General features: G+C 59.4%; 57 protein-coding genes and 1 pseudogene (1 of these 58 cut by a window edge). 6 read left to right on the forward strand and 52 right to left on the reverse strand.

From position 1 onward, the window contains the following. The 6 genes from HMPREF2975_RS12805 to HMPREF2975_RS07830 form a co-directional block, all read right to left on the reverse strand. On the reverse strand, window positions 1–182 hold a 182-nt coding region (locus tag HMPREF2975_RS12805), incomplete at its 3' end, for a hypothetical protein (RefSeq protein ID WP_227469330.1). Beyond that, window positions 179–703, reverse strand: coding sequence for a DUF6318 family protein (locus HMPREF2975_RS07810; protein WP_070726935.1), 525 nt, complete (start codon window positions 701–703; stop codon window positions 179–181). The genes HMPREF2975_RS12805 and HMPREF2975_RS07810, both read right to left, overlap by 4 nt. A gap of 899 nt (window positions 704–1602) precedes the next feature. Further along, window positions 1603–1983, reverse strand: coding sequence for a cupin domain-containing protein (locus HMPREF2975_RS12995; RefSeq protein ID WP_058237118.1), 381 nt, complete (start codon window positions 1981–1983; stop codon window positions 1603–1605). A gap of 277 nt (window positions 1984–2260) precedes the next feature. Then, window positions 2261–3781 carry an IMP dehydrogenase gene (gene guaB / locus HMPREF2975_RS07820; protein WP_058237847.1) on the reverse strand — a complete coding sequence of 507 codons (1521 nt, stop codon included), beginning with the start codon at window positions 3779–3781 and terminating at the stop codon, window positions 2261–2263. Between the two features lie 234 nt (window positions 3782–4015). After that, window positions 4016–5377, reverse strand: coding sequence for an AGE family epimerase/isomerase (locus HMPREF2975_RS07825; protein ID WP_070726937.1), 1362 nt, complete (start codon window positions 5375–5377; stop codon window positions 4016–4018). A gap of 109 nt (window positions 5378–5486) precedes the next feature. Continuing rightward, a complete protein-coding gene (locus HMPREF2975_RS07830; RefSeq protein ID WP_070726939.1) occupies window positions 5487–6584 on the reverse strand; it encodes a MerR family transcriptional regulator in 1098 nt (365 codons plus the stop codon). Between the two features lie 397 nt (window positions 6585–6981). Here HMPREF2975_RS07830 and HMPREF2975_RS07835 point away from each other — a divergent pair, with 397 nt between their 5' ends. Continuing rightward, window positions 6982–7272 (forward strand): WhiB family transcriptional regulator, encoded by a 291-nt coding sequence (locus tag HMPREF2975_RS07835; RefSeq protein ID WP_058237120.1) that lies wholly within the window; start codon window positions 6982–6984, stop codon window positions 7270–7272. A 183-nt stretch (window positions 7273–7455) separates the two neighbouring features. Here HMPREF2975_RS07835 and groES read toward each other — a convergent pair whose 3' ends face one another. Next, window positions 7456–7752, reverse strand: coding sequence for a co-chaperone GroES (gene groES, locus HMPREF2975_RS07840; RefSeq protein WP_070726986.1), 297 nt, complete (start codon window positions 7750–7752; stop codon window positions 7456–7458). A gap of 685 nt (window positions 7753–8437) precedes the next feature. On the opposite strand from groES, the gene HMPREF2975_RS07845 reads away from it, so the two are divergent. Continuing rightward, a complete protein-coding gene (locus tag HMPREF2975_RS07845) occupies window positions 8438–9751 on the forward strand; it encodes a class I SAM-dependent methyltransferase (protein WP_083314483.1) in 1314 nt (437 codons plus the stop codon). A 44-nt stretch (window positions 9752–9795) separates the two neighbouring features. Here HMPREF2975_RS07845 and HMPREF2975_RS07850 read toward each other — a convergent pair whose 3' ends face one another. Continuing rightward, window positions 9796–11052 (reverse strand): hypothetical protein, encoded by a 1257-nt coding sequence (locus HMPREF2975_RS07850; RefSeq protein WP_070726941.1) that lies wholly within the window; start codon window positions 11050–11052, stop codon window positions 9796–9798. 667 nt (window positions 11053–11719) lie between these two features. On the opposite strand from HMPREF2975_RS07850, the gene HMPREF2975_RS07855 reads away from it, so the two are divergent. Next, the gene (locus HMPREF2975_RS07855; RefSeq protein ID WP_070726989.1) at window positions 11720–12928 is read left to right on the forward strand and encodes a glutamate--cysteine ligase; all 1209 of its coding nucleotides are present in this window, start codon (window positions 11720–11722) and stop codon (window positions 12926–12928) included. Between the two features lie 60 nt (window positions 12929–12988). Here the strand turns inward: HMPREF2975_RS07855 and tsaD are convergent, their stop codons facing one another. The 11 genes from tsaD to glmS form a co-directional block, all read right to left on the reverse strand. Further along, entirely contained in the window at window positions 12989–14101 is a 1113-nt protein-coding gene (gene tsaD / locus HMPREF2975_RS07860) for a tRNA (adenosine(37)-N6)-threonylcarbamoyltransferase complex transferase subunit TsaD (RefSeq protein WP_227469331.1), read from the reverse strand. A gap of 77 nt (window positions 14102–14178) precedes the next feature. After that, a complete protein-coding gene (locus HMPREF2975_RS07865) occupies window positions 14179–15597 on the reverse strand; it encodes a D-alanyl-D-alanine carboxypeptidase family protein (RefSeq protein WP_193600019.1) in 1419 nt (472 codons plus the stop codon). 663 nt (window positions 15598–16260) lie between these two features. Further along, the gene (locus tag HMPREF2975_RS07875; RefSeq protein ID WP_058237125.1) at window positions 16261–17004 is read right to left on the reverse strand and encodes a succinate dehydrogenase/fumarate reductase iron-sulfur subunit; all 744 of its coding nucleotides are present in this window, start codon (window positions 17002–17004) and stop codon (window positions 16261–16263) included. Beyond that, window positions 17001–18980, reverse strand: coding sequence for a fumarate reductase/succinate dehydrogenase flavoprotein subunit (locus tag HMPREF2975_RS07880; RefSeq protein ID WP_070726947.1), 1980 nt, complete (start codon window positions 18978–18980; stop codon window positions 17001–17003). Before HMPREF2975_RS07880 ends, HMPREF2975_RS07875 begins: the two co-directional genes overlap by 4 nt. Window positions 18981–19001: 21 nt before the next feature. Continuing rightward, window positions 19002–19703, reverse strand: a complete 702-nt coding sequence (locus HMPREF2975_RS07885) for a succinate dehydrogenase cytochrome b subunit (RefSeq protein ID WP_070726949.1) — start codon at window positions 19701–19703, stop codon at window positions 19002–19004. A gap of 199 nt (window positions 19704–19902) precedes the next feature. After that, window positions 19903–20436 (reverse strand): ribosomal protein S18-alanine N-acetyltransferase, encoded by a 534-nt coding sequence (gene rimI, locus HMPREF2975_RS07890; protein WP_227469332.1) that lies wholly within the window; start codon window positions 20434–20436, stop codon window positions 19903–19905. Continuing rightward, entirely contained in the window at window positions 20437–21132 is a 696-nt protein-coding gene (gene tsaB, locus HMPREF2975_RS07895) for a tRNA (adenosine(37)-N6)-threonylcarbamoyltransferase complex dimerization subunit type 1 TsaB (protein WP_070726951.1), read from the reverse strand. Further along, window positions 21125–21856, reverse strand: coding sequence for a tRNA (adenosine(37)-N6)-threonylcarbamoyltransferase complex ATPase subunit type 1 TsaE (gene tsaE, locus HMPREF2975_RS07900; RefSeq protein ID WP_070726953.1), 732 nt, complete (start codon window positions 21854–21856; stop codon window positions 21125–21127). Before tsaE ends, tsaB begins: the two co-directional genes overlap by 8 nt. 15 nt (window positions 21857–21871) lie before the next feature. After that, window positions 21872–23167, reverse strand: a complete 1296-nt coding sequence (gene alr, locus HMPREF2975_RS07905; protein WP_227469333.1) for an alanine racemase — start codon at window positions 23165–23167, stop codon at window positions 21872–21874. Between the two features lie 75 nt (window positions 23168–23242). Beyond that, window positions 23243–25042 carry an NAD(P)H-hydrate epimerase gene (locus tag HMPREF2975_RS07910; protein WP_083314484.1) on the reverse strand — a complete coding sequence of 600 codons (1800 nt, stop codon included), beginning with the start codon at window positions 25040–25042 and terminating at the stop codon, window positions 23243–23245. After that, window positions 25039–27012 carry a glutamine--fructose-6-phosphate transaminase (isomerizing) gene (glmS, locus tag HMPREF2975_RS07915; RefSeq protein WP_070726957.1) on the reverse strand — a complete coding sequence of 658 codons (1974 nt, stop codon included), beginning with the start codon at window positions 27010–27012 and terminating at the stop codon, window positions 25039–25041. The genes HMPREF2975_RS07910 and glmS overlap by 4 nt, the downstream gene beginning before the upstream one ends. 307 nt (window positions 27013–27319) lie before the next feature. On the opposite strand from glmS, the gene coaA reads away from it, so the two are divergent. Continuing rightward, a complete protein-coding gene (gene coaA, locus HMPREF2975_RS07920; RefSeq protein ID WP_070726995.1) occupies window positions 27320–28273 on the forward strand; it encodes a type I pantothenate kinase in 954 nt (317 codons plus the stop codon). A gap of 614 nt (window positions 28274–28887) precedes the next feature. On the opposite strand, the gene glmM is transcribed toward coaA, so the two are convergent. From glmM to rplM, 3 genes are all read right to left on the reverse strand, one after another. Continuing rightward, window positions 28888–30237 (reverse strand): phosphoglucosamine mutase, encoded by a 1350-nt coding sequence (gene glmM / locus HMPREF2975_RS07925; RefSeq protein WP_070726958.1) that lies wholly within the window; start codon window positions 30235–30237, stop codon window positions 28888–28890. A gap of 413 nt (window positions 30238–30650) precedes the next feature. Then, complete coding sequence (gene rpsI / locus HMPREF2975_RS07930) at window positions 30651–31142, reverse strand: 30S ribosomal protein S9 (RefSeq protein WP_058237132.1); 492 nt, start codon at window positions 31140–31142, stop codon at window positions 30651–30653. A gap of 43 nt (window positions 31143–31185) precedes the next feature. Further along, window positions 31186–31629, reverse strand: a complete 444-nt coding sequence (rplM, locus tag HMPREF2975_RS07935; RefSeq protein WP_058237133.1) for a 50S ribosomal protein L13 — start codon at window positions 31627–31629, stop codon at window positions 31186–31188. A 486-nt stretch (window positions 31630–32115) separates the two neighbouring features. Here rplM and HMPREF2975_RS07940 point away from each other — a divergent pair, with 486 nt between their 5' ends. Beyond that, window positions 32116–35358, forward strand: coding sequence for a cadherin-like beta sandwich domain-containing protein (locus HMPREF2975_RS07940; protein ID WP_070726960.1), 3243 nt, complete (start codon window positions 32116–32118; stop codon window positions 35356–35358). Between the two features lie 728 nt (window positions 35359–36086). Here HMPREF2975_RS07940 and HMPREF2975_RS07945 read toward each other — a convergent pair. From HMPREF2975_RS07945 to HMPREF2975_RS07955, 3 genes are all read right to left on the reverse strand, one after another. Continuing rightward, window positions 36087–37028 (reverse strand): carbohydrate ABC transporter permease, encoded by a 942-nt coding sequence (locus HMPREF2975_RS07945; RefSeq protein WP_070726962.1) that lies wholly within the window; start codon window positions 37026–37028, stop codon window positions 36087–36089. Next, window positions 37028–37942: a carbohydrate ABC transporter permease gene (locus HMPREF2975_RS07950; protein ID WP_070726964.1), complete on the reverse strand. Its 915-nt coding sequence runs from the start codon at window positions 37940–37942 to the stop codon at window positions 37028–37030. The genes HMPREF2975_RS07945 and HMPREF2975_RS07950 overlap by 1 nt, the downstream gene beginning before the upstream one ends. A 131-nt stretch (window positions 37943–38073) precedes the next feature. Next, window positions 38074–39471: an extracellular solute-binding protein gene (locus HMPREF2975_RS07955; protein ID WP_058237138.1), complete on the reverse strand. Its 1398-nt coding sequence runs from the start codon at window positions 39469–39471 to the stop codon at window positions 38074–38076. Between the two features lie 537 nt (window positions 39472–40008). On the opposite strand from HMPREF2975_RS07955, the gene HMPREF2975_RS07960 reads away from it, so the two are divergent. Continuing rightward, a complete protein-coding gene (locus HMPREF2975_RS07960) occupies window positions 40009–41046 on the forward strand; it encodes a LacI family DNA-binding transcriptional regulator (protein ID WP_070726966.1) in 1038 nt (345 codons plus the stop codon). 112 nt (window positions 41047–41158) lie between these two features. Here HMPREF2975_RS07960 and truA read toward each other — a convergent pair whose 3' ends face one another. From truA to rpsS, 27 genes and pseudogenes are all read right to left on the reverse strand, one after another. Further along, entirely contained in the window at window positions 41159–42064 is a 906-nt protein-coding gene (gene truA / locus HMPREF2975_RS07965; RefSeq protein WP_070726967.1) for a tRNA pseudouridine(38-40) synthase TruA, read from the reverse strand. Next, window positions 42052–42801, reverse strand: coding sequence for an ROK family protein (locus HMPREF2975_RS07970; protein WP_058237141.1), 750 nt, complete (start codon window positions 42799–42801; stop codon window positions 42052–42054). Before HMPREF2975_RS07970 ends, truA begins: the two co-directional genes overlap by 13 nt. A gap of 434 nt (window positions 42802–43235) precedes the next feature. After that, on the reverse strand, window positions 43236–43811 hold the full coding sequence (rplQ, locus tag HMPREF2975_RS07975) for a 50S ribosomal protein L17 (protein WP_070726969.1): 576 nt from the start codon (window positions 43809–43811) through the stop codon (window positions 43236–43238). Between the two features lie 84 nt (window positions 43812–43895). Next, entirely contained in the window at window positions 43896–44897 is a 1002-nt protein-coding gene (locus HMPREF2975_RS07980) for a DNA-directed RNA polymerase subunit alpha (RefSeq protein WP_058237143.1), read from the reverse strand. Between the two features lie 161 nt (window positions 44898–45058). Beyond that, entirely contained in the window at window positions 45059–45466 is a 408-nt protein-coding gene (gene rpsK, locus HMPREF2975_RS07985; RefSeq protein ID WP_058237144.1) for a 30S ribosomal protein S11, read from the reverse strand. Between the two features lie 53 nt (window positions 45467–45519). Beyond that, the gene (gene rpsM, locus HMPREF2975_RS07990) at window positions 45520–45897 is read right to left on the reverse strand and encodes a 30S ribosomal protein S13 (protein WP_058237145.1); all 378 of its coding nucleotides are present in this window, start codon (window positions 45895–45897) and stop codon (window positions 45520–45522) included. A gap of 155 nt (window positions 45898–46052) precedes the next feature. After that, window positions 46053–46166, reverse strand: coding sequence for a 50S ribosomal protein L36 (rpmJ, locus tag HMPREF2975_RS12075; RefSeq protein WP_003790577.1), 114 nt, complete (start codon window positions 46164–46166; stop codon window positions 46053–46055). 41 nt (window positions 46167–46207) lie between these two features. Next, a complete protein-coding gene (gene infA / locus HMPREF2975_RS07995) occupies window positions 46208–46429 on the reverse strand; it encodes a translation initiation factor IF-1 (protein WP_058237146.1) in 222 nt (73 codons plus the stop codon). Between the two features lie 242 nt (window positions 46430–46671). Beyond that, window positions 46672–47523 carry a type I methionyl aminopeptidase gene (gene map, locus HMPREF2975_RS08000; RefSeq protein WP_070726971.1) on the reverse strand — a complete coding sequence of 284 codons (852 nt, stop codon included), beginning with the start codon at window positions 47521–47523 and terminating at the stop codon, window positions 46672–46674. A gap of 269 nt (window positions 47524–47792) precedes the next feature. Further along, window positions 47793–48359 (reverse strand): annotated as a pseudogene (locus HMPREF2975_RS08005) (adenylate kinase); the annotation flags it as partial. Beyond that, window positions 48356–49648 (reverse strand): preprotein translocase subunit SecY, encoded by a 1293-nt coding sequence (gene secY / locus HMPREF2975_RS08010; RefSeq protein ID WP_070726973.1) that lies wholly within the window; start codon window positions 49646–49648, stop codon window positions 48356–48358. The gene secY and the pseudogene HMPREF2975_RS08005, both read right to left, overlap by 4 nt. Window positions 49649–49882: 234 nt before the next feature. Then, window positions 49883–50368 carry a 50S ribosomal protein L15 gene (rplO, locus tag HMPREF2975_RS08015; RefSeq protein ID WP_070726976.1) on the reverse strand — a complete coding sequence of 162 codons (486 nt, stop codon included), beginning with the start codon at window positions 50366–50368 and terminating at the stop codon, window positions 49883–49885. 2 nt (window positions 50369–50370) lie between these two features. Continuing rightward, window positions 50371–50553, reverse strand: a complete 183-nt coding sequence (gene rpmD, locus HMPREF2975_RS08020) for a 50S ribosomal protein L30 (RefSeq protein ID WP_058237150.1) — start codon at window positions 50551–50553, stop codon at window positions 50371–50373. Further along, entirely contained in the window at window positions 50553–51254 is a 702-nt protein-coding gene (gene rpsE, locus HMPREF2975_RS08025) for a 30S ribosomal protein S5 (RefSeq protein WP_058237151.1), read from the reverse strand. Before rpsE ends, rpmD begins: the two co-directional genes overlap by 1 nt. 29 nt (window positions 51255–51283) lie before the next feature. Continuing rightward, window positions 51284–51655 carry a 50S ribosomal protein L18 gene (rplR, locus tag HMPREF2975_RS08030; protein WP_058237152.1) on the reverse strand — a complete coding sequence of 124 codons (372 nt, stop codon included), beginning with the start codon at window positions 51653–51655 and terminating at the stop codon, window positions 51284–51286. After that, window positions 51655–52191 carry a 50S ribosomal protein L6 gene (gene rplF / locus HMPREF2975_RS08035; RefSeq protein WP_058237153.1) on the reverse strand — a complete coding sequence of 179 codons (537 nt, stop codon included), beginning with the start codon at window positions 52189–52191 and terminating at the stop codon, window positions 51655–51657. The genes rplR and rplF overlap by 1 nt, the downstream gene beginning before the upstream one ends. Before the next feature lie 15 nt (window positions 52192–52206). Beyond that, complete coding sequence (gene rpsH / locus HMPREF2975_RS08040) at window positions 52207–52605, reverse strand: 30S ribosomal protein S8 (protein WP_058237154.1); 399 nt, start codon at window positions 52603–52605, stop codon at window positions 52207–52209. A 64-nt stretch (window positions 52606–52669) separates the two neighbouring features. Then, entirely contained in the window at window positions 52670–52855 is a 186-nt protein-coding gene (locus HMPREF2975_RS12080) for a type Z 30S ribosomal protein S14 (protein WP_058237155.1), read from the reverse strand. Between the two features lie 2 nt (window positions 52856–52857). Continuing rightward, window positions 52858–53403 (reverse strand): 50S ribosomal protein L5, encoded by a 546-nt coding sequence (gene rplE, locus HMPREF2975_RS08045; RefSeq protein ID WP_070726977.1) that lies wholly within the window; start codon window positions 53401–53403, stop codon window positions 52858–52860. A gap of 2 nt (window positions 53404–53405) precedes the next feature. After that, on the reverse strand, window positions 53406–53840 hold the full coding sequence (gene rplX, locus HMPREF2975_RS08050) for a 50S ribosomal protein L24 (RefSeq protein ID WP_058237157.1): 435 nt from the start codon (window positions 53838–53840) through the stop codon (window positions 53406–53408). Further along, on the reverse strand, window positions 53840–54208 hold the full coding sequence (rplN, locus tag HMPREF2975_RS08055) for a 50S ribosomal protein L14 (RefSeq protein WP_058237158.1): 369 nt from the start codon (window positions 54206–54208) through the stop codon (window positions 53840–53842). The genes rplX and rplN overlap by 1 nt, the downstream gene beginning before the upstream one ends. A 92-nt stretch (window positions 54209–54300) precedes the next feature. Next, on the reverse strand, window positions 54301–54579 hold the full coding sequence (rpsQ, locus tag HMPREF2975_RS08060) for a 30S ribosomal protein S17 (RefSeq protein WP_058237159.1): 279 nt from the start codon (window positions 54577–54579) through the stop codon (window positions 54301–54303). A gap of 5 nt (window positions 54580–54584) precedes the next feature. Then, entirely contained in the window at window positions 54585–54818 is a 234-nt protein-coding gene (rpmC, locus tag HMPREF2975_RS08065; protein WP_058237160.1) for a 50S ribosomal protein L29, read from the reverse strand. Further along, window positions 54818–55237: a 50S ribosomal protein L16 gene (rplP, locus tag HMPREF2975_RS08070; protein WP_058237161.1), complete on the reverse strand. Its 420-nt coding sequence runs from the start codon at window positions 55235–55237 to the stop codon at window positions 54818–54820. The genes rpmC and rplP overlap by 1 nt, the downstream gene beginning before the upstream one ends. A 5-nt stretch (window positions 55238–55242) precedes the next feature. Beyond that, on the reverse strand, window positions 55243–56091 hold the full coding sequence (gene rpsC / locus HMPREF2975_RS08075) for a 30S ribosomal protein S3 (RefSeq protein ID WP_058237162.1): 849 nt from the start codon (window positions 56089–56091) through the stop codon (window positions 55243–55245). Beyond that, a complete protein-coding gene (gene rplV / locus HMPREF2975_RS08080) occupies window positions 56091–56462 on the reverse strand; it encodes a 50S ribosomal protein L22 (RefSeq protein ID WP_058237163.1) in 372 nt (123 codons plus the stop codon). Before rplV ends, rpsC begins: the two co-directional genes overlap by 1 nt. Before the next feature lie 31 nt (window positions 56463–56493). Next, on the reverse strand, window positions 56494–56770 hold the 3' portion of the coding sequence (rpsS, locus tag HMPREF2975_RS08085; protein ID WP_058237164.1) for a 30S ribosomal protein S19. It continues 5 nt past the right edge of the window; the window shows 277 of its 282 coding nt (coding positions 6–282); its start codon lies off the right edge, out of view; its stop codon occupies window positions 56494–56496.

Raw genomic sequence — 56770 nt, forward strand, 5'->3', positions numbered from 1 at the left:
CCAGCACCCTCCACACCAGGCACCGACACCACCTCAGTAAACGAAGATTCAACAGTCACACTGCCAGCCACGTCGCTCCTCACTATCTCGTCGACACGTGGGGAATCTTCCGTAGGGAGGGATGCCAGCAGATAGGACAGCGGAAGCGTAAGAGCCGGAAAAATAAGAATCAGATTTTTCACGATTGTGCTTCCCCGCTTTCATCACTTGCGGCACCATCTTTCGCGTAAAAGCTCTTAATCACAAATCTATTTTCCTGCTCTAGTACTTCTAGTTCGATGATCCTCTGATTTTCCTGCGCCGGGTACAGTTCTCTCTCACGATATTCGACGTAGGGAGCGTTCTTTGCGTAAATTTTAACGAAGTAGAGCCCTTTAGTCTGTGGGTGTGGAATCGGTTCGTCAATCCGCGTGATTGTATAGTTCTTGCCGTCAACCCATCCCCCGTCTTCGTAAATCGTTCCAATTAGGTCGATGTATGATTGGCAGACTTTGCATTCGGGGCTGCTGACTTTTTTGAGGGTGGTGGTGTTGCCGGTGTTGATGGAGTATGCGAGGAGGTTGAGGTAGTACTCGGCGAAGTAGCGTGCCCCGAACGCGTCCATGTTGGTGGCAGCGCTGGGTAGTTGTGGTTCGTGTGGTTCCACCCAGTCCACGGGCCTGCCCAGCTTCCCGTTGGGTAAAATCGGGTACTCACCGGACATGGGTATGCTTTGCGCCGCTTCGTGTGACCCGCTGTTGGATTGAGGGCTTTGAGCGCTGCCACTCTGGTTGCTACCTTCCCCGTGGCTGCATGCAGCCAGAGTGAGCAAGCCAGCCAATACTGGAACCAGGAGCGTGGAGCGTCGTGATCGTCGTGTCATGTGCACCACACTACGGAACAGTACTGCTGCCCGTACAGACCCAATTCATAATTGTGGATCAAACTCTTTTTGCACCCACCTGTCGATCTGGATGCCTCTAGCTCGGCCCATCACACCTCTATCTTCCGTGAGGTTACTCCTGACCAGTGCAAATGCCTCGCCCGTGGGTGCGATTGCCGGCGACCTGTCCTTCAGATCGACAGACGGGGAAAGGGAGCGGGAGCGGGAACGGGAAGAAGATTTCCCACAATGTGGGAAGACGCTGTATGCGCACGCGCACCCCCACACGAAACCCTTCAGCCCACAAGAAAGCGCAAGCTTGAGCCATCCCCGCAAAGCACGACCCCTGTCTACCCTCGACAATCACACGAGGTCCCGGGCATGTTCCCCCAGGTTCGAACTCGACACACACCCACAGCGCAAAGGGCTCAAGACGACCTCACTGAGCAACCATTCCTGCAGGTCACAGGCTCGCCCACCTAACGGCACGTAGCACCCACAGCCTCACAACGAACCCACCACCACGCCAAATCGAACCTCGGGGACGAAAAGAAAAAGGGGATGCGCATGAGATATCCGGCCGTGCAGCTATTGTTCGGCCCGCGCCTTTCCCGTGCAGGTATTGTCGCGCCTGTGTCCTTCCCATGTCCGCCTAGCCCGCCCTGTGTCTATCCCGTGCCGGCCTTTTCCGGCCTGCACCGCGCCGGTCTAACCCGGCCTTTGTATTTCCCCCGCGCGCCTTACTCGTGGTCGTCGGTGAAAAGGATCAGCGCAATGAACACAAGCGGCTCATCACCGGTGTTCTCGATGCCATGTCGATGATGGTCAGGCACAACAGTCAGATCGCCGGCCGCGACCTCAAACGTCTCATCATCAACTGCATACGTCCCACGCCCGGCCAGAATGTAGTAGAACTCGGACTCACCCTGATGATCATGCACTCCGATCGACTCACCCGGCTGCAGCGTGATCTCGGAGAACATCCGGCCACGCCCAAACATCTCCTCAGGCTTCAAAATGTGAGTCAGGTGCACCGTGCCTGCGCCGTCCCGCATGTGTTCGCGCGCCTCGCGCTGCATATCAGCATTACGTCGAAGAACGAAGGTGTCGTGCGTGGTCATCATGAGCTCCTTTGGCTGATCTCTACGCGGAAAAACGCCTCTCATAGGACGTTATACCGAGCTTACAGCCGCCCGCCCTTCTACGACCAGATATCAGCCAGCGCTGCCCATGAGCACGTACGATATAGACAAGCGAGAGCCACCCTCGTCGCTCATCTCATGACGAATGGACGAGGGTGGCCCAGGCACTGTCGCGTCGGTGCGCGGACAGGCACCCCTTCACGCGCGCAACGCAGCACGGTACGCAATAGCTGCGTCGGTGCGCGACCAGGTAAAACTACTTGCCGGCTCCGTGATAGTTCGGCGCCTCAGTGGTCATTTCCACGTCGTGCGGGTGAGATTCACGCAGGCCGGCGGAGGTGATACGCACGAAACGTCCGTTCTGCTTCAAGTCGTCCAACGTATGAGCACCCAGGTAGAACATGGTTTGGTGCAGGCCACCGATCAGCTGGTAGACGACCGCGGCGAGCGAACCGGTGTACGGCACCTGTCCCTCAATGCCTTCGGGCACAATCTGATCATCAGATGTCACATCGGCCTGGAAGTAGCGGTCCTTCGAGTAGGAACGTTTGCCGCGCGAACTCATTGCTCCAAGAGAGCCCATGCCGCGGTAACGCTTGTACTGCTTACCGTTTGTGAAGACCAGCTCACCGGGCGACTCCTCGCAACCGGCAAGCAGGGAACCAAGCATGACCGTGTCAGCTCCCGCTACCAGCGCCTTACCGATATCGCCTGAGTACTGAAGACCGCCATCAGCAATGAGCGGAACTCCAGCTGGGCGGCAGGCCTGTGCAGCGAGGTGGATCGCGGTGACCTGAGGAACGCCCACGCCTGCCACCACACGGGTAGTGCAGATCGAACCGGGGCCTACGCCCACCTTGACAGCGTCCACACCTGCGTCAATCAGAGCCTGAGCTCCTTCGGTGGTCGCAACGTTTCCGCCGATCACATCCACGCCGTCGAAACGAGAGTCTGACTTGATACGGCGCACCATCTCAAGTTCGAGTTCGGCTCCACCGTTGGCGGTGTCGACAACCAGCACATCAACACCGGCTTCAGCCAGAGCCACCGCACGATCCCACGCGTCGCCCCAGAAACCAATCGCAGCGCCCACAACCAGCCGGCCACGATCGTCCTTCGTCGCATTCGGGTACTGCTCGGTCTTGACGAAGTCTTTCACCGTGATCAAGCCGGTCAGGTGGCCTTCGTCGTCAACGAGCGGAAGCTTCTCGATTCGATGATCAGCCAGCAGCTGCTTGGCGTCCTCACGCGAGATTCCAACCTTGCCGGTGATGAGGCGCTCACGCGGTGTCATGCAGTCGCGTACTGTCAACGTCGACCACTGATCCATCGGCACAAAACGCAGGTCACGGTTGGTGATAATGCCGACCACAACATTGTCGTCATCCACAACCGGCAGACCGGACACGCGGTAATGGCCGCACTTCTTGTCGAGCTCGTCAATCGTGGCGTCGGGCCCCACTGTCACGGGGTCTTCCACCATGCCCGATTCCGAGCGCTTGACTTGCCGCACTTGCGAGACTTGATCCTCGATCGTCAGGTTGCGATGCAGGATGCCGATGCCGCCTTGCCGAGCCATCGCGATCGCCATGCGCGCTTCGGTGACGGTATCCATCGCGGCCGAGATCAACGGAATATGGAGGGAGATCCTCTTCGTGAGCTGCGCTCGGGTTGTCACAGAGGATGGGACAACATTTGTCAGTTCGGGAAGAAGCAGGACATCGTCGTATGTAAGACCAACGAGTTCGAACGGGTTATGTGCGTTAAAGTCTGCCATATCCAAAGTGTAGGCAAATCGGGACGACGAATCGCCCTCGATGACAATGAAAATGGTCACGGATCAGCGCGTGCGTGTGCGGGTCAGCCGGGGCTGCTCTGTGCACACGTCGCAGCTCCCCGGGATCAGCTCGGGCGTGCGCAGAGCAGGCGCACAGGTACGAGGGTGGCCGGTCGCGCCGCCAGGTCAGCAGCACAGACGAGGGAGCCGTTGCGCGTCTCCACCGCAGAACAATCAGCGATCCAGCGGTGCGAGCAACCCATCCTTGATAGCCGAAGCGAACGTCGGTGTGAGAGGCAGACGCGCAAAAATCAGCATCTGAGCCACGTGATATGCATCCGGCTTCCCGGGCCATGTGCGTGTTCCGGGAGCATTGTCCGGTGTCAGCTCGTGATACCAGCGGCCGGGAGCTTCTCGCAGGTATTCATCCACGTACGCCACCCACTGCGCATACAGTTCCTGAAGGCTGCGCGTGGTAATCGTCGGAGCCGACTCATCGCGCAGGTCACCCTCACCTCGTAAATCATTTTCACTGCGCGCACCACCCTTGTCGTTACCAGCATGCGACTTGCCGGCTGGATGCTCGGACAAGAAGGGGGCAATCGCGACAGCAGCGGAAATCGCTTCGCACATCACCCAGTGCATGCGCTCACGCACAACCGGCGTACCCTCGAAATCGGTGGTGTAGACGAAGCCGGGAGCGCCGTCTACGTCCCATCCATCAGCCACGGCGCGCTCAAACAGGCGTACTGCTCCCTCGGTCATCCACGCGATGTCGTCGCCTGGTTCGCCCTCCTGCGCCAGTGCAGCATGCGCCTGGACAAACAGGCGAGCCCACTCTAGGCCGTGACCAGGCGTCACGCCAAAGGGCCGGAAGGGGTGGGCCGGCTCATCACGGTTGTAATCCGGGATAATGCGCCAGTTCGCTGAGAAGTGCTCCGGGATTCGCCACTCGTGCTGGGAAGCCTGGTCGTAGACGAAGCGGATGATTCCGCGTGCGCGGTCAAGCCACTTGCGATCCCCTGTCGCATCCCAAGCAGACAGGAAGCACTCGGTGGTATGCATATTGGCGTTGATGCCGCGGTAGTCCTCTTTTCGAGTGAACGCCAGGTCCCACGATTCGCATACGCGGCCAAATTCCGGTTCCCACCAGTAACGCTCTTCGACCCGCAGCGCCTCATCCAAAAGTTCGTTAGCCTGCGGGATCCCCGCTGCCAGCGCGGAGGTTGCCGCCAAAACGACGAAAGCGTGCGCATAAGCTTCTTTCTTGTCGAGGGCAACTTCGTGTGTGTCAGGCGTGATCGCTGAGTACCAGCCGCCATGCTCATCATCGTGCAGGGGGCCAAGCAACGACGCGACACCGTGCTCGACAAATTCGCGCGCACTGTCATCACCTTTGAGCGCGGCCATGGCGAACACGTGTGTCATCCGGCACGTGATCCACAGTTCAATCGGCCGGGTCGGGTCAACAACTCCGTCCGCATCCAGATAGCCGAATCCGCCATCTACGCGGCTCGCGCGTGCAAAGTCGACAATCGCGTCAAATTCTTCATCGAAACCGACCATGAGATCGGTGTTGGACCAGGGCATTTCCATTGCGGTTCTTCTTCGAGTCGGGTGCGGTTGACTATCGGTTATGACGATGCGGGCGTTCACCGCCCTCGGCCATAGCTACATGACAGCCTAATACGGTCGGCCGTCGAGCTCATGGCGTGCGGCACAATTCGCGCATCAAAGCCACCGTCTCGTCGACGCATGCGCTCAGTGTGCGCACGCGCTGAATGCGCGCATCAACAATGTGGGGGGCGCGTTCTCCCACCAGCACGATATGCAGATCGTCTATGCGCGTGAGCTGCTCTATTAGCTCCTGCGCCCCTGATCCTTTGCCCATGACGATCACGACAGAGCAGCCCAGTTCGCGCCGATGCCTCTCAAATTGCCGTACGGCGCTGGCTGCGTCCGACAATCCGGTGAGCAAAATAGAGGTTGGCACGCCTCTCCATTGCACATCCACCCCAACCATATGCGCGGCAATGAAGTTCGCAGGATCAGCCATAATGACCAGACGGTGATGGCACCAGGCGCTCTGCGCGGTCATGCCGGCGGATCGGGCGGAGTCATGATCGCGTGCTACAGCATCATTCGCGGCGTCGTGCATGTGAGTCTTCCCATCACGGTCACGTGGGCCGCCCTCGTCACTGTGGCAGACTTTGCCAGCATGCGGAGCGAGGGCTCGTAGCACGCGCAGCACGATCGCTGTCAACATCAGTGAGGATGCGCCGCCGGGGGTTTCGCCGGCCGGGTCGTTACGAAGCGTTTCGGTGACTGGTTCGACGAAGTCAGTGTAGGTGTGGATCAGTCCGTGCGTCGCCACTGACGCTTCGACCAGCCGGGCAACCTCCGCGAAATCATCTCGTTGCACGGCATCAAGGAGCTGGTCAGGGGACGAGGGTGGCGCCGCGGGCGCCGCCGCTGCCAGGTCTCGGGCTGAAAGCTCACGCACCGTTGCCGCTGCGTCAGATGGAGCCACTCCTGAGCGGACCAGCTCGACCATTCGGGTCAGCCGCATGATGTCATCTGCAAAATAGCGACGGTGAGCACCTGCGCGTCGGTGTGGGCCCATTCCGTAGCGGCGTTCCCATGTTCGTACCGTCGACGGGGAGATTCCCAGACGTTCGGCAACAGCTGTCACGGTGAGCGGGACGGGGCCTATTTCGGGTGGCTGGCTCGTTGACAGTGGCAGTGTGGGTGTTGCCAGTGGGGCGTGTGAGAAGTCAAATTCGCCACCGTTCTCGATGCTCACGGCCCCTCTCCTTTGGTTCTCGAGGCGCTCAGCGCACTTCGCCTCGGCCCTCAGCTCTGATTCTCGCCCCTTCCTCAGCTTCCTGCCACCGGAAACTTATTCACTACTTACGCAATTTCTATTCAACGAATGGCTACGAATAGGCGCGGGCCCCTCGGATCGTTCAGCTCTTAGCGTGAACAGCTGGGAATTCGCATGGAATTTTCCAGACGGTCTTGAATAAGAGCTGCACAAAAATATAGTCTTAACTCGTGGCGATAACGGGAACAGCTCAAGATCCGAACACTTCGCTCGGACCCGACGCTATTGCCTTTCATCAAAGCCGCATCAGCGGACTCAGAAACACTCTTCCGTTTCCCCTGAGAACCTATGCGCTAAAAGTCAGTGAGGAGCTCTAATGACCGATGTGTCACGCCTACCAGGCCCAATGATGGACGTGTGGGAATGGCAGTACGACGGTGCGTGCCGAGACATGGACACCGAGATGTTCTTCCATCCCGAAGGTGAGCGTGGTGCTGCCAGGCGGCGTCGCGCAGCAAACGCGAAAGCAGTGTGCGCTACCTGTCCCGTCATCGAGCAGTGCCGACAGCACGCACTTGCTTCTCAGGAACCCTATGGTATTTGGGGTGGCATGACCGAAGAGGAACGTCGCGAGATCGTCCAGCGTAAACGTCGCCGCGTGTCCTGATCAGGTCGCTGGCATGCCGGTCTCTTGGAGGAAATCGGCTGCCTATCTCCTAGATAAGGTCGGTGCCTACCTAAAAGTCCCGCTTAGACACACGCCTTACAGGTCAATCTGATACATGCTTTAAAACAGTGGTGGGGTCCTGCAGCTCAGCTGCAGAACCCCACCACTTACTTGTCAGTTGGCTCAGTGCTCGACAATTGCCAGCACGTCACGAGCAGACAGGATCTGGTATTCCTCACCGTCGTACTTGACCTCGGTGCCACCATAGCGGCTGTAGATAACCGAGTCGCCAACCTTCACGTCCATCGGAACACGGTTGCCGTTGTCGTCAATGCGGCCCGGACCCACGGCGATCACTTCGCCTTCCTGCGGCTTTTCCTTGGCGGTATCAGGAATAACCAGACCGGAAGCGGTGGTACGTTCCGCTTCGAGCTGACGGATCACGATACGATCCTCGAGCGGCCTAATGGAGATCGACACTTCGTTGACTCCCTTTCTCATTCGAACAGGTTCATGGTCGCCTCCTCACGCCTGCCGTCGCGGGGGCCAGGGTCTGGAGACATTCATTGTTGCGCGAAGCTGGATAGGGATCCGAACTTCACGTATGCATCTATTTTAAAGCTCAGTTGGCACTCTGACAATCCGAGTGCCAAAATACCGTGTCCCATGGCCTAGCGCGTGGCCTGGGGCGCGCAGATCTCAGTGGATTGCCTCCACACCGACCAGCTCTTGCCATCCCTCCTCCCCCCCTGTTCCCCAGGTTCGAACTCGGCACTGTTTCATCGGCACAACAGGCACACGGCTTAATAAATCCGCTGGTCAGAGACTTGTCACGAAGCAACGTCCCCCTCGTAGATCACCGAAATCGAACCTCGGGACTTAAGGGGGACGTCGGGCCACAGGGTGTGTCGTTGAGATCGAACCTCGGGATCGGGCGTCGGGGATGAAGAGCTGAGGGTATTCGCGAGTGCGCTACACCCAACCTAATACGGCATAAGTTGGCACGTCAGAGCCCAGGAAGACACGTATCTCGTCGCATTTGCCAGTGACATTTACTCCTCAGCGCACATTCGCACAGGCACCAACGTCTCGCGCTCCAGCATTGGTGAGCCACGCCAGCGAGGGCGGCACTCGTTCTGCCCTTTATACATGTCAGGATAGGAGCGTGGTTTATTCGGATGCATCGCAAGTTTTCGGCGAGTTGATCAGCGGGGACGGCAAGAAACTCCTCTCCGAGATCACAGGTTTCTTACCTGAAGGCCTCACCGTCCGCACCGCTCAGCCGCACCTCAACACGCTCAATGCCAAGCTTCGATCCCGAGGATACGCGCCGGATCTGATCTCAGCGGCACTGACTTTGACGAGCCTACGAATCCAGGGCAAAGCGAAATTCGGTGAAGCAGCAGCCGATATGTTTTTTACTCGTGACGGGCTCGAACAGGCCACGCGCGGTGTCATTGCCGAACGCCACGCGGCGGCATTTGTACAGGCAGGGGCGCATGCAGTGGCGGACCTTGGGTGCGGGATCGGTTCGGATTCGCGAGCCTTCGCCCAAGCGGGATTAGGAGTTGAAGCCGTCGAACTGGACGCAACGACCGCAGCCGTGGCAACCGCCAATCTCTCGAGTTACCCCACTGCACGCGTGCGGGTTGCTGACGTGACGGCGCTCGATATCGACACACTGCGCGCAGACGGCGTGGATGCTCTCTTCGTTGACCCCTCCAGGAGGACCGGCGCTGCACGCGGTTCGCAACGCATTTACGATCCGGAACAGTGGTCTCCGCCCTTGTCACAGGCGATTTCCTGGGCCAAGACAATCGGTCGTGTCGCCATCAAAGTTGCTCCGGGAATCGAGCATGCCACGCTGCCGCCAACCTGGCATGCGCAGTGGACCAGCGTCGACGGGGAACTGGTCGAAGCACTGCTCTACTCCCCCGCTATGGGGCTGCCAGCGGGCCGCTCCGCTTGTGTCATGCGGAGCGCTGCTTCCGGCACAGTGTTTTCGACGCTGATTGACGAGGGAGCCCGCGGAAACTGCGCTGCACGCGTTGCGCAGGCACCTGTCGGTGTCCTTGGCTCGATGCTCACTGAGCCCGATCCTGCAGTGATCCGGTCCGGAGGAATCGCCACGTTGGCCGAGCAATTCGGTGCACACCTCATTTCCGGTTCGATTGCTTACCTCACCGCAGACTCGCTACCCGCTGCCGAATGGTGGACACGGTTTGAGGTGTGCTCGGTGGTTCCTCTGCGCATGAAAGCCATCAAGAAGGCGCTTCGCGAATTCGACCCCAGCTCGGTTGAAATCAAGAAGCGCGGTGCTTCAATCGATACCGGAGCAATGCAGCGCGCTTTAGCCTCGGCGCTTTCTTCCGACTCGGATGGCGGTGAGATGACCGTTTTCGCAACACGGCTTGGCGACACTCACCGTGCAATCCTCACCCGTCGACTCGATCATGCAGGAAACCGCACTTCTCATTAGGTTCTGACCGCGTCATTCCTTTAGGTTCTGACCGCGTCATTCCTCTAGGCTCTGACCGCGTCATTGCTCACCTGACGCCTGGGGCGTCCACCTCGTTTCACTGTCTCGTATAGCCGAGACCGTTGCTCCACAGCGGCCCATACTTTGCCGATTACATGGTCGGGGTGGAAGAGATCCGACCAGGTCACACGCACGACGATCCACCCTCGTTTTTCGAGGATGTGCTGGCGCCGCATTTGCTGAGCATAGGAATCTGATACTTCAAAGCGGTTGTCTCCGTACTTGGCATAGCCGTCGAACTCAATGGCGACTTTGGCTTTTTCGAGTGCCACGTCAATGTAGAAGCATCCGCCGAGTCGATCGGCAGGTGAGCGCACTTGGGTGGTCAGACCCGTACAGCCGCCAGATTTCAACACCCACATAAGGGCCGCTTCACCAGTTGATTCGCATCCGGCATCACTATGCCTGCATATCCACTCGGCCCAGCGTCTGCGGCGAAACCCTTTCGGAAGCTGTCGAATCGCTCGTAGCCACGTCTCACGCACACGGCCTTCCTGCTTGCGCGAACGGTGCTCGACGCTCCGCTTGAACCCCGACGTCCGATTCAGCGCACCGCACATCATCGCGAATGCGCACGGCAGAGGCGCCGTGAGAGCTGCCGTCAGGGCTGTTGCGCTCACCGATGTGCACCGCAAAATCACGCACCGAGGCGAGCGACGGTGGCCGCTTGGCAGCGCACGCCCCATCTGAAGGTCCAGCTGACGCGGTCTTTCGCTCATGAAGGACCGCGAAGAGTGTCGTCGGATCCGCGCCATTTTCACATGGACCGTCTGCCGCTGCGAACCTTCGCGTGCCAGCGACGCTGTCACCGATTCGCCACTGCGCTGCTCCCACCAGTAGATCACCCCACCCTGGGTCCTGCACGATTCCAATCGAATCGTTCGCATGGTCGGAACAGCTTTTCCAGGTCGTGTGGGCACCAGCAGATGGACATCGCCGCTGAGTTCATATGTATACAAGCCGTGCACCAATGCAGCCGATTCTCCAATCACGACTGCATCTCGGTAGGTCATGGCAGCTGCAATGATCCGCGACAGCTCAATGATTCGCCGTATTTTCCACGGCTCTGCAATGCCATCGAAAACGGCGGTCGACAGGTAAATTCCGCGCACGATCTGAATCAGTAAGCGCCCAGTTTCTGCCGCTACCTGCTTCGGGCGCTGCCGTCTCGACGTCTTGGCCATGTGCCGTGCAACCCACCGCAGCGTTGGTGGACCGTGGCCGCCGTTGACTGACTCCATCGAGCCCTTCCTTTCACATTCGCCCATTCTGAGGCCGCCGCGTTGCCCGCTCCCCCCTCGTCGATTGAGCCAGTATGCAAGAGTACGGGCACGGATGTTCAGCGGTCGCAAGCATCTGTGGAATCCGACCATCGACGAGGCAGACCTGTGGACAAGCGGGCGCACTGCCGTCTTTCAACTGCCACTCCTGCCCTACTGACCTCTTCACTTCATCCCCGAGGTTCGAATTCGATGCAGTTATTCACGCATTCTCAGGTATTTCCGGACGAAACCGCAGGTCACAGCCATCCACCCTCTTCGTTCACCTCGAAAATCCCGTCGAATTCGAACCTCGGGGATGGGGAGGAAGGTGGCGCAAGAAGAAACAAGCGTAGTATCAACGGATCGAGGAATCGCCGAACGCGAGCAACCCCTGCCTGAATGCAGTTGCCGCAACCGCGCCAAGCAGCCAGCTGCTCAACATCGACCCCACCCACGCGCCCGATCGCGATTGACGAAATTCGCCGAGTTGTCGTGCGCGCAGCCTTTCAGACTGGGACAATGATCCAGTTACTAATTCGCATGAGCGCGAGCACAACAGCCGGTGCGCACGGACATCCCTTCAACCAAAACCAGCCGCACCAGCCACCACCCGCCCACGCGTTTCATCCACCGAAAGGCCGAGAACATGCACCTCACGTTCTCCTCGTCCGAACGATCCACCATCGGCGTTGAATGGGAACTCCAGCTCATTGACAAGGATTCCAACGATCTGCGCCAGGCTGCCAACGCCATTCTGGACGCGCCCGAAGCTCAGGTCGACGGCAAACTTCACCCCCACATTCAACGCGAGATGCTGCTCAACACCATCGAGATCACATCCGGAGCCCGGCACACGGTCGGTGAATGCATGCGCGACATCACCGAGACGATCGAGCTTCTTCGACCGGTCACGGACCGCCTGCGCATCGAGCTCGGCAGCGCCGGAACCCACCCGTTCGCCTCTCCAGCCTTCCAGCGCGTCACTGACTCAGAGCGCTACGCAGAGCTGGTTGAACGCACACAGTACTGGGGTCGTCAGATGCTCCTGTACGGCATCCACGTCCACGTCGGCGTCGAGTCGCGAGACAAAGTGCTCCCGCTTCAATCAGCCCTCGCCTCGCGCCTGGGACATATGCAGTCACTCGCAGCATCCTCGCCCTTCTGGTCAGGACGCGACACCGGGTACGCCTCGAACCGCGCGATGGTTTTCCAGCAACTTCCCACGGCCGGCATCCCTCAACAGTTCGAACAGTGGGACCAGCTGGAAAAGTACGCCGCAGACATGATTCGCACCGGCATCATCGATGGTTTTGATGAGGTGCGCTGGGACGTGCGCCCCTCCCCCAAGCTCGGCACCGTGGAGAACCGCGTCTTCGATGCCGCCACCAACGCGACGGAGGTCGCAGCCCTTGCAGCACTGACACACTGCTTGGTCGAATGGTATTCACGCAAACTCGACGCCGGGGAGCAGATCGAGCCTATGCCGGAGTGGTTTGTCGCTGAGAACAAGTGGCGTTCAGCGCGTTACGGGATGGAAGCGATCCTCATTTTGGATGCGCATGGCAACGAGGAATTGGTCACCGACACGGTCGTTCGTATGCTGAACGATCTGGAGCCTGTGGCGAAAGACCTCAAATGCGCTGACGAGTTGGCAAGTATTGAGAAGATCCTCAAACTCGGAGCGTCCTACCAGCGTCAACGCATCGTCGCTGAGAATGCACGGCACAACTCTCGCGAAGCGGTCACCGAGCTGCTGCTCGCCGAGATGCGTGCCGGCCGCCCGCTTAACCCGCTCGAGTTCCTCAACACCCGCTCCAAGGGTGCTCCGAGCACGGACCGAGACTCCAAGAAGTAGTGTTTTTCGCCTCTCGGCGTGCTGCTGTCAGCATTGCCGAGGGCGACCTTCTGCCTCGCATCACCGGTTAGGTGAACAACATTCGTACTCGGAGACCACTGCCATGTCGGCGTTTGTCGGCGCCATCCACGTCTGAGTCAACGGCATAGCAGAATCCGGTGAAAAGTCCCAGTCCGATGGCGCCGCACCACCGGCAACGAGACGAGCTCCCAGTGCCGCGATCTGCGCCCCGTTGTCAGTGCAAAAACGCATGGGAGGCATACGCACAGTCAGTCCTGCGCCCTCGGCGCGCTCCTGGATCAGCTGGCGAAGCCGCGAGTTGGCTGAGAAACCTCCGCCGATCACAATGGTGTCGCATCCCGTGTCGAGGCATGCCCTCACCGTTTTGGCGGTCAGCGAGTCATTGACCGCTTCGGAAAAGCCGGCACAGATATCTTCTGCCCGAAGCTCAGCGCCGCGAGCCTTCTCTCCCTCGACGTATCGGGCGACTGCGGTCTTCAACCCTGAGAAACTGAAGTCGTAGCGGTAACGGTCCTTGTCTTTAACGGCGTGGAGGCCTCGTGGGAAACGAATGGCGTCGCGGTCTCCTTGCTGAGACAGGCGATCCACGTGCGGCCCTCCAGGGTAGGGCAGCCCGAGCAGACGGCCAACCTTGTCAAAAGCCTCACCTGCAGCGTCGTCCAGTGTGCCTCCGAGTTCACGCACGCCATCGACCCAGTTCTCGACGAGCAGGATGTTGGAGTGTCCGCCCGAGACAACAAGACCGATAAAGCGCTCCGGAAGGGGACCTTCAGCCAGCCCGTCTACCGCCATATGCCCGATGACATGGTTGACTCCGTACAGTGGCTTATCGAGTGCCAATGCCAGCGATTTTGCCGCGCAGATTCCCACTGTCAGAGAGCCAACCAGTCCTGGACCTGCACTGACGGCAATGGCATCTACATCGGATAGCGAGGCGCCTCCCTCGTGCAATGCACTGTCGAGGGTCGGAATGAAAGATTCCAGGTGTGCGCGTGACGCAATTTCGGGGATGATTCCGCCGTACCGAGCGTATTCGTCCATCGATGTGGCGGTGCGGTCGATCAGCAGCTCAGTTCCGCGTACCAGTGCCACACCGGTTTCGTCGCATGTCGATTCGATTCCAAGAATGAGGGGTTCAGATTCGCCAGTCACAGACGCGATTGTAGCCCCTGCGCGCCCTGATGACGATTTTGCACACCTCAACAGCGACGAGGGTGGCCGACGAAGCACTATTTGTCGGTGATGAAAGTGTCAATGAGCAGCCTCGTATCCGCGTATCGGTCCTCATCCGTGGCTGACCCGTAGACGAAAAGAAGATACTCGTCGGAACTATCTGCTCGATAGGCGGTGACGATGTTGAACAGGTCCGGGATTGAGCCGGTTTTGACTCCGTACACATGCGGATCGTACTGCGGCTTGTCGGGGTCCAGGAAGTAGTTCGTGTTTTTCCATTGATACTCGCCCGTGGAGGTCTGAACTGACGCTGCGGGCATTGCGACAATATCGCGGAACCACTGTTTGGTCATGAGTGCGGTCACCACGCGCGAAACGTCCCGCACAGTCGATCGGTCAACGGTGTTCAGACCTGAGGGCTCGGAGATGTGCGTATCGTTGTAGCCGTGGTCCGCTAGGAATTGCGCCAGCCCCTCGACGTAGGCAGCGAGGGCGTCCTGTGGCGCAGCCTGTTCATTATTGAGCAGGTCGCGGCCGGTTCCCACGGCTATTGCATATGCCGCGTCATTGCCTGAGGGCAGCAGCAACCCCGTGAGCAGTTCGCGCAACGTGTACTCGCCCGGCATGATTCCAGCGAGTGAGGAGTTGTCGGGCGGCATCAAAAGTGTTTCCTCATCGACACTGAGAACATCGTCGAGGGAGAGCCTACTCACGGCGTATTCAACGGTGAAGAGCTTCTGAGTACTGGCAGCACTGACGGCGCGATCAATCTGTTCGGCCGCGATCAGGTCGCCGGTTTGGGCATCCATCACCTGCCAGCTCGCAGCAGTTGTAGCCACTGCAGGGTGGTCGAACGGGTCGTGCGCGATGGGCATGTTTTCAGCCGATTGCGACTGGTTGGCTGTCACGTCGACTGCTCGCGCCGGCTCGACGTTATCGTCACTGGCCGACTGGCTCGCGGCTGCTGGCGTGTTTTCCACCTGTGCACGCAGCGCACTGATGGTGGGACTGTCCCATGCCAACGCTACCGCGACAAGGATGCTGGCCAGCAGGCAAATTCCCACGCGTGTCGTCACCGTTGCGATGGTTGCACCTGCCGAATGGGAAGTGTGCGCCGGGAAGCGTTTGTGATCCGCGTACGCACTGTCACTGCCGGTCGAATCGCTTTCTTTAGGTGAGACAGGCCGAAGGGGAAATGAACCAGGCCGTTCACAGGTCGGGTCATCCCAAGGTTGCGGCGGATAGGAGGCCGGCATCTCGGAGTCTGTGCTACCTCGGAGTTCCTCACCTCCCTCGGCACTGTCCGCGCTTGTTGTGCTGGTGATGCTGGAAGAACCGTCAGGGTCGGCAGCGCTGGTCGTACCGGCGGCGGTCTTCGGATCGGTGCGAAGTGCAAGCGGATCAGGTAAAGGGCGCCGCGCTTTCCTGCCGATGCGTGTGTGTTGGCGCCCGCCCGCTGATAGGAATATCGGCATCGCCAACACCTCCGTTCGCATGCGTCACCGGCACTGCCAATGCGTCGATTGTATTATGCGTGTTCCCTGCGGCCGCGACACCACCCGGTGACGAACCGCATCCACCCGCGCCTCAAGCCCCAGACACAAGCCCCGAGCCCTGCCCCAGTCCAAGTCCTAGGGCCCCAAGCCCAATTACACGTCCCCCTGTTCTAGAGCCAGTCCAGAACAAATGCCAGCGTTCGTACCCATCCCGACCCAGTCGCATCTCACCCCAGTCCCGTCCCAGTCCCGTCCCAGTCCCCCAGGTTCGAATTCGACATCGACGAGGGCGACTCGACGAGGCTGATCACGATAAAAGCGCAGGTCACAAGCTTCCTGCTTCCATCACACCGATTCAAACCGCGCCGAATTCGAACCTCGGGGTACGGGAGGGTGCGGCACTGACGCAGCAGGGTTGGGTTCGGCAGCATGGTTGGACCCAGCAGCATAGTTGGGTCCGAGGTCACGCAGGCTTTGCGCGCACAGAAGGGAAAGCACAGACAGCAGCGTCAGCGTAGGTGACAGGGTCGAGGGCGGCAGCATGAAGGGCGGGAGCCAAGTTTTCACTTGGCTCCCGCCCCCAACTGCAAGACTCTGGCACCTGTCGGGGCTACTGCCCCATGGGTGACAGGTCCTCGAAGTTTACAACCCCTTGAACAGTGCCTTTCCGAGCTGACGGTTCAGCGTGGAGATCACATCCAACGGGATCTGCTTCGGGCAGACAGCCGCGCACTCGCCGATGTTGGTGCAAGCGCCAAAGCCTTCAGCGTCCATCTGGTTAAGCATCGCGTTGACGCGCTTGAGGTTCTCCGGCTTACCTTGCGGCAGCAGGTTCAAGTGCGTGACCTTCGCGGAGGTGAACAACATGGCCGATGCATTCGGGCATGCAGCCACACACGCACCGCAGCCAATGCAGGCAGCAGCTTCGAACGCCTTGTCTGCATCCTGCTTCGGGATCGGCGTGGCGTGCGCATCCGGCGCAGCACCCGTGTTGACGGAAATGTAGCCGCCAGCCTGGATGATGCGGTCGAAAGCAGAACGGTTCACGACCAGGTCGCGAATAACCGGGAAACCGTTGGCACGCCACGGCTCGATGGTGATGGTGTCGCCATCGTTGAAGTGACGCATGTGCAGCTGACATGTGGTCGTCACCTCGGGTCCGTGAGCGATGCCGTTGATGACCAGGCCGCACTGACCGCAGATGCCTTCACGGCAGTCCGAGTCAAATGCAATCGGTTCTTCCCCGCGTTCGAAGAGTTCTTCGTTGAGAATGTCGAGCATTTCGAGGAATGAGGATTCCTCGGATACTCCGCGGACTTCGTACTCGTGCATGGCACCGGGGTCCTCGGGCCCGTTTTGGCGCCAGATTCTTAATGTCAGGTTCACTTGTAGCTCCGCTGTTTCAGCTCGATGTTGTTGTAGATCAGATCTTCCTTGTGCAGGATTGGGGGCTGCCCCTCACCGGTCCACTCCCAAGCGGCGACGTACAGGAACTTGTCGTCGTGACGAAGTGCCTCGCCCTCGGGTGTCTGGGACTCTGCGCGGAAGTGGCCGCCACACGATTCCTCGCGGTGCAACGCATCCACGCACATGAGCTCGCCCAGCTCCATGAAGTCAGCGACGCGACCGGCGCGCTCCAGGGACTGGTTGAGTTCTCCGACTGACCGTCCGGGCACACGCACGTTTGCCCAGAAGTCCTGGCGCAACTTACGGATCATATCGATCGCCTTGCGCAGGCCTTTCTCGGTACGCTCCATGCCGCAGTATTCCCACATGATATGGCCAAGTTCCTTGTGGAAGGAGTCCACCGAGCGGTTGCCTCCCACTGCCATCAGGCGATCGATCTTGTCCTGTGCTTCCTTCATCGCTGCCACAACATCCGGGCTCGACTTGTCAAGCTTCGGCAAACCGAAAGCGTGCGCCAGGTAGTCGTTGATGGTGTTAGGCAGAACGAAGTAGCCGTCTGACAGGCCCTGCATCAGTGCCGATGCACCCAGTCGGTTGGCACCGTGGTCGGAGAAGTTAGCTTCACCTGCCACGTACAGGCCATCGAGGTTCGACTCGAGGTCGTAGTCAACCCACAGGCCGCCCATGGTGTAGTGGACTGCAGGGTAAATACGCATCGGAACGTCGTACGGGTTGTCACCGGTGATGCGCTCGTACATGTCGAACAGGTTGCCGTACTTGGCGCTGACGGCCTCGCGTCCCATGCGCTCGATGGCTTCTGAGAAGTCCAGGTACACGCCACGGGCCACGCCTTGAATCTCAGGTCCGACACCGCGACCTTCGTCGCACATGTTCTTCGCCTGGCGCGACGCAATATCGCGGGGAACGAGGTTACCGAACGAGGGGTAGATGCGTTCGAGGTAGTAGTCGCGATCTTCCTCCGGAATCTCGCGAGGGTCCTTCTTGCAGTCTTCCTTCTTCTTCGGCACCCAGATGCGACCGTCGTTACGTAGCGATTCACTCATCAGGGTCAGCTTGGATTGCTGATCGCCATGCTGAGGAATACAGGTCGGGTGGATCTGCGTGAAGCACGGGTTCGCGAAGTATGCGCCCTTACGGTGTGCACGCCAGATAGCGGTTGCGTTGCAGCCCATTGCGTTGGTTGACAGGAAGAACACGTTGCCGTATCCGCCGGTCGCCAACACGACTGCGTCAGCCACGTACGGTTCCAGCTCGCCGGTGGTCATATCGCGAGCGACGATGCCGCGAGCCTTGCCGTCAGAGACGATCAGTTCGACCATTTCATGACGTGAGTGCTCGATGACGGTTCCTGCCGCAACCTGACGCTCCAGCGCCTGGTAGGCACCGATCAGCAGCTGCTGACCTGTCTGACCACGTGCGTAGAACGTACGGGATACCTGCACACCACCGAAGGAGCGGTTGTCCAGAAGACCGCCGTATTCGCGTGCGAACGGCACGCCCTGCGCGACGCACTGGTCAATGATGTTGGCGCTGACTTCGGCCAGTCGATACACGTTGGTCTCGCGAGCGCGGTAGTCGCCGCCCTTGACTGTGTCGTAGAACAGCCTGTAGACCGAGTCGTTGTCGTTGCGGTAGTTCTTTGCCGCGTTGATGCCGCCTTGAGCAGCGATGGAGTGTGCTCGACGGGCGGAATCCTGATAGAAGAACACGTCGACGTGGTAGCCCATTTCGCCCAGCGACGCGGCAGCGGCGCCGCCGGCCAGACCGGTTCCCACGATGATGACGTGGAGTTTGCGTCGGTTTGCAGGGTTGACGAGGGCTGCAGAGAACTTTCGCTGCTCCCAGCATTGTGACAACGGCACGTCCAGAGGCGCTTTCGTGTCGGCAATGGCGTCGCCCTCGCGATACAAGCCTGCTATTAATGTCTCACTCATTTTGTATCTGTGCCTTACCTACTAGGAGATCATGCCAACCGCGATGGCAACCGGAGGAGCCATGAACATGACAAAGATGAGGCCGCCAATGAGCCCTGACAGAATCACCATGGCTTTGCGGGTATTTGAACGAACCCAGCCCAGAGTCTGGAATGCGGACCAGAAACCGTGGCACACGTGAAGGCAGGCGACGCCTACGAACACGAGGTAAACCAGCACCATCAAAGGATTCTGGAAGGTGGCAACCATTCGCTCATATGGAGTGTTCTCGATGGCAAAACCGGTGCGCACCACACCCATCGTGAAGTGAAGGAGGTGGAAGACGATCCCGATCAGCAGGATGACTGCCGTTACGCGCATGGTGCGTGCCGCATACGCCACTGCCGCGTCTTTCTTGACGACGTAGCGTGTGGGGCGTGCTCGGCGTGAACGCAGCCAGACCTGAGCGGCGGATACAACGTGAATGACCAGGAAAAGGATCATTGCAGCGCGGAATACCCAGATAAATCCGCCGTAAGGGAAGATTGGAACGAACGCTTCACCCTTCAGCCAGTGGGCGTAGTGATCGTACGCCTCTTGACCGAGGAACATTTTCAGGTTGCCGTACGAGTGGAACAGCAAGAATATTACGAAGACCAGACCGGAGACCGCCATCAGTTGTTTCATGAACACTGACGTGGTCCACGCATGTCGCTTCTTCGTCACAACAGTTTTCGTGGCCATGGCTTTAGCCTATCGACCTGACACGGCCATCACGCCCAAACCGCCGCCCGTTTTTCCGCCCTTCCTACCTTGAGGAGGACGTTTTTGGCTTATTTTCGCGCCTGCGTCGGCTCGCGCTACCGGCCGTTTCCGCGATGTCACCACAGCAGCGACCGTGTGGCGCCCACTGCGAACCACGCAATTAGGCAACCCATAACTTTCAAATATGACGGAAGTCCCGGTTAGCGGCGAGGGCGCGCATCGTGATGGCATCTTCGAGCGGGTGATGGAAGTAGCGAGGGACTCGTCCCATTGCATCGAACCCTGCATTCTCATAAAGGCGCTGGGCAGCGACGTTCGACGAACGTACTTCCAGGAAAATTCGTTCAGCACCAGCCGACCAGGCGCCCTCCATGAGCCGATTGAGCAGTTCGCGCCCAATCCCTCGGCCACGCCACGCGCGGGTCACACCGATCGTCATGATGTCGGCGTCAGGACCAATCCGCACTCCGCCGTATCCCACGGGTTCCGCCGCAGACTTCTCAGATCCGCCAGCCTGAGCGAGCAGGTACAACCGTCCGGGTGCACGCAGTTCCTGTTCGATCATGGTGCTGGTCCACGGGTCTTCGGCAAAAATGTCGCGTTCGAGGGTTTCCATGATGGCAGCGTCGCCCTCGCCCATGGGTCGAAAATTGACGAGGGGGACCTGCTCACTGGTGTCGTGCGCGGGCGCGCTGTCAGGCGAATTGGCCATTTACATGCGTTCAGGACGCTGTCCGTGAATGTCGGGGCGGCGCAGGTACAGGGGTTGCGTGTCCAGTGTGTCCTCTAGGCCGCGTTCGAGGCGGGAGCGGACAATTCGGCTGGCCACGGACACATCGAAGGGAGTCACAGGCACTGTCTGGACGGCTGAAAGAGCTTCCTCAGCGAAAGACGGAAGTGTTCCGGTGGTCACCAGCATGGAGGCGCTGGCCTGCAGTTCGTTCGCCAACGTGCGCACTGGCCCCACGGTCGGCTCGGTGATGGTGGCTACATCGTCCGGACCTTGAGCCTCGTACTGTGCCCAGTACATTTCATGACGGCGAGCATCCGTCGCCACGATCACACGCTGATCTGGTGGCAAAAGGTCCAGGCCGGCTCGGGCAATCATGTCCAGGGAGCACACACCGTACAGAGGGATGCCGGCTGCGCGCGCAATGGTGCGTGCACTGACCAAGCCGGCTCGCAAACCTGTGAAGGGTGCCGGACCGGTTCCCACGATAACGGCATCGATATCATCCGAGTTTAAAGGCCCTTCGATACCTGCTTCGGCTAGCACCTGGTGGATGAGTGGCGCAATGGATTCGGCATGGTGGCGAGCAGAGTCATTGGAGGCATACAGCGTTGGTTCACCCTCGCGGACAAGCGCGATGGTGGTAGCGCCGGAGGTGTCAATACAAAGGTCAGTCACGGTGGGATCCTACTTCGTCGTGTAAGTCAGTGGTGGGAGCGTCCAGTCCTGCGAGCGCCCGGGCCTTTTCATCCAGGTCATCGAGTACGCCAGCCCAGCGGGTTCCATGCAAAATGAAGGTCAGCGTGCGTTCGCCACTGTCAATATCTTCCAGGTCGATCACATCGTGATGCGTCTGGCTATCGGCGTGAACATCTGCCTCATCAGCCTGACGGCCGGCATGAATATGTGCCTCATCAGCCTGACAGCCGCAGTGAGCATCTGTTTGACGACCTAAGTGAGCATCTGTGCCCTCATCGTCACCGCCGGCAGCGGTTCCTTCGGCGCGTTCGATCACGATTTCCAGCCGATCATCCGACAACTGCTCGGTCTTGCCTTCGCCCCACTCGATAACCGTGACCGTGTCTTGCGTAGTGGAGTCCAAGTCTACGGTTTCCAGATCATCCAGGTCGGTGATGCGGTAGGCATCAGCATGGACGAGGGCGAGCCCGCCCTCGTCCAACGGCGGGTGGATACGGCTGACGGTAAATGTCGGAGACGTGACGTGGCCACGCACATTCAGTCCCTGCCCAATCCCCTGGGTCAGCGTGGTTTTTCCCGCACCCAAAGGGCCGCTGAGCATGATGATGTCGCCTGCGCGCAGTGTGCTGGCCAACGCTTTGCCAATGGCTCGCGTATGGTCGGCGCTGGTGACGTGAATTGTCGATTCCTGAACCTGAGTCATCTCCACGATCTTTCGTTATGGGCGTGCAGTGGCCGGGATATACACGCGGGGTACACGCGGCCCGATACGCGTCACGATTTCATAGTTGATGGTGTCTGCAACCTGAGCCCACTCGTCGGCAAGTGGAACGTCCGGCGTGTCGGGATCATCCGGGTTTCCAAACAGAATGACTCGACTGCCAACCGGTGCGGGTGGCTCATGGTATTGGCCAAGATCGGGTCCTTGTTCGCCAGGCTGGGCGTTTTCAGCGTCGCTCACCGGTCCAAGGTCGATCATGAACTGGTCCATGCAGATCCGGCCGACCGCGTGGGTACGGATGGTGCCCGTCGGGGTAATCACGCTGACTGGCCCCGCATTCGAAGCCGCGCGAGGTACTCCATCGCCGTAGCCGATCGGCACTAAACCGAGCCATCGTGGCCCAGGTGTTGTCCATGTACCTCCATAGGAGACGGCCTGATCCCCCTCGACAATCTTGATCATCTCGAGGTTTGCTTCCAGGCGCATGGCAGGCCTGAAGTGGAGGTCGCGAGCGGTGCGCTGAGCGGGGTTGGGGCTCAGACCATACAGGCCGATACCGTCGCGCACCATGTCGAAGCATGCGCGCTCATGCCACAGGATCGCGGAGGTAGCACCGACGTGGCGGATACGTGGGTGGATCCCGGCGTCGGCCAGAATCTCCAGGCCGGCGTCGAAGCGGTCCAGCTGAGTGGCAGTGGCGCTCAGTCCTTCCGGGGAGTCTTCATCGGCGCGAGCCAGATGTGTCCAGGCTGCAACGACATCAACCGTCTGGTCCTGGACACTCATCGCCAATGCTGACGCCAGGGCCGGCAGTGTTGACAGGGTGGCTCCGGCTCGGGACATTCCGGTGTCGATCTTGACGTGGACGCGCGCAGTCTTGCCGGCCTCCCGGGCACTGGCTGCCAGGCGGGCGAGTGTGGACACTACCGACACGGACACGTCAATGTCATCATCTATCGCGCCGCGCCACGTGGTGTCGCTGGGGCCGAGCCACGTCAGAATATGGACGTCGTCGCGCGAGTATCCTGCCCGGTCGAGGACGGCTCGCACGCGCCGCGCCTCTGCCAGCTGGGCTGCGCCAAACCAGGTGAATCCAACGCGGGCTGCTGCCAATGTGACCTGAGCGAGCCCGTGCCCGTAGGCATCTGCCTTCACGATCGCCATGTGTTGACACGTGGGACCATCCTGGCGCAAAACGGCAGCGTTATGCTCGATGGCACCCAGGTCGATGACAGCGCGGGAGGGGTACTCTTCCACTGCGATGGAGTCACATTCACCGACTGATTCGTTCAACAACACGCCTTTAGTATTGCACTGCTGGTCGCCGGTACATATTCACGCGACTGTGCGCTGCGTTATAAGAGCTGTTCACGAGGCCGTCGTCCGTTGCAGTACAGTGCCGACGAGGGGGCTGATTGCCGCAGCAATGTCGGCTGCACCGATTGGATGTCCCCCACCGAATGTGCTGATCACCCCATGGTGTGCGCGGTCCTGGCCGATCGGTCTGCTCGGGTTCTTGGCCTCGTGGAGTTTAGCGACGTCCTCGGCATCGCTGCGCGTGTCGGATGGACTGGTACGCGTGCTGCGCGCACCGCTTGCTTGGATCCCTGCCTGCGCGTGCAGCCACACCGCAGCGCCCACTGCTCCTACGCGGCGAGCCGCTGTATCGACCGCACACTGGGGATTAGCCAGCACTGCACCGATCACGCCAGCCAGAACATCTCCTGAGCCGGCCACACCGGTCCAGCCACACGATTCAGCGTTGACCGCAAGCAGCGGTAGACCGCCCTCGTCAATCGCACAGATTACCGTTGTTGCGCCTTTGAGAACGACGGTCGCCCCACTTGCGCGCGCCAGCTCAGCTGCCCAATGAGCAGGGCAGGAGTCGATGTCAGTACGGCTGGGCGAACGGTCAGTCAGCGCATCAAGCAATGTCGCTGCCTCCCCCGCATGGGGTGTGAGCACTGCTGAGGACATGTCACATGTCTCGCTCAGCTCCACCACCAGAGGTAATGCTGACGCGTCAATGACCGTCGGCAGGTGCTGGTTCAGCGTGTCAATGATGACATCTCGGGCATGGCTCAAGCGCTCGTCATCGATTCCGCATCCGACAACTACTGACTGCGCGCATCCGGTGCCGCACACGATGTCGGGAAACCTCATCAGGGCAAGGGTACGCACCGAGGCGGTCGAATCAAGGCGAATCATCCCAACACCCACGCCATGTGCGCCGCTGACGGCGAGCACTCCGGCTCCCGGGTAGGTTTCGGATCCGCTGCAGATGCTCACAACACCGCGTGTGTACTTGTGATCGAGGCGGCCAGGGGCGCGCATACATCTTCGAGCATCCGCGCATGTCAGCACACGCACCGTCGCGTGTGGTCGGGCATCGAATTCGCCTTGAGTGTACTCGTCAGGCCGAGCAGCCCTATCGGCTTGCGAAAGGTCCCCAGCAAGTCCCCTGCCGCCACTGCCAGCTTGTTCCAGATCAGCGGCAAGGCCCAGATCCACCACGTCAATACTTCCTGCGCGGTAGCACGCAGGAGGCAGTACCAGTGGAGTCTTCAGCGCACCCATCGTGACAGTTCGCGTCGCATGAACTGCATGGGTCGGACACGCTCCATCAGCGCTCCCCACCCCTGTTGGCACATCCACCGCCACGACGAGCGCACCAGTTTTCTGCGCCTGTTCATTGACGGCGTCCACGAGTCGAGCGAGCGGTTCGCGCAACGCACCCTTCAGTCCCGTTCCGCACAACCCGTCGATCCAGATGTCGGTTGGCGGTAGATCCGCGCATAGGTCCCCCTCGTCCATCGATGCGGAAATTATGCGCGCACCGGCCTGGCGTGCTGCTTCAAGGGCACGAGGGTGTGGGTGGTCCGATATGACGAGGGCGACCGCCGCGCCAACGCTTTCTGACAAGGCCACATAAGACAGGGCATACAGGGCATCTCCACCGTTGTCTCCGCCACCAACCAACGCTGTGACCCGCACCGTTGCCCCGTCAGCCGGACACATCTCCAGCACTGCATCAGCCACGCCGCGAGCTGCCTTGCGCATGAGCCGGTCGGGATCATCCTCGCGGCAGGCACGATCCACATGCACCGCTTCAGCTTCGCGCACAACCTCAGGTGTATAGGCTGTCACGTCATCAGCGTCATGCATCATTCAACGGTCACTGACTTGGCCAGGTTGCGCGGCTGATCGACATCCAGCCCCTTCGCGCCTGCGAGTTCACAGGCCAAAATCTGGAGTGGGATCACCGTCAGAAGTGGTGCGTACAACGTGGGAGCGGGCGGGATCCGGAAGATCACATCTGCAAATTCGTCAGCCGAATGGTCATCTTGCTCGGCCACCACCAATGTCCGAGCGCCGCGAGCGCGCACCTCCTGAATATTGGAGACCACTTTGCGGTGCAGTTCGGGGCGGCGAGGCGTGGGCAGAACCACCACCACGATCTGCCCATCTTCAATCAGTGAAATCGGGCCATGCTTGAGCTCGCCGGCGGCGAACCCTTCGGCATGGATGTAGCACAGTTCCTTCAGTTTCAGCGCACCTTCAAGGGCGGTGGGGAAACCGACGTGGCGGCCCAGATAGATCATCGATTCGACATCGGTCAACGAACGCGCAACGTCGCGAATCTGGTCCCAGCCGCTGATGATCGTGCTGATTTTCGGGGGAATCGCAGAGAGCTTGTCCATGTAATCTGCGATTTCATCGGGGTACTTGTTGCCGCGCACCTGCGCCAGATACAGCCCCAAAATATACGTCGCTGCGATCTGCGCGGTGTACGCCTTCGTGGAGGCAACCGCGATCTCCGGGCCGGCATGTGTCAGCAGCACAGCGTCTGATTCACGAGAAATCGTGGAGCCAGGCGTGTTGACCAGTGCGATCACGCGGGCGCCCTGCTCGCGGGCGTGACGAATCGCCATGATGGTATCCATCGTTTCCCCCGACTGAGAAATGGCGACAACAAGCGTCTTTTCGGACACAACCGGGTCGCGATAACGGAACTCGTGAGCCAGCTCGACTTCCACGGGGATGCGGCACCAATGTTCGATCGCATATCGCGCCACCTGCCCGGCGTGAGCGGCACTGCCACAGGCAACAATGATCATCTTGTCCACGCTGCGCAGTACGCTTTCCGGAATGCGCAGTTCGTCCAACGACAGTTTGCCTGAGGCATCCATCCGCCCGGCCAGTGTCTGCTCAACCGCTCCGGGTTCTTCATGGATTTCCTTTTCCATGAACGTGCCAAAGCCTTCTTTTGTCACCGGTCGACGCGAGTAGTCACCTTCCAGCTTCTTCGGCTCGGTAACAGCGCCATCCTGGTCAATAATCGTCACGTGCTGCGCAGTGACAAGGGCGAGCTGGTCCTGCCCCACTTCGATGACATCAGTAGTGAATTCGCTGAAAGCAAGCACGTCGGAGCCGAGGAAGTTCTCCCCTTCACCGAGTCCGATCACCAGAGGCGATGAGCGTCGTGCCGCCACGATCACGCCCGGTGCATCATCACAGATCGCCAGCAAAGTGAACGTGCCGCTGATCTGCTCAGTTGCTGCGCGCATGGCGCCCACGAGGCGTTGCGCACCATCGCGTTGTTCTGCCGGTACGCCTGTCAGATCTTCCGACCAGCGCGGCGCGGTGGATGTACTTGCCACGCGGTCAGCCGAGGTGCCGACACCTCCCTCGTCAATGGGCAATCCGGAGTACAGACGCCCGATGAGGTGCGCGACGACTTCGGTGTCGGTGTCGGATTCAAAGGTTTCGCCCGCTGCGGCAAGCTGCGTTCGTAATGCGTCGGCGTTTTCGATAATTCCGTTATGGACGAGGGCGACTTTCCCATCCGCGGATGTATGCGGGTGTGCGTTGGCAACGCTCGGCTGGCCATGTGTTGCCCAGCGGGTGTGGCCGATCGCCTCAATAGCATCGTCGGGACGCTGACTGTCAATCTGCGCACGCAACTGGGACAATTTTCCGACCGCGCGGATGACTGTGGGTTTGGGCCGGTCGGCCGATCCGAGTGCGACTCCAGCTGAGTCGTACCCGCGGTATTCCAGATTTGCCAGGCCCTTCATGACAACGTCAAGCGGGCGCTGGGAGGGGACTTCCCCCACGTATCCAACAATTCCACACATATTAGACATTTCAACACACGCAGGGGGCGATCGGGAGTTTTTGACGCCCGTGGCGTCGACTCGCGTGCCATGAGCGGATGCATGGCAGTGGGGATCGGCCCGCGTCGTCTTGCTCCAGCTGGCCGGCAGGCATGTGGGTACAAGACGGACGCAAGGGGACAGGCAGTTGTGAGCGCTCGCGGGGCATGACCATCGGGTCCTCGTGATCGGAGCCACGCGACCAGCGCATCCAAGATTGCTCACAGACCGCCACATTCACGTCAAATCCCTGCATTGGACCGCTGTATTAGGGGACAATGGCGCCGTGATCTTTAATGACGAGTCCGCCCGAGCACAAGGCCCATTCTCATCGTTTAGCCGTGAGCACTGGAAAAAACTGGCCGCGCGCACGCCCCTGCCGCTGACCGACGAGGACATCTCACAACTGGCGTCCCTGGGCGACCCCATCGACATGAACGAGGTTGACGCCATTTACCGGCCGTTGTGCGCGCTGTTGCAGGTCTACATACAAGGACGGTATCTGCGGGCACGCGCACGGGCCGACTTCCTCGAAGAGGATGCGCCTGTGACACCTTTCGTCATCGGTATCGCTGGGTCGGTTGCGGTTGGCAAATCCACTGTTGCTCGCCTGTTGCAGCTCCTGTTGTCGCGATCACCGCACACGCCTCGGGTCGACCTGGTGGCCACAGATGGCTTCCTTTTGCCCAACGCGGTCTTGGAAGAGCGAGGAATCCTGGCACGTAAGGGATTCCCTGAATCGTACGACCGCGGAGCACTGCTGAACTTTGTCGCGTCGGTGAAGGCGGGCATTTCCCCTCTGCAGGTTCCTGTTTATTCGCATGTCACATACGATATTCGTCCCGATAAGTTCACCACGATCGAGCATCCGGAAGTCTTGATCGTTGAAGGGCTGAACGTGTTACAGCCGCCTCGTACCCATCCTGGCGGCCTCGGTTTAGCGGTATCAGACTACTTTGATTTCTCCATCTACGTGGACGCGCGTGAGGATGACATTGAGCAGTGGTACGTCGACCGATTCGCGCAGCTTCGCTCGACCTCCTTCCAACGTGAGGATTCCTTCTTCCGCACCTATGCGGGCTTGAGTGATTCTGAAGCAGAGGCCACTGCTCGGATGGTGTGGCACGCTATCAACTTGCCGAACCTGTACGAGAACATTTTGCCGACACGCGAACGCGCCACGCTGATTTTCACCAAGGGCGCCGATCACCGGGTCGAATCCCTTCATCTGCGCAAGGAATAGCACCCCTCGCTCCGGTTAGGATCTGAGCCAGTCGAGCTCTACCATCCGTACCGTCCTCCCCCAGTTCCCCAGGTTCGAACTCAACGTGCGTTCATCCACCTGTCCTTCCCCCAGGTTCGAACTCGATGCGCATTCGACCACCTGCTGTCTCCCCAGGTTCGAACTCGATGCGCATTCGACCACCTGCTGTCTCCCCAGGTTCGAACTCGGCACGCATTTGGCCAAGCACGGACAGATACTGCAGCTATTGATGCAGTTCAGCGCCGAGGCAAGTCACCCTCGGCAATAAGACGGGCGCCGAATTCGAACCTGGGGGACGGGGCGGGCGAGGAAGACAGGGACAGCGGTAAGAAATGAGGCTGCGTCACTGACGACACTCAGACGCGCCCCGATGCGCAGATGGCTAGCGCCGATGCAGCGCCCGAAGTGGCAGCGCTACGAATCTGGCACGGCTACCCCCGCACCTCCAGTTCATTACGGTCAGACGACCACCGATTCTCCAGCGCAGTTAGTCCAGCTTAGTCAGCCTAAGGCAGCAGAACCAGTGCTCTCGCTCCAACACCGCTCAACCAGCTGCTCCTCCAGGCCTGAAGACCGTTACATCTCAGGGCCATCTACAGTGCGAGGCGATCACGCACCACATCGGCCAGGTGCTGCGCAATCCTGTCAGCCTCATCCTCACTGGCCGCTTCAACCATGACACGGACGAGCGGTTCGGTACCTGATGGGCGCATCACCACGCGACCCGTCTCCCCCAACGTCTTCTCAGCAGCGGCAACCTCGTCGGCCAACGCCTGATCGTCATGGAGGCGAGCCTTGTCCACGCCGGACACGTTGATCAAAGTCTGTGGCAAGCGTTCGATCGGCGCGGTCAGATCAGCCAGATCGCGACCGCTTTCATGCACGAGGCGAGCCAGCAACATTGACGTCAAAACACCATCCCCCGTCGTGGCATGATGGCGCGCGATGACATGTCCGGACTGCTCACCACCCAACGCGAACCCGCCCTCAATCATTGCTTCGAGGACATAGCGGTCACCCACTGCCGTCTGAACAGTGGTGATACCAGCTTTCTCCATTGCAAGTTTCAGGCCAAGGTTCGACATGATGGTGACGACCAGTGTGTCGTGGTCAAGTTCGCCCGCCTCGTGCATGGCGAGGGCAAGGGCGCCCATTATCTTGTCGCCGTCAATCAAATTGCCACGGCGATCAATGGCTAGACATCTGTCAGCATCGCCATCATAGGCGACGCCGAAGTCCGCACCTGATGCAACGGTCACCGCCTGAATCTGCTCGGGATGCGTTGAACCGCAGTTATCGTTAATGTTGCGCCCGTCAGGTGATGAGTTCATGACCACGACGTCGGCGCCGGCCTCACGCAGGGCCTGTGGCCCGATGTCAGAGGCGCCGCCATTCGCGCAGTCCACTGCGATTCGCACGCCATGCAGATCAGAGCCGACAGAGGTGACGAGGTGCTCAATGTAGGAGTGCTTGGCCCAATCATCGTCGTAGTGGACCTCACCGACTGCAGCGCCTGTTGGGCGATCCCAGTCCGCGCCGAGAAGTTTCTCAATGCCGTCTTCGACCGAGTCAGCCAGTTTGAAGCCGCCCCGGGCAAAAAACTTAATGCCGTTATCCGGCATGGGATTGTGTGAGGCGGAAATCATGACGCCGAGGTCAACATTTTCTGCCGCTGTCAGATGTGCCACTGTCGGCGTGGACACCACGCCAATGCGCGTGACGTCCATACCTGATGCCGCCAAGCCAGCCGAAATTGCATGATCGAGGAATTCGCCGGAAATACGCGTATCACGGCCAATTATCGCTCGAGGCTTGTCGCCATTTTTCTTCGGACCACCAGCAATATGCCGAGCCGCTGCTTCACCCAGTTCCAAAGCAAGCTGTGCGGTGAGCTCGCCGTTGGCCAGCCCGCGCACCCCATCAGTTCCAAATAGTCGCGGCATCACATTGCTCCTGTTTCGTTCTTTTCACGGGCGGCAGCTCACTTCTTGCTGGGTCACCGCACGAGCATTATCTGCACACAGCCTAATCCGTCGCGACGCGAACCTCTGGTTGATTTACGGTCCTGTTCGAGTTTGCCCGCGATATTCGAACTTTTTGCACAGTTGCTCACGAGTCATTCGGAACCAGCACGAAAGGGGTGAGACAGGCACTCTCGTGCCCACCTCACCCCTTCGGTGATGACTTTGTGCTCACTGGCTCAGCTCCGTGCCTTGCGCTACACGTTTCATCTTCAACGCTCGCACCATGCACGTGCACCGAGCCAGCTCAGGTTCCTTCGGATCGCTTCACGCACCCGATTAAACGGCGACTCGCGCGGACCCCCTCGAACCCGATCAGCAGGAAAGAAAACCGATTAACGCTTCGAGTACTGAGGCGCCTTACGGGCCTTCTTCAAGCCGGCCTTCTTACGCTCCGTGGCGCGTGCGTCACGGGTCAGGAAGCCAGCCTTCTTCAAAGCCGGACGGTTTGCTTCGCGGTCGATCTCGTTGAGAGCACGCGCAATGCCCAGTCGCAGAGCGCCTGCCTGGCCGGAGATGCCACCGCCGTTGATGCGGGCGATGACGTCGAAACGGCCGTCAAGGTCGAGCAGTGTGAAAGGAGACTTCACGAGCTGCTGGTGCAGCTTATTCGGGAAGTAGTCCTCCAGTGTGCGTCCGTTGACCTTCCACTGGCCGGTGCCGGGAATCAGACGGACTCGAGCAACAGCTTCCTTGCGGCGACCAAGTCCCGCGCCAGGTGCGGTCACGGATTGGCCAGCGCCTTGAGGTGCTGTTGCGGTTTCAGTTGTGTATGAGCTGGGGACGGTTTCTTCGTCCAGCTCTTCGATCTGCGTGGTGTCAGCCACAGTTCTCCTCAGTGCAGTTCGTGGGCTCAGAAGCGCGACGCGCTCACTGGGCGACCTGGGTGATTTCGAATTTCTCTGGCGTCTGGCCGGCATGCGGATGCTCGCTGCCTGCGTACACATGCAGCTTGCGCAATTGCTGACGGCCGAGTGAGTTGTGAGGAAGCATGCCTTTAACGGCAATTTCCACGACGCGCTCCGGATGTTCGGCAAGCATTTGGCGGTAGCTGGTAGCCCGCAGGCCACCCGGATAACCCGAGTGATGGTAGGCCATCTTCTGGTCCAGCTTGTTACCAGTCAGCACGACTTTGTCCGCGTTGATGACGACGACGTAATCGCCTTGATCCATATGCGGAGCGAACGTCGGCTTATGCTTCCCACGAAGGAGGGCGGCGACTTGAGACGCCAAACGACCAAGGACGACACCGGTAGCGTCAATGACGTACCACTTCTTCTCAGTGTCCCCCGGCTTGGGTGAATAGGTGCGCACGGGCGTAACCTTCAATTCTTTCGATCTAAGAGCAAACATCACCACCACTTATTGGTGGAACGCTTGCTCGCATTGCGATTCGGTTCGCGCGAGTCGTTGGCACATACCGGGCGAGTGGGAAAAGCCCCAAGTAGCGCTAACGCACAGCGTCGTTAAGTCTATCGACCTGGAGGCACCCTGGTCAAAGTTATTCCCTCACTGTGGGCAATTCCTCATTGCACGTGGCCCACCGCGTTGCCCGGCGCGCGCTTCGTTCAGATTTTCGTGCCCGACGAGGGCGGCCGGCGGCGCACACTGCTGCCACACCAAAGGTCTTGGCTGACGGTGGCGCACTATCCATCGGGATTACCCACCACAACTGACACGTGTTAGTATTGTGGCCTACGTGACGAGCACAGTGGTTGTGACCGTTTGCGTAGTGATTTGTATCAGGTTCTGCGCTGAGCCTGATATGCGTTTTTATTCACCGATTTAAGGAAGACCGTTATGGCAAAGACGCATCGGATCGCCGCCCTTTTCACGGTGCCTGCCTTGTGCGCGGGAATCAGTGTGGTGGGATCAGTGCCGACATACGCTGCCCCGGACTCATCGCTGGCTCCGTATCATCCCACCATGTTGTGGGCAACGTCTGAAGAAACTCAGGGCGAAGTTGCTCCAAACGGGCCGATATCTGCACTGGTAGATGACGATTCAGGGAAAGCTGCCCAGGACGTGTCATTTTGGACATCCCAGTGGAAAGGCACCGAGGAAGACTTCCCACACGCACTGGCCTTCGCCAATCCCAGACCTGACCAGGAGCTGTGCGGCGTTCAATACACTGCGCGCCCCACATATGGCGCAGTCGAAGGAGCCGGAAATGCGCCCGGTTCATTCCAGCTGTATTCATTCGAATCTGCCCCGACAAATCCGCGGCAAGGCGGTGACGAAGCCTTCAACGCCTGGAAACAGGGACTGGACAGTTCCACCATGGAGGCAGGCACACTCCTGTCACGCGGAGCACTCAAAGGAGTCAACGATCCCCAGACCATTTCATTTCCGCCCACGAAAGCACAGGCCTTTTCATTGGTGGGTCTGCGCGCAGTGGCAGAGGACAAGAAAGGCATGTCAGGATCCGATCTCAAGTTGATCCCCTGCCAGCCTCAGTTCACTGATCCGGGCGAAGGAAGCGGTGACAACCTTGCCGCCGATTTCTTCGTTGACCAGCTTCCCTTTGGGGAGCCAGGCGAACCTGTCACATTCGATCCGGCCACTCATACATACATCGCACACGCCTACTATCACACGGATCAGATTTCAATCCGCGTCCGTCCTGCTGATCCCACTGCTTCCGTCAGCGTTAACGGTTTACCGGCGGACAGCGACGGACGCGTATCCAACCTCGTGGTGCGCGAAGGCATGAACGCCTTCACGGCGACCATCACAGCAGGAGGGCAACGCGCTACCTACGTTGTCAACGTCACGAAACACAACACCGATTTCCGCGGGAATGTCCTGATCGATGCCGCCGCCACCATCAATGGAGGCAGTGAAGCGGAAATCAGTGCGCTGACCGATCAGAACATGGCCACCGGGTGGACAGTTTCCCCTCTGAAGAAGAGCGACGAGTGGAGCGACAACACCACTGGTTTCCAACTCGATCTTGACCAGCCGCGCTACGTGCACCGCGTGAGCGCATGGGGCTGGCCGAAGATGCCCGCCAATGCGCCCGGCTGGCACGGCGGCTCTTCCGTTGCGATTGCTGTTCAAGCCGATGACGGCGCCCCGTGGCAGACCATCATCACGCATGCCTCACTGACCCGAGATTCTGGCGGACTGTGGTACTGGGACTTCAACCAGTACCACCAGGCAAAACACATCCGCGTGTGGCTCAACACCGCTACTGAGCCGCAGCAGCAGCCAGGAAATCCCGGTAACCAGGCAACAGGCATGTCGGTGTACGAAGCCGAGGTGTGGGGTCTGCCCGCCGGTCATACGCCTCCCGAGATTGCACCCAACGAGCACTCTGACATTTATCGCGGTTTTGACCCCGGCGACGGAAAATGGGGCGTGAACCGCGCTCAGACTCTGGCGCTGCAATACGGCGTGATGCTGCCAGCCTGGATTCCCTCCGAAGGCTACGGTCGCGGCGCATTCGACGCACGCGAATCACGTCTGACCGGCGGCGCATTCCCGATGTTCTATGACATGCCTTTGTTCAACACTCCCGTGATGGAACAGATTGGCGAGGGAACCCCCTGGGCATTCGCCAAGGCTCCAGTTGGCGGCAACGGCATTCAGGACGCCGGCGAGCCTCACATTTTCCTCACCGATGCGATGAAGCCCTACGCCGACACCCTGATCGACATTCAGTACGGTGACGAGGGCGGCTTCAGCCACGCCGAGTCTGACGCATTCGGCCGATGGTTCGAATGGTCAAAAGAGAACATCCCGGGAGCCGTCGTGCACTCCAACCAGTACAACGCAGCTGACTGGGGCCAGCCGGCAAACATGGAGTATTACGTGCAAAACGCTCAGCCTGATCTGCTGTCGTGGGATACCTATTACTACGGATCCAACTGGGGGTCGGCACCCTCGAGCGTTGTTCACGACATGCTGGGCAACAATATGTGGAAGACTCAGCGTCAGGCCGCCCTCGCCGGTCTTACTGGTGACGGTACGAGCCCGATCCTGTACGGCCAGTATCTGGACTACAACTGGGACGCCAATGTGTCCGAGTCTCAAAAAGCCGTCGTCCCTTCGCTCGGTCTCGCCACCGGTCAAAAGTGGTTTGGGCTGTTCCGTATGGAATACAACGGCTACGATCGCTCCTCGATCATCGATCAGGATGGCGCGCCTACCCGCTCCTTCTACGAATTCAGCAGAATTTTCAAGGACCTGACTGGGCTGGGCAAGTACGCAGTTGCTCTGAACTCAACATACGTTGGCATCAACGCCGGTGAGTACGCGGACCGTCCTCAGGCACCCAACGTATCGGGTTACGCACTGGGAGCATTTGGCGAGGGCGACGGCAAGGCCGCCAATAAGGCGGTTGGCATCACCGGAATGGACGTCACCAATACCGGAACGGTCAATGACGGTAAACCGGGCGATGTTGTGGTCGGTTACTTTGAGAAGCTGCCCGGGCTTGATGCCGCGAAGACCGAGGAGATCTTTGGCAAGACCACTCAGGATCCGCGCGCTTTCATGGTGGTCAATGCTCTGACCGGCACAACGCGTTGGCCATCTTACGGCTTGAGCACCCGAACCGATGACGGCTCATATGCGCAAACCGCTCAGGACGTCACACTGCATGTGGAGAAACCTTTTGACAACGCGAAACTCATGATGGTTGATCCGAACACTTTTGAAGCTCAGCCCGCGCCATTGACGCAGTCTCGCAGCGCAGATTCTGATTTAACGGTGACGCTGTCCAATATCGGTGGCGGTCAGGCTCGCCTGTTGTACTGGGTCGGCGAGTCTCCGACTGCCAACCAAGGCACGCAGACCGATCCTCAGTCTGCTGACAGCCAGAGAGCCCAGTCATCACAAAGCGATGGCTCTGCGCAATCCGTTTCTGCGACCACCGGCGTGTCGCCCGATCAACAGCGCAAATCAAGCTCCAATTCAGGGAGCTTCCTGGCGCACTCGGGTGCATCAGCACAGGTGATTCCGTTTTCTCTGATGGTTCTCGGGGCAGGAGCGGTCAGCATCTACGCTGCACGCAGGCGTTCCTTTGCTGTCAGACGATAGGTTGGCCGCACATCGGGGCCGTCTTCGGCTTCGACTGTGAACGGTCAGGCCCCCGTTTAAGGAAGCACCCCTTCTTAAACGAGGGCCTTCTTCCGCCCCGTGTTTCGTCGTATCCATGCGCCGTGCGGCACCCATGGTTGCTTTTCCTCTCTCGCCCTTCTCCCCCATTTCTTTCATCCCCCCAGGTTCGAACTCGACGCGCCTTCAGCAGGGTAGGCACCGCCACCTACGCGCTGACCAGCGACGATACGGGCCCCATGCTGTTGCAGCACAGCGTAGCGCCGCCGAATTCGAACCTGGGGAGCGGGAAGAAGCGTGCTGCAGATGCGACTCTGACCGCCCGTACCGTCCATGTGCCCCTCCTGTCGATCTCGAGGCGCGCTCGCCCGACAGTGGGAGACCCCTCGGAGCATTCATGCAGGCCAGCCAATTGCGACCGTAGTCACCCTCGTCCATGGTTCGTCGTAAACGACACATGGGGCGGGGCAGGAAAGTCCGTGCCCGCACACCCCGGGGAACACTCAACACGACGTATCGCAAAGGCTCGCACGAAGAGCCGCAGATGTCGTCGCCCACGCGCGGGCTGCCTCGATCGTGGCGGAAAGAAGAAGCTGCACGTGAACCTGTGATTCACGTGCAGCTTGAGTGCGAACCGGCTTGCTCAACGAGCCCGGCAGATCCGCGTCCGCCGCAGCATCCCTTCCGGGACGAACCGGGTCAGATGAAGCTCAGAACTTCAGGCCGCCTGCTTCAATGCCGCGGAAAAAGTACTTCTGAGAAAACATGAAGACCACAACAACCGGCACGAGGGCGACGACCGCTCCGGCCAGAACCAACTGGTAGCTCGTGCCCTGCGGGGAATTCTGAATGGCTGACAGGGTCACCATGAGTGTCTGATTCTTCGGGCTGGGCAGCATGATCAGTGGCAGCAGGAAGTCAGACCACGCGCCGATAAAGCTTGTCAGGCCGACAACCGTTAGGGTGCCGCGAACCTGGGGCAGAAAGATCGTCCAGAAACGACGCAACTCGCCTGCACCATCGATCAGTGCTGCGTCTTCGATCTCGTCTGGGATTCCCATGAAGGCCGCGCGCATCAGAAGGATCTGGAATGGGCCAATAAGAATTGGCAGCCACACTCCCAGCAGATGATCGTACAGTCCGACGTGCACCATCATTGAGAACAGGGACAGCATGATGGATTCAAGCGGAAAGATCATTGCCGACAACACCACGAAGTACATGATGTTTCGCCCTGTCCATCCGCGCCTGGACAACATGTAGCCGCCCAGGCATGAGAGCACCATGTTGGATGTCACCAGCAGCGCTGCCACAATTGCCGAGTTACGGATGGACAGCAAAATGTTGGTGCGCTCAAACAGGCGCGCAAAGGATTCCAGCGACCAGTCCTGCGGAAAGAGCGTTGCCCCCTGGCCGAAGACGGGCTCACCTGGGGCTTTGAATGCGACAAGCAGAGGCAGCAAGAGTGGGCCGACCAGCAGGCACGCCACAATGATGAGGACCGCGTAGCGTCCAACGAGGCGCCACCCGCGTATTTGCCGGGATGCGACCTGGCGGCCCTGACGTTCAAGTTTGCGGCGGTGGCGGTACTCGCTGAGTTTGCTGGTGTGAGGCGCAGTCGCGACAGGTGTGTGCGTGGGTGAATGAGTCATTATGCTTCCGCCTTGTTCTGCAGCCTCTGTGAGGCAATGATGAATCCGAATGTGATCAGGAACAGGAACACCGAAGCGGCGTCGCCTTGTCCCAGTGATCCAAACGTTGGGTCCATGATTCGGTTACGGATATACATGGTCAGGGTCTGTGTGGGCGAGTTCGTTCCGCCCAGCAGATATACCTCGGTGAAGATTTTCAGTGATCCGATCGTCGACAGGACACCGACCAGGTACATCATGACCCGCACGCCCGGCACGGTGACCGTCAGGAAGCGGCGGACGCTGCCTGCACCGTCAATTTCGGCTGCTTCGTATAAGGACTGATCAACGTTGGTTAATGCAGCCAGATACAGGATCATGTAGTACGGCAACCCCTGCCACAAGGTGATGATCATTGCGCAGATGAGGATCAGCCACTCGTTGGACAGGAAGGGAATGGGCGACTGGATCAGCCCGATACCTTCGAAAAAGGAGTTCAGCGGGCCTTTCTGGTCCAGGATGTATCGCCACGCCAGTGAGATGACGACAAGCGAGCAGATCGCCGGCACGTAGTAGATGGCACGGAAGAAGCCGATTCCCGGCACGTGTTGGCGCACCAGCAGTGCCAGCAGCAGCGGCAGCAGCACCATCAGGGGAACAACGCACAGCGCGTAGATCACGGAGTTGCGTGTGGCTTCCCAGAACACCGGGTCGGAGAAAATGTGCGCGTAATTGTCAATTCCGTTGAAGCGTCCGAGCCTGCCAAGTGGTTTCGTCTTGGTGAAGGACGTCACGACCGTGTTGATGAATGGGTAGATATAGAAAGTGATAATACACAGCACGGGGATTGTGACCCACAGCCACGGCACCCACCATTTTCGGAACCGTGCTGCGCCATTGAGACTACGCGCGCTTGTCTTCTTCCGAGTCGCCATGAGTGCTATCCTCCATCACTCTGGGTACGCTTCGTTCGTAAAAGTGGACCGCGTCAGGCGGTGTGGGCTTATTCATGGTGGTCATGTGATGACCTGAATAAGCCCACACACGCTTCGCTGGTTCCGGATAATTAGGAGTTCAGATCGTCCAGCAGCTGGTTCATTTGTTCTTGAGCAGTCTTCAGTGCATCCTCTGGGCTGACTTCGCCGCGGATGGCCTGGTTGACGTTGTCGACCAGTGCTTTCTGAACTGAACCGGTGACGTAGAAGACGTCCAAGTATGCTTCTGCGTCTTTAGCGGCATTTGCGGCCTGTTCATATGCAGCCTTGAAGACAGGATCCTGTGCAACCTCCGGCGGGTTTTCCATAATCTTGTCGAGTGCCTCGGTAGCAGCCGGGAAGACGATTGCTCCACCGTCATGTGCCCAGGCGTATTCGTTTTCGGCGTTCGTGATGAACTCGGCCCATTTCATCGCCAGCGGCGCGTTCTGGGTGGTCACGGAGATGCCGACGTACTGGCCTTCATAGACAGGTTTGATACCTTCGTTTGTTGGGAACGGGCCAACACCTGTTGCTTCGTAGACCTGCGGGTTGTTGTCTTTAATGGCTTTCAGGAACGAGGCGTTCGGAGTGCCGAATGCGAGGTTTCCATTGGAATAGGCCTTGGACGGGTCGGGCTCGCCGGTCAGGGAGTCTTTCGGGATGGCGTTGGTCTTGTACAGTTCCGCCATCTTGGTGACGTATCGGACTGCATCTGCATTATCTGCGAAGTCGAACTCAGTGTGGTCATCGTTGAGCAGTTGCACGCCCATTCCATGCAGCTGCGCAACCAGGTACCAGTCTGGTGATCCGTAGATGCCATAGTCGCCGTTTCCGGCTGCCCCCACCTTGGCTGCCGCGTCCAGCAGGTCGTCCATTGTCGAGGGCGCCTTTTCCGGATCCAGTCCGGAACGTTGGAAGACGTCCTTGTTGTATGTGGTGATGTAGGGGCCGAAGTACCAGGGCAGCGCGGTGTGATGATCCTGAGCGCCGAGGTTCGTTGAGTTCCAGATGGTTTCAACGAACTTGTCACCGATCTGGGGTGCTTTGACGTCAAAGTCCATCAGCAAATTGGCTTTGGACAGCGCCAGGATGGATGACGATGCCACGTTGACGACGTCTGCCATCTTGCAGTTTGTTGCCTGGGATGTGATGGCCTGGTCGAAGTCTGTACCTCCGCCCTGGTCGGTCCATTTGATGGTGGTCCCCGGGTTTGCCTCTTCGAATTCCTTGATCTTGGCTTGGAAGAAGTCGGCGAAATCGGTTTGCAGGCCCTGTGTCTGGAAGGTGATTTCGCCTTCCACTTTCGAAGTGTCAACAACGCTGCCGTCAACGTTGCCTTCTGGAATGTCGCAGGCAACGTCGGGCGTTGGGATGCCACTGGCTGATGATGTTCCGCTCTCTTCAGCTCCGCCTCCACACGCTGTTAATGACAGGCATGAAACGGCAAGCACCCCAAGGGCGCCGCGTGTTGCTCGTGTCAATCTCATTTAAAGACCTCCATTGGTCGAGAAGAAAGCCAGCCGGCTGCGTGCCGGTTGACGTCTCTCTAACTATCTCGTGTTAGGTGACAGTGAAAGAATAAGACATTTTTACGGTTTTCACTAACCCCAAAGATCTCTCTTTGATTACGACCGGCGACAAAACCGGTACGTCAGACTTTAACGCTCATCACGTTTCCGCACGTTTTCGATCGGAAATATCGTGAGCGACACACCCCGCACCCACCCACCGTTTCTCACCGTCGATCACAGATGTAAGAAACCTCACACCACACACTCTGGCACCTCAAAATCAGATGCAATTCCCGCGCGTTCGGCCAGCTGTACGCATCGACGCCCTGCGTATCCAGACGATAGTCCACACTCCGGCCAGGCCACGTCAATCCAGCTTCATACAGCACATCCACGAAAGGGCCAATACCCAAATATCTTTTCCAGAACTAACACGATATAGTTACTGTGTTACCGCTCAGAGCTGCGTCGCTCTGGCTGACTTCGCGGTACTTTTTCTTGAAGGAATTCACCATGACACGGACAACTCGGGCTGATGTCGCTCGAAAAGCAGGCGTCGCACCATCCACCGTCTCTCTTATACTCAACGGCCACGGGCACGAAGTCAAGATTGCACCAGCTACGATCGAGCACGTCACGAACGTCGCCCGTGAAATGAACTACGTCCCCAACGCTGCGGCACGATCACTGAGGCGAGGATCCACCAACATCATCGCTTTGATCATGGCTGAACTGCCGGAAGACCCGTTCGTGCCGGTCGTCCACAAAGTACTGACCACAGCCATGATTGAGGTTCAACGTCGCGGCTACCTTCTTCTGCCGCTCTTCCAACCTGAGGGCGATGCCGCCAACCGCCGTTTCATTCAATCGGTGCTCTCCGATATTCAACTGGCAGGTGCAATCTGCGAGACCACCTCCACCCAGCAGTTCGTTGGTCCCCTGCTCAGCCAGCTCGACATTCCAGTGATGTGGATGTCGATGATTGAAACCTCGAACCATTTCGGCGGAGTGGGCCTAGTCAGCATTGATGAAGGAACAGGAGTCCGGGAAATCCTCAGCGACCTCGACGCCACGGACACGTCACGGGCCCTGTACCTTGCAGGCCCCAACATCAACCACTTCCGTCAGGTACCTGTCCTCGAGCATTTCCAGGACCGCGCAGAGTTTCTCTCCCTGCCCACCTGGAGTGCTCACGACTCGTACGAGGCCTGCATGCGCATGCTCACCGCCCACCCCGACATTGATTCAGTATGGTGCGCTGATGACACACAGGCACCGGGCGTCTTCTCCGCTGCACGCGACCTGGGTAAGCATGTCCCCAACGATCTGTCCATCATCGGCTTCGGCGATCACAATGCGCACGAAGACAATTCCATGGGCCTGACCACGGTGATGTGGCCACTGCAGGACATGACGGCAACCGCTGTCAGCCAGCTCATCGAGTCGATTTCAACGCCCAAAGCTGAGCACACAGCTCGCGAGCCTCACCACACGCGCGTCAGTACCACACCCACGTGGCGCACCAGTGCCAAGCGCATTCACAAAAAGTAGGCACCACCATCCTCCACTCCGACGGGCTCGACTCAGGAAGCCCGAGCCGCCCTCGTCCATCCTGAATCCCAACGAAGCCGGTCATCTGCAACACGGCAGCAAAACAGTCCACCTAGCAGCAGCCCAAAGAGCGGACCGCGCGGGTCTGTTGCGCGCGCCGTGCCCACTGATCGGCAGGCGGATAGTCCACGTGCGCCAAAGTCAAGCCATGCGCCGGAGCCAGCGGAGCGGCTGCCTCACGCGAACGCGCATCCAGCAGATGTCTCATCCACGCCGGCGAGCGGCGGCCTGTCCCCACGTCAATCAGTGCTCCCACCAGGGATCGCACCATTGAGTGGCAAAAAGCGTCAGCATGGACGCGCACCAGGATCGGCGACGTTTCCCCCGCCGCCACGACGTCCAGCTGGCGGAGCGTACGGATCGTGGTCGCGCCCTCACGCGGCTTGCAAAAGGACAGAAAATCATGCTCACCGATGACGCTGGAAGCAGCTTCAGCCATGGCTTCCAAATTAAGCGTCTGGCGTGCAGGAACCGTCCAGATGCGTCGCCCGGAAAAGGGGTCACTGCCCGCGCGCTGGTCAAGCAGCCGGTACACATAGTGACGCCCCACAGCGCTGAAACGCGCATCGAAGGTTTCCGGCACGCGATGAGAACTCAGAAGCGCAACGTCGCAGTACCCTCTCGGCGACATCAGCCCGTGCGCCTTCATGAAATCACCGTGCGCGCGGGTAAGCAGAGAGGCCAGACGGTCAACCAGCGCATCTTCGGGTGTGCGCGAGGACCTTCCCGGAAGGCTGTCCCACACCTGCGCCGGCAGGTCGACGTGAGCCACCTGATGATCTGCGTGCACTCCCGCATCGGTGCGTCCCGCCACAGTCACCGCCACTTCCTGGCGGGCGATCAGCGACAGGGCTCGAACCAGTTCACCTTCCACGGTGCGTAGTCCGGGCTGTGCGGCCCAGCCGTGGAAGAAGGTGCCGTCGTATGCCAGGTCAAGCCGCGCCCTCACAGTGTCCATGCGCGAACACCGCCGATGATGCCGGCGTCATTGGGAACGATCACCACGTCGTCACCGAGTTTGGCCCGGTTCATCGCCGTGACGCGTTTCGAGTTTCCACCACCCAGGTACAGGCGATCCCACACGTACATCGGGCGCAGGCCGTCGATCACTCGGCGCACTCGTCGAGACCAGTGCGCGTCTCCCAGCCGGAGGCGTTCATGCTCGCCAATGTAGTCGTCATAGGTCAGTCCCCATCGCACAAATCCCTGCGATACTTCCACGTGCGGCGCGAGCACACCTGAATCGAAAACCGCGTTTCCCAGCCCGGTCCCCAGGGTCACGATCATTTCGAGGCCCGTGCCCGTGATGACACCTGCGCCGGCCACTTCAGCGTCGTTGAGCACCAGTGTCGGCATGCCCAGAGCAGCTTCAAGTGCCCGTCCCATGTCGAAGTTGGCCCATTGCTCGACCAGTTCAGGCAGGATCCGTGATCGCGGGCCGTCACGCGTGATGTAGTGCGGAGTCGTGATGACCACTCCGTGGCGCAGCATGCCAGGCATTCCCATCGTGACGCGCGTGGCGGCAGGCAGTTGCGCGGCAAGGTCCTGTGTGGTCTTGACGAGCAGTTCGGGAGGGAGCGGGTAGGGCGTGGGCGTGCGCACCGGCGATGCGGTCAGCGTTCCGCGCGAGTCGAGCACTGAGGCTTTGATTCCGCCCCCGCCGCAGTCGACAGCGAGGGTCATCTCTTCAGACATGTTCTTAGCATAATGGCTTGCTCTCACCTCGGGTTTCCAACGAGCTGTCCGCCCCACGCCAGCTTCCTGTTCATTGACGAGGGCGACCCATCCGCGGCTCTACCCCTCCCCTGCATGTCCCCAACTGTCGAACTCGCGTGAACTCTGCGGGGTCACCGACTGGCCTGCAACACATCCGTGCTGGTCACAGCAATTTCGGGTCGGGTTCGTGCTGCGCGGCCCCAGTGAGATCGACAGTTGGGGAACGAGGGGCGAGTGCACACGGGCTCCACCTAAAGAGCATCCGACACGGCCGGCACACCAACCGCGCGAATACACGGAAGCTGGGTAAACCCACACGGGGTTTACCCAGCTTCCGATCAGCCATCCGCTGGACTGGTCACCGCTCAATCAGCGCAGTGCCAGTCAGATCAGCAGGTCACGACGGTGCATGACTACTTGGCAGCTTCCTCAGCGTCGGTTTCAGCTTTGTCGTCAGCTGACTCCTGTGAAGCGGCTTCGTCAGCAGCCGGCTCGGCTGTTTCTGCTGCTTCAGCTTCGGTCTCGGCCTTTTCGTCAGCCTTGTCGGTCGCCTTGGAATCCTTACCGGACTTTGCAGCAGCCTTCGAAGCGGTACGCTCAGCGTCGGCAACGACAGCCTTCTTCTCGACTTTCTCCATGACAAGCTCGATACGAGCCATCGGAGCATTGTCGCCGCGGCGCGGCCCCAGCTTGGTGATGCGGGTGTAGCCACCGTTGCGCTCTGGATCCATGGCCGGAACGATCTCGTCGAACAGCATGTACAGGACATCCTTGTTCGGGATCTTGCGGGCAACCGTGCGGCGAGCGTGAATGTCGCCGCGCTTTGCCTTAGTGACCAGCTTTTCAACGTACGGCTGCAGCGCGCGGGCCTTGGCCTCGGTCGTGGTGATCGCACGGTGTTCGATCAGTTGAGCAGCAAGGTTAGCCAACAGCAGCTTCTGGTGCGCTGGGCTGCCACCCAAACGTGGGCCCTTCTTAGGGGTGGGCATGAGTTTCTCCTACACAGTTTGTTTGGGCGTCCTCGTCCATCGATGACGGCCGCTGGAGGCGGCACGGACGCAAAGTGGATTCGATCAGAAAGACTGGTCGTCACTGAACTGAACGTTTCCGGCGTCTTCTCCGCCGGCGCGTTCAGGCATGACTGCATCCTTGAGGGTCATACCCAAGGATGCCAAGGCTTCCTTGATCTCCTCGATGGACTTGGTTCCGAAGTTGCGGATATCCAGCAGGTCAGCCTCAGAGTGGGCAACGAGTTCACCCACGGTGAGGATGCCGCGTCGACGCAGCGCGTTGTACGAACGGGACTGCAGGTTCAGGCTTTCGATCGGCAAGGCCAGGTCTTGCGCAAGGGTCTCATCGGTAGTCGATGGGCCCACTTCGATGCCTTCTGCTTCCTCGTTCAGTTCGCGCATGAGGCCGAAGAGCTCCACCAGGGTGCTTCCGGCTGACGCGAGAGCATCGCGCGGGCTGATAGCTGGCTTGGTTTCCACATCGATGATCAGACGATCAAAGTCGGTGCGTTGCTCGACACGGGTGGCCTCCACCTTGTATGTCACTTTGAGCACCGGCGAGTAGATCGAATCGATCGGGATGCGGGAGATCTCAGCTTGCGGATCCTTGTTCTGAGCAGCGGAAACGTAGCCACGGCCACGCTCAACCGTCAGTTCAATCTCGAGCTTGCCCTTCTCATTGAGCGTTGCCAGATGAAGGTCAGGGTTGTGGATTTCCACGCCTGCAGGAGGAGTAATATCCCCTGCGACGACCTCACCGGGGCCAGCCTTGCGCAGGTACATCACGACAGGCTCATCCTCTTCAGAGGACAGAACGATGTCTTTGATGTTCAGGATGATCTCAGCGACGTCTTCCTTCACGCCTTCCACCGTGTGGAATTCGTGTGGCACACCGTCAATGCGGATCGAGGTGACCGCTGCGCCCGGAATGGACGACAGCAATGTACGGCGCAGGGAGTTACCCAGTGTGTATCCAAACCCAGGCTCGAGTGGCTCAAGAGTGAAACGGGAGCGGTAATCGCTCACCTTCTCCTCTGAGAGGATGGGGCGTTCTGCAATGAGCACGTCTTGGTCCTTTCTTTCCGACAACCGCTATATGATGTCGGATTTGTGGTCCCGTCACGCGAACAGTGACGGAAAAAACAGGGTGCAGATGGTTCCCACTTGTGTGGGAACATCGTGACGTGGGACGCGGACGGGTCGCCCTCGTCCCTCACACGGGTCTTTCAGACGCGGCGACGTTTCGGGGGACGTGCACCGTTGTGAGCCTGCGGAGTGACATCCTGAATGGATCCAACCTCAAGACCAGCGGCCTGCAGCGAACGAATCGCCGTTTCGCGGCCGGAGCCCGGGCCCTTGACGAAAACGTCAACCTTCTTCATGCCCTGTTCCTGCGCGCGACGTGCTGCAGCCTCAGCGGCAAGCTGAGCGGCGAACGGGGTGGACTTACGTGAGCCCTTGAAACCGACCTGACCGGACGATGACCATGACAGGACAGCGCCGGTGGGATCGGTGATGGAGACGATCGTGTTATTGAACGTCGACTTGATGAACGCCTTGCCGTGCGTGACGTTCTTGCGCTCTTTACGACGCGGCTTACGCGCCGAAGATGAGCGAGTAGACTTGACAGCCATTGATTTTCCTTTTGAAGTCGAGGGGGCCAGGTTTCATCACCCAGCTCTATGAGTTACTTGGTGGCTTTCTTCTTGCCAGCCACGGTGCGCTTGGGTCCTTTACGGGTACGCGCATTTGTCTTCGTCCGCTGACCATGAACAGGCAGGCCAAAACGGTGGCGCATGCCCTGGTAGCATCCGATCTCGATCTTGCGGCGGATATCGGCTTGGACCTCACGACGCAAGTCGCCTTCGACCTTAAAGTTGGCCTCGATGTAGTCGCGCAGCTTGACCATATCTTCTTCACTGGCGTCGCGTACGCGAAGGTCGGGGCTGACCCCGGTTGCTTCAAGTGTTTCCTTGGCGCGGGTGCGTCCCACACCGTAAATGTAAGTAAGCGCAATCTCCATCCGCTTTTCACGGGGGAGGTCAACGCCGGCAATACGTGCCATGACTTTTCTCCACATGGTTTTCGGAGGTCGTCACCCCGTCTCTGATCCATCAATCAGCCCCGGCCTCCGAACCAGGGGTCCCGCTTGCGCGGTCGACGGTGTGCTGTGGGCAAATCGCCCGCCAGTGGCTCACTGCCACTGAGCAGCTACGGCTTTCAGCCTTGACGCTGCTTGTGCCTGGGGTTGTCGCAAATAACCATGACGTTGCCGTGGCGACGAATCACCTTGCACTTGTCACAGATCTTCTTGACACTAGGCTTGACCTTCATGGTGCACCTCCACGTCGCCAGGCGACGCTTGTTGTGTCGGTTTACTTGTATCGGTAGACGATTCGACCCTTTTCAAGGTCATACGGGCTGAGCTCGACGACTACGCGGTCTTCAGGCAGGATACGAATGTAGTGCTGACGCATCTTTCCTGAGATGTATCCCAGAACTTCGTGACCGTTGGTGAGCTCAACACGAAACATCGCGTTCGGCAACGCCTCAATAACGGTGCCTTCGACCTCAATAACTCCGTCTTTCTTCGCCATGTCCTCCGTCTATCCTCTACGTTTGTCAGTAGGGCTCACGGCCGAAACCGTGGCGGGCGTTCCCCTCGCCAATCGGCAAGAAAGTCAGCCCGACTGTCCATTCTAGAGGAGGATGCAACGCCGGTGAAGCCCATTCAGTGGGATATCCCTCACGCGCCGGACTCGAGTTGCCTTCCATATTGAGGAGGGCGACGCCTGGAGCGCCGATCACACAGCAATCAGAAATACGCAGGCTGCGTGTATCAGTCCAGTGAAATGGGGGTTACTCGGTAAGGAGCCAGGCCCTCTACCCCACCGTCTGGCGCAGTCAGGACTGAAATGCCCTCGTCCATGATGGCAACGGAGTGCTCCCAGTGCGCGGCATCGCTGTGATCCAGTGTGTGCACGGTCCACCCGTCAGCTTCGGTGCGCGTCGCAGGATTGCCCGACACGAGGATGGGTTCGACCGCCAGCACCATACCTGGCTTCAGACGCGGGCTGATCCCGGTCGCACGGTAGTTCAACACGTCGGGCGGTTGATGCATCGCCGTTCCGATGCCGTGTCCGCCGAATTCTTCAACGATCTGTGCTTCCCACCCGAACGTGTCCCGGTAATCCTCGCAGGTGTCTTCAACAGCTTGTCCCACCGCGCTGACGCGGCGAGCTGAAGCCAACGATGCGATCGCACGCCACATAGCAGCGCGCGTCACTTCGTTGAGTTCACGCCGGCGCTGAGATGCGGCCTGTTCATCGCCCACAATCATGGAGAACGCGGCATCACCGTGCCAGCCGCGGCCGTGGTGCGTCACGTAGGCTCCGCAGTCGAAGGAGACGATGTCGCCGTTGCGCAGGACATCATCATTCGGAATGCCGTGCACAACAGTGTCATTGACGCTGATACAGACCGTCGCCGGGTAACCGAAGTAGTTCAGGAAATTCGAGGTCGCTCCCGCCTGGGAAATCACTTCGGCACTGATGCGGTCCAGTTCCGTCAATGTGACGCCTGGTTGAGCCGCGCGGCGCAGTGCTGCGTGGATATCCGCCACGATCAAACCTGCGCGACGCATCTGCAGAATCTGATCCCTGGTTTTCAGCTCAATACGCGCGTGACCCATCGTCCTCAGCGACCTTCTGAGACCGAAGCATCCGCATTTGCCGAGGCAGCAGCGCCGCCCTGGTCAGACGAGCTGGAGCTGGCAGGCTCCGAAGCCTCAGCTGGGTCATCTTCGGGGAATTCTTCCGCCCCGCAGCACTCTCCTTCACCGTTTTGGTGGGCTTCGAACCACGGATCACGAGGATCGTCGAGGGTGGCCTGGCCGCCCGTCACCTCATCCGCGCCGGCACCGTCCGCTGAGTCAGCACCGCTCCCGGAGCCGGCACCGTTCAGTGAATCGAGAATGGCAAAAATGCGTTCGCTGACTTCTTCGACCGACCCGTTCGCATCGACTGCTTCGAGCAGATCCTGATCGACATAGTACGTGGCGACCGGCTCAGTTTGCGTATGGTAAACCGCCAGGCGATGACGGATAACCGGCTCAGTGTCGTCTGAGCGGTGCTGTTCGGTTGCGCGCTTGAGCATGCGGTGCACAACCTGATCTTCATCCGCCTGAAGCTCGATCACCACGTCAAGTTCGGTTCCCAGGTCAGCGAGCGTGTCACGCAAAGCATGTGCCTGCTCAACAGTGCGCGGATAGCCATCGAGCAGGAAGCCCTCAGCGGCATCAGGCGCCTTCAGGCGAGCATGCACCATCGGGTTGATGACCGAGTCGGGAACAAGTTCGCCGCGATCCATGTAGGACTGTGCGAGGATGCCGAGTTCCGTCTGTTCGGCAATGTTGGCGCGGAAAATTTCCCCTGTTGAAATGGCCGGGATGCCGAGTTTGCATGCAATTATGCTTGCTTGAGTTCCTTTGCCCGCTCCAGGAGGACCGAGCAGGATAATAGCTGTCATCGAAGGAATCCCTCGTAATGATGTTGTTCGAGCTGAGTGTTGATTTCTTTCACGGTCTGCAGGCCGACGCCGACCATAATCAGCAGCGTGGTACCACCGAACGGCATCTGTCCATTCTGCAGACCGAGTGGGATCATCATCAGCGACGGTACAAGGGCGACAATCATCAGGTAGAACGCACCCGCCGTGGTAATGCGGTTCATGACGTAACGCAGGAATTCAGCGGTCGGGCGTCCAGCACGGTACCCCACGATGAAACCGCCGTAGCGTTTCATGTTGTCGGCAACCTCGTCCGGGTTGAAGGTGATGGAAGTGTAGAAGAATGCGAAGCCGAGGATCATCAGGGCGTACAGCACGAGGTAGAGCCATGACTGGTGGTTGAAGTTTGAACGCACCCACTGCACCCACGTCGATTCTGGTGAGCCAAAGTTCGCCATCATCACCGGCATAGCCAGGATCGATGACGCGAAGATGACGGGGATAACGCCCGACATATTGATCTTCAGCGGGATGTATGTCGAGGAACCGCCGTACATGCGGCGGCCGATCATGCGCTTGGCGTACTGAACGGGGATTCGGCGCTGTGATTGCTCGATGTAGACAATGGCAAGTGCGACTACGAGGATCATGCCGACAATTGCGGCAACTTTGCCCCAGCCGCCACCTTGTCCGATCGAGAACAACTGAGCAGGCATACGAGCGGTGATCGACGTGAAGATCAGCAGTGACATGCCATTGCCGATGCCACGCTCAGTGATCAATTCACCCAGCCACATGATGACGGCGGTACCCGCGGTCATAACAACGATCATCACGAGGTACATGGGGATGGACCGGTCAGCTATGATGTCGTGCTGGCAGCCGGGGAACATGTTGCCCGAGCGCGCCATGTACACCATGGTGGTCGACTGCAGTACGCCGAGGAAGATTGTGCCGTACCGCGTGTATTGCGTGAGCTTGGCCTGACCCGTCTGACCTTCCTTGTGCAGGTCATCGAATCGAGGAATGACAACTCGCAGAAGCTGGACGATGATCGACGCCGTAATGTACGGCATGATGCCGAGCGCGAAGATCGACAGCTGGAGCAACGCGCCGCCTGAGAACAGGTCGACGAGCCCGAGCAGGGATCCTTCTTCCTGAGTTGCCAGGCACTTCTGCACGTTGACAGTGTTGACGCCTGGGGTCGGGATAAATGCTCCGAGGCGGAATACCGCCATGATCATCAAGGAGAACAGCAACTTCCGACGCAGGTCAGGAGTGCGGAACGCCTGTGTGAAGGCACTTAACACGGCTTCCTCTTCCTAGGTTGATGGTGTGACAGCTTGACGCAATCACAACTTTACTCACCGTGCCTAGCCTACCCGAGTTAGCACGTCTCACGTCAATTGGATTGGCTACACCGCGGTTTTTCGTTAGTTCATTGCCGAGGGCGACCCGATGACGCGCCATCTGCGCCCATGTGATCGACCTGCGACACTATGGGGGTGGTTTGGCTAACAAACCACCCCCACCGTGTTTCAGACTTATCGCACCGTGACGGTGCCACCAGCCTGCGTGATCTTGTCCTGAGCCGATTGTGAGCATGCATCCACATCCAGGGTGAATGCGCTGGTCACTTCTCCGCCTCCGAGGACCTTGACCGGGTGTCCGTCACGAACAGCTCCCTTTTGAGCCAGGTCTTCCGATGAAACGGAGCCGCCCTCGGGGAACAGTTCCTGCAGCTTGCCGACGTTAACCACCTGGTATTCCACGCGGAACGGATTCTTGAATCCGCGCAGCTGAGGAAGACGCACGTGAATCGGCTTGGCGCCGCCCTCGAAGCCAGCTGGGACGGAACGGCGGGCCTTGGTGCCCTTCGTGCCGCGGCCGGCGGTTTTACCCTTGGAGCCTTCACCACGACCCACACGGATCTTGGCCTTATTGGCTCCCCTGGCGGGACGCAGGTCGTGCAGCTTGAGGATGCCTGCGGGGGCTTCCTCAGTCGTCTTGTTCGACGTTGATTTCGCCATGATCAGTCAGCCTCCTCCACTGTAATCAGGTGTCGCACTGTGTTGATCATTCCGCGAACTGACTCGGAATCCTCACGCACAACGCTTTGGCGGATCTTGCGCAGCCCAAGGGTACGCATGGTCTCTTTCATGTTCTGCTTGGCGCCGATCGTTGATCGAACCTGCGTGATCTTGAGTTTTGCCATTATTCACTCACCCCTGCGGAGGCTTTGGCGGCTTCCTTCTGCTCGGCCTGAGCTTTCTTTTCCGCTTCGCCTTCTGCCTGTGCGCGCAACATGCCGGACGGAGCAACACGCTCCACCGGAAGTCCGCGACGTGCGGCCACTGCTTCAGGTGTTTCCAGCTGCTTCAGAGCTGCCACCGTTGCTCGGACGATGTTAAGTGCATTGTCGGATCCGAGCGACTTGGTCAGCACGTCCTGTACGCCAGCTGCCTCGAGGACGGCGCGCACAGGGCCGCCGGCAATAACGCCGGTACCTGGTGTTGCGGGACGCAGCAGCACGATTCCGGCTGCATCTTCGCCCTGGACCAGGTGAGTGATCGTGCGGCGGATCATGGGCACGTGGAAGAAGGACTTCTTAGCTTCTTCAACGCCCTTGGAAATAGCCTGGGGAACTTCCTTGGCCTTTCCGTAGCCGACGCCGACGGTGCCTTCGCCATCGCCCACCACTACCAGAGCGGTGAAGCTGAAGCGACGTCCACCCTTGACCACCTTGGATACGCGGTTGATCGTGACGACACGCTCGATGTATTGGTTCTTGTCTTCGTTGCGACGGTTGTCGCGACGGTCAGTGTTACGCCCCTGGCGGCGATCGCGACGCTCGCTGTCACGTTCGTTGCGCCCGGAGGATTCCTGACCGTTTCTGCTTCGCTGCGCTGCAGCCATCAGTTGATCTCTCTTTCCCTCAGTCGCTTTCAGAGGTTCAATCCGCCCTCACGGGCGGCCTCTGCGACAGCCGCGACGCGGCCGTGATACTTGTATCCTGCGCGGTCGAAGACCACTGCGGAGATGCCAGCAGCTTTGGCGCGCTCTGCGATCAGTTCGCCTACACGGTGAGCCTTGTCCACCTTCGAGCCTTCTGCCGAAGCAAATTCGTCTTCCATCGTGGAAGCGGACACGAGGGTGTTGCCAACCGTATCGTCGATGACCTGTGCGACCATGTGGCGGTTCGAACGGGTCACGACCAAGCGCGGGCACTCGGCTGTGCCGCTGATCTTCTTGCGAAGACGCTGATGGCGACGCTTACGCGCAACAACTTTGCCTTTGCCTTTGACGGAGTAGCCCATCACTTACCAGCCTTTCCGACCTTGCGGCGGATCGTTTCACCCACGTAGTGAATACCCTTGCCCTTGTACGGTTCAGGCTTCTTGATCTTACGAATCCGCGCTGCAGTTTCACCGACGAGTTGCTTATCGATGCCTGAGACCGTGAACTTCGTTTGTGAGTCAACCGTGAAGTCAATGCCTTCAGGGGCCTTGAACGGAACGGTGTGGGAGAATCCCAGCGAGAATTCCAAGTCCTTGCCCTTGGCGACTACGCGGTAACCGGTGCCGGTGATCTCGAGCTGTTTGCTGAAGCCCTGGGTCACGCCCACAACCATGTTGTTGATCAGTGAACGGCTCAGTCCGTGCAGTGAACGGGCTTCGCGGCCGTCATCCGCACGCTCGACGATGATCTGGCCGTCCTCGACGCGTGCTGAGATCAGATGAGGAAGCTCATGGCTCAGTTCGCCCTTGGGGCCTTTCACCGTGACTGTGGCGCTCTTGATGTCGACGTCAACTCCCGACGGGATTGCGATTGGGCTCTTACCGATTCGTGACATTGTCGGTTCCCCCTCTCACCAGACGTAGGCGAGGACTTCCCCACCTACACCCTTGTCGGATGCCTGACGGTCGGTCAGCAGACCGGAAGATGTGGACAGAATAGCCACACCCAGTCCGCCGCGGACCTTCGGCAAGTTCGTCGACTTCGCATAAACGCGCAGGCCTGGCTTGGACACGCGTTGCAGACCTTCAATTGCACGCTCACGCTTGGAGCCGTACTTGAGATTGAGGATCAGTGTTTTGCCAACGCGAGCATCCTCGACGGAGGTCGAGGCAATGTAGCCCTCTTCCACCAGGATGTTCGCAATGGCGGCCTTCAGCTTGGAGTACGGCATGGAGACCGACTCGTGCTGAGCCGAGTTTGCGTTACGCAGACGCGTCAGCATGTCTGCGATGGGATCAGTCATTGTCATGGGGACTAATTCCCCTTCCTCGTCGCGGTTTCCACCGGGGTCCCCGGGACCTACGACGTAGTGCTTACCAGCTGCTCTTTGTCACGCCTGGGAGTTCGCCACGAAGGGCGAGCTCACGCAGGCAGACTCGACACAGTCCGAACTTGCGGTAGACCGAGCGCGGGCGTCCGCACCGGCTGCACCGGGTGTAGCCACGGACACCGAACTTCGGGGCGCGCGCGGCTTTGATCTTGAGAGACGTCTTAGCCATGGTCAGTCCTCCTTAAAGGGGAAGCCGAGGTGACGTAGCAGTGCACGGCCCTCCTCATCGGTGCGGGCTGAGGTCACGATTGTGATGTCCATGCCGCGCACGCGGTCGATGCTGTCCTGATCGATCTCGTGGAACATGGACTGTTCCGACAGACCGAAGGTGTAATTGCCGTTGCCGTCAAATTGCTTCGATGACAGTCCGCGGAAGTCGCGGATACGGGGCAGAGCGGTCGACAGAAGACGGTCAAGGAACTCCCACATGCGATCGCCACGCAAGGTGACGTGTGCGCCGATGGGCTGGCCTTCACGCAGTTTGAACTGTGCGATGGACTTCTTGGCCTTGGTCGTCACAGGCTTCTGGCCGGTGATTGCCGTCAAGTCGCGCAGTGCTCCTTCAAGTGCCTTCGAGTCACGAGCGGCTTCACCAACGCCCATGTTGACGACGATCTTGGTGAGACCGCCCACCTCCATGACGTTGCTGTGCTTGAACTCGTCACGCAGCGCTTGACGAATCTCTGAGTTGTACTTTTCTTTCAGACGCGGGGCCATGATCAGATCTCCTTGCCCTGCTCGATACCTGCTGCCACGCGACCACGGGTCACGCGAACACGCACGGTGCGGGTACGACCGTCACGCTCAACCTGGTCTTCCCTGAAGCCCACGCGAACGCGCTGCTTTGTGTCGGGATCAACCAGAGCGACCTTGGACAGTGAAATCGGTGCTTCCACTGTTTCAATGCCGCCACTTGAGTTCTGGGACTGTCCCTGGCGCACATGACGTGTCTTCAGGTTGACACCCTCGACCAGGACCTTCTGTTCCTTCGGGAACACCTTGATGACGCGACCCTGGCGGCCCTTGTCACCTGGCTTGAGGGGTTCAAGGCCCTCAGCTTCGCGGCGCTCGTTGCGCTTGGCGAGCTTGGCCTCGTCTGACGTGCGTCCACGGACAACCTCGACGAGGTCGCCTTTACGAATCTTCGCTGCCATCAGAGCACCTCCGGGGCAAGTGAAATGATGCGCATGAACTTCCTGTCGCGCAGCTCCCTGCCGACAGGTCCGAAAATACGCGTCCCGCGTGGCTCCCCATTGCTGTTGAGAATCACTGCGGCATTTTCATCGAATCGAATGTAGGAACCGTCGGAACGACGCGTTTCCTTACGCGTACGTACGACGACCGCCTTAACGACTTCGCCCTTCTTGACGTTGCCGCCTGGGATAGCGTCTTTGACGGTGGCGACAATCGTGTCGCCAATTCCGGCGTAGCGTCGACCCGAACCGCCGAGAACACGGATGGTCAGGATCTCCTTTGCACCTGTGTTATCAGCGACTTTCAGTCGCGACTCCTGCTGGATCATTGTGTGTGACTCCTGTCGTCGTGCCGGTTCTCATCGCAGCGCGGTTGCGCCACTAGAGCCTGACCGAACGGATGATGGTCTATGAGGACGAATTACTTCGCCTTTTCGATGATCTCCGCGACGCGCCAGCGCTTGGTGGCTGACAGCGGGCGGGTCTCCATGATGCGAACGAGGTCACCGACGTGGCACTCGTTGTTCTCGTCGTGGGCCTTAACCTTTTTCCTCTTACGCATGACTTTGCCGTAAAGTGCGTGCTTCATGCGGTCTTCGAGCTCAACGACGACGGTTTTATCCATCTTGTCGCTGGTCACGTAGCCACGACGAACCTTACGGAAATTACGTGCGACAGCCTCATTAGTGGTCTCGGACATGCGACTCACTCCTTCGTAGTGGGGGCTGTGCGGAAGCCGAGCTCCCGCTCACGGCTAATGGTGTAGATCCGGGCAATGTTGCGACGAACTACCTTCATGCGTCCATGGTCCTCGAGAGAACCGACGGCTTGGGAAAAGCGCAGGTTGAACAGTTCAGCCTTAGCTTTCTCGAGCTCCTTGGACAGCTGTGCTGCGTCCATTGCATCCAGGTCGGCGGTCGTCAGACCTTTGTCGGCCATCAGAGTTCACCACCCTCTCGGACCACAAATCGGGTCTTCATTGGAAGTTTGTGCTGGGCACGGCTCAGAGCTTCGCGAGCGAGCTCCTCGGAAACGCCGCCCAGTTCGAACATAATGCGGCCCGGCTTGACGGGGGCGACCCACCATTCAGGAGCGCCTTTACCGGAACCCATACGGGTTTCTGCGGGCTTCTTGGTCAGCGGGCGGTCAGGGAAGATGTTGATCCACACCTTGCCGCCACGCTTCACGTGACGGGTCACTGCAATACGAGCTGCCTCGATTTGACGGTTCGTGACATAGGCGCCTTCAAGAGCCTGGATGCCGTAGTCGCCGAAGGCCAGCTCGGTGCCGCCTTTAGCCACACCAGTGCGGTGTGGACGATGCTGCTTGCGGAACTTGGTCCGACGGGGAATGAGCATAAGACTCAGGCCTCCGTTCCTTGATCGGCAGCCGGCTGTTCGGCCTGGGGCTCAGTCTGAGCCTTTTCTGGCTGCGTGTTTTCGCTTGCGCGTTCCTGGTTGCGCTGACGTCCACCGCGTCCCTGGCCTCCACGGCCGCCGCGACGGGGTCCGCGACGATCACCGCGGCGTCCGCCGCGGTTCTGCTGCTCAGCCTGCTGGCGAGCAAATTCGCGCTCGGTCATGTCGCCCTTGTAGATCCACACCTTGACGCCAATGCGACCAAAGGTGGTACGAGCTTCAAAAAAGCCGTAGTCGATGTTCGCGCGCAGGGTGTGCAACGGCACACGGCCTTCACGGTAGAACTCGGAGCGAGACATTTCGGCTCCACCCAGACGGCCGGACACCTGGACACGAATGCCCTTGGCGCCTGCACGCTGTGCGGACTGGATGCCCTTACGCATGGCGCGACGGAACGAGACACGTGCTGCGAGTTGCTCGGCGATGCCCTGAGCAACCAGCTGTGCGTCCAGATCGGGGTTGCGAACCTCGAGGATGTTGAGCTGGACCTGCTTGCCAGTCAGCTTCTCGAGAGATTGACGCAGGCGATCTGCCTCGACGCCACGACGTCCGATCACAATGCCGGGACGCGCGGTATGCAGGTCGACGCGCACGCGGTCGCGGGTGCGCTCGATGTCAACTTTCGAAATGCCGGCGCGCTCAAGGCTTTCAGACAAAGCGCGACGAATAGCAACGTCTTCGGCTACGTAATCTGCGTAGCTCTGGCCTTTGGTGGTTGAGTCGGAGAACCAGCGGGACCGGTGATCGGTGGTGATTCCCAGACGGAACCCGGTTGGGTTAACCTTCTGCCCCATTACTGGTCTCCCTTCTGCTTATCGTCCTTGGTGCCCACCACAATGGTGATGTGGCTGGTGCGCTTGAGGATCCGTCCGGCGCGTCCTTGTGCGCGGGGGCGGAAACGCTTCATAGTCGGGCCTTCGTCCACAAAGGCTTCGAGGACCAGCAGGTCGGCTTCGTCAAAAGCCTCCCCTGCCAGCTCAGCCTTGAATTTGGAGTTGGCGACAGCGCTGTGAAGCACCTTCTGGACATCGGTTGCGACGGCCTGCGGAGCGAACCGCAGAATGTCGGCTGCCTCCAGGACACGCTTGTTGCGAACTTCGTTCACCACGCGGCGTGCCTTCTGGGGCGTGACGCGAACGTAACGCGCCTGCGCCTTGGCTTCCATGAAATCCTGCCTTTTCTTCCCTAGGGCCGGCTCAGCGCCGACGTCCTTTGCGATCGTCCTTGTCATGGCCTCGGAAGGTACGAGTGGGAGCGAATTCTCCCAGCTTGTGACCCACCATCGCCTCGGTGACGAACACCGGGACGTGCTTGCGGCCGTCATGCACCGCAAATGTGAGGCCCAGGAAGTCTGGGGTGATCACTGAGCGGCGTGACCATGTCTTGATGACGGCTTTTGAATTGGTTTCGTTGGCCTTGTCGACTTTCTTGAGCAGGTGGTCGTCGACGAAGGGGCCCTTCTTCAAACTACGC

It is taken from the genome of Actinomyces sp. HMSC065F12, from assembly GCF_001814535.1.
Taxonomy (GTDB): domain Bacteria; phylum Actinomycetota; class Actinomycetes; order Actinomycetales; family Actinomycetaceae; genus Pauljensenia; species Pauljensenia radingae_A.

Coding starts and splice junctions, on each gene's coding strand:
- HMPREF2975_RS07960 (WP_070726966.1), top strand. CDS start 40,009: ATGACACGGACAACTCGGGCTGATGTCGCTCGAAAAGCAGGCGTCGCA.
- rplE (WP_070726977.1), bottom strand. CDS start 53,403: ATGGCCCCGCGTCTGAAAGAAAAGTACAACTCAGAGATTCGTCAAGCG.
- rpsQ (WP_058237159.1), bottom strand. CDS start 54,579: ATGTCCGAGACCACTAATGAGGCTGTCGCACGTAATTTCCGTAAGGTT.
- guaB (WP_058237847.1), bottom strand. CDS start 3,781: ATGGCAGACTTTAACGCACATAACCCGTTCGAACTCGTTGGTCTTACA.
- HMPREF2975_RS07835 (WP_058237120.1), top strand. CDS start 6,982: ATGACCGATGTGTCACGCCTACCAGGCCCAATGATGGACGTGTGGGAA.
- HMPREF2975_RS07950 (WP_070726964.1), bottom strand. CDS start 37,942: ATGGCGACTCGGAAGAAGACAAGCGCGCGTAGTCTCAATGGCGCAGCA.
- rpmD (WP_058237150.1), bottom strand. CDS start 50,553: ATGGCAAAACTCAAGATCACGCAGGTTCGATCAACGATCGGCGCCAAG.
- rplP (WP_058237161.1), bottom strand. CDS start 55,237: ATGCTCATTCCCCGTCGGACCAAGTTCCGCAAGCAGCATCGTCCACAC.
- HMPREF2975_RS07910 (WP_083314484.1), bottom strand. CDS start 25,042: ATGATGCATGACGCTGATGACGTGACAGCCTATACACCTGAGGTTGTG.
- glmS (WP_070726957.1), bottom strand. CDS start 27,012: ATGTGTGGAATTGTTGGATACGTGGGGGAAGTCCCCTCCCAGCGCCCG.
- rplF (WP_058237153.1), bottom strand. CDS start 52,191: ATGTCACGAATCGGTAAGAGCCCAATCGCAATCCCGTCGGGAGTTGAC.
- rplO (WP_070726976.1), bottom strand. CDS start 50,368: ATGGCGAAATCAACGTCGAACAAGACGACTGAGGAAGCCCCCGCAGGC.
- HMPREF2975_RS12995 (WP_058237118.1), bottom strand. CDS start 1,983: ATGACCACGCACGACACCTTCGTTCTTCGACGTAATGCTGATATGCAG.
- HMPREF2975_RS07940 (WP_070726960.1), top strand. CDS start 32,116: ATGGCAAAGACGCATCGGATCGCCGCCCTTTTCACGGTGCCTGCCTTG.
- rplN (WP_058237158.1), bottom strand. CDS start 54,208: ATGATCCAGCAGGAGTCGCGACTGAAAGTCGCTGATAACACAGGTGCA.
- HMPREF2975_RS07955 (WP_058237138.1), bottom strand. CDS start 39,471: ATGAGATTGACACGAGCAACACGCGGCGCCCTTGGGGTGCTTGCCGTT.
- infA (WP_058237146.1), bottom strand. CDS start 46,429: ATGGCGAAGAAAGACGGAGTTATTGAGGTCGAAGGCACCGTTATTGAG.
- rplX (WP_058237157.1), bottom strand. CDS start 53,840: ATGGCAGCGAAGATTCGTAAAGGCGACCTCGTCGAGGTTGTCCGTGGA.
- rpmJ (WP_003790577.1), bottom strand. CDS start 46,166: ATGAAGGTCAAGCCTAGTGTCAAGAAGATCTGTGACAAGTGCAAGGTG.
- rpsC (WP_058237162.1), bottom strand. CDS start 56,091: ATGGGGCAGAAGGTTAACCCAACCGGGTTCCGTCTGGGAATCACCACC.
- rplR (WP_058237152.1), bottom strand. CDS start 51,655: ATGGGCTACTCCGTCAAAGGCAAAGGCAAAGTTGTTGCGCGTAAGCGT.
- HMPREF2975_RS07970 (WP_058237141.1), bottom strand. CDS start 42,801: ATGTCTGAAGAGATGACCCTCGCTGTCGACTGCGGCGGGGGCGGAATC.
- HMPREF2975_RS07945 (WP_070726962.1), bottom strand. CDS start 37,028: ATGACTCATTCACCCACGCACACACCTGTCGCGACTGCGCCTCACACC.
- rplV (WP_058237163.1), bottom strand. CDS start 56,462: ATGGAAGCCAAGGCGCAGGCGCGTTACGTTCGCGTCACGCCCCAGAAG.
- rpsE (WP_058237151.1), bottom strand. CDS start 51,254: ATGGCTGCAGCGCAGCGAAGCAGAAACGGTCAGGAATCCTCCGGGCGC.
- HMPREF2975_RS07865 (WP_193600019.1), bottom strand. CDS start 15,597: ATGCCGATATTCCTATCAGCGGGCGGGCGCCAACACACACGCATCGGC.
- tsaE (WP_070726953.1), bottom strand. CDS start 21,856: ATGACTCAGGTTCAGGAATCGACAATTCACGTCACCAGCGCCGACCAT.
- HMPREF2975_RS07810 (WP_070726935.1), bottom strand. CDS start 703: ATGTCCGGTGAGTACCCGATTTTACCCAACGGGAAGCTGGGCAGGCCC.
- rimI (WP_227469332.1), bottom strand. CDS start 20,436: ATGGCCAATTCGCCTGACAGCGCGCCCGCGCACGACACCAGTGAGCAG.
- HMPREF2975_RS07880 (WP_070726947.1), bottom strand. CDS start 18,980: ATGAGTGAGACATTAATAGCAGGCTTGTATCGCGAGGGCGACGCCATT.
- truA (WP_070726967.1), bottom strand. CDS start 42,064: ATGGACACTGTGAGGGCGCGGCTTGACCTGGCATACGACGGCACCTTC.
- rpmC (WP_058237160.1), bottom strand. CDS start 54,818: ATGGCCGACAAAGGTCTGACGACCGCCGACCTGGATGCAATGGACGCA.
- HMPREF2975_RS07825 (WP_070726937.1), bottom strand. CDS start 5,377: ATGGAAATGCCCTGGTCCAACACCGATCTCATGGTCGGTTTCGATGAA.
- HMPREF2975_RS07885 (WP_070726949.1), bottom strand. CDS start 19,703: ATGGCCACGAAAACTGTTGTGACGAAGAAGCGACATGCGTGGACCACG.
- rpsM (WP_058237145.1), bottom strand. CDS start 45,897: ATGGCACGTATTGCCGGCGTTGACCTCCCCCGTGAAAAGCGGATGGAG.
- map (WP_070726971.1), bottom strand. CDS start 47,523: ATGGGTCACGCGCGTATTGAGCTGAAAACCAGGGATCAGATTCTGCAG.
- HMPREF2975_RS12080 (WP_058237155.1), bottom strand. CDS start 52,855: ATGGCTAAGACGTCTCTCAAGATCAAAGCCGCGCGCGCCCCGAAGTTC.
- HMPREF2975_RS07850 (WP_070726941.1), bottom strand. CDS start 11,052: ATGGAGTCAGTCAACGGCGGCCACGGTCCACCAACGCTGCGGTGGGTT.
- glmM (WP_070726958.1), bottom strand. CDS start 30,237: ATGCCGCGACTATTTGGAACTGATGGGGTGCGCGGGCTGGCCAACGGC.
- rpsK (WP_058237144.1), bottom strand. CDS start 45,466: ATGGCTGTCAAGTCTACTCGCTCATCTTCGGCGCGTAAGCCGCGTCGT.
- HMPREF2975_RS07855 (WP_070726989.1), top strand. CDS start 11,720: ATGCACCTCACGTTCTCCTCGTCCGAACGATCCACCATCGGCGTTGAA.
- rplQ (WP_070726969.1), bottom strand. CDS start 43,811: ATGCCCACCCCTAAGAAGGGCCCACGTTTGGGTGGCAGCCCAGCGCAC.
- rpsH (WP_058237154.1), bottom strand. CDS start 52,605: ATGACAATGACTGATCCCATCGCAGACATGCTGACGCGTCTGCGTAAC.